At 43.8% G+C, this 57,134-nt stretch carries 57 protein-coding genes, 1 tRNA gene and 1 other annotated feature (2 of these 59 cut by a window edge); of the genes, 31 read left to right on the top strand and 27 right to left on the bottom strand.

The genetic code is table 11. The features are described 5' to 3' along the window. Positions 1 to 1,824 carry the 5' portion of a M13 family metallopeptidase gene (locus tag IGJ42_RS14685; RefSeq protein ID WP_429946838.1) on the bottom strand. The gene continues 69 nt to the left of window position 1, outside the view, so 1,824 of the gene's 1,893 nt are visible here — the first part of the coding sequence; the start codon lies at positions 1,822 to 1,824; the stop codon falls past the left edge of the window. A gap of 140 nt (positions 1,825 to 1,964) precedes the next feature. On the opposite strand from IGJ42_RS14685, the gene IGJ42_RS14680 reads away from it, so the two are divergent. Both IGJ42_RS14680 and IGJ42_RS14675 read left to right on the top strand, forming a co-directional pair. Next, the gene (locus IGJ42_RS14680) at positions 1,965 to 2,504 is read left to right on the top strand and encodes a C39 family peptidase (RefSeq protein ID WP_005233534.1); all 540 of its coding nucleotides are present in this window, start codon (positions 1,965 to 1,967) and stop codon (positions 2,502 to 2,504) included. Between the two features lie 71 nt (positions 2,505 to 2,575). Then, a complete protein-coding gene (locus IGJ42_RS14675; RefSeq protein WP_005233536.1) occupies positions 2,576 to 3,541 on the top strand; it encodes a ribose-phosphate diphosphokinase in 966 nt (321 codons plus the stop codon). Positions 3,542 to 3,618: 77 nt separating this feature from the next. On the opposite strand, the gene IGJ42_RS14670 is transcribed toward IGJ42_RS14675, so the two are convergent. Continuing rightward, positions 3,619 to 4,638: a LacI family DNA-binding transcriptional regulator gene (locus IGJ42_RS14670; RefSeq protein ID WP_005227844.1), complete on the bottom strand. Its 1,020-nt coding sequence runs from the start codon at positions 4,636 to 4,638 to the stop codon at positions 3,619 to 3,621. Positions 4,639 to 4,745: 107 nt separating this feature from the next. Next, positions 4,746 to 7,010, bottom strand: coding sequence for a glycoside hydrolase family 65 protein (locus tag IGJ42_RS14665; RefSeq protein ID WP_429946836.1), 2,265 nt, complete (start codon positions 7,008 to 7,010; stop codon positions 4,746 to 4,748). A gap of 251 nt (positions 7,011 to 7,261) precedes the next feature. Here IGJ42_RS14665 and IGJ42_RS14660 point away from each other — a divergent pair, with 251 nt between their 5' ends. Further along, positions 7,262 to 9,436, top strand: a complete 2,175-nt coding sequence (locus IGJ42_RS14660; protein WP_016612956.1) for a PTS transporter subunit IIBC — start codon at positions 7,262 to 7,264, stop codon at positions 9,434 to 9,436. Positions 9,437 to 9,529: 93 nt separating this feature from the next. After that, positions 9,530 to 10,360, top strand: coding sequence for an endonuclease/exonuclease/phosphatase family protein (locus IGJ42_RS14655; RefSeq protein ID WP_016612955.1), 831 nt, complete (start codon positions 9,530 to 9,532; stop codon positions 10,358 to 10,360). 56 nt (positions 10,361 to 10,416) lie between these two features. Here IGJ42_RS14655 and IGJ42_RS14650 read toward each other — a convergent pair whose 3' ends face one another. From IGJ42_RS14650 to IGJ42_RS14620, 7 genes are all read right to left on the bottom strand, one after another. Further along, positions 10,417 to 10,857, bottom strand: a complete 441-nt coding sequence (locus IGJ42_RS14650; RefSeq protein WP_005233546.1) for a hypothetical protein — start codon at positions 10,855 to 10,857, stop codon at positions 10,417 to 10,419. Further along, positions 10,850 to 11,623: a MurR/RpiR family transcriptional regulator gene (locus IGJ42_RS14645; protein WP_016612954.1), complete on the bottom strand. Its 774-nt coding sequence runs from the start codon at positions 11,621 to 11,623 to the stop codon at positions 10,850 to 10,852. Before IGJ42_RS14645 ends, IGJ42_RS14650 begins: the two co-directional genes overlap by 8 nt. Positions 11,624 to 11,686: 63 nt before the next feature. Then, a complete protein-coding gene (locus IGJ42_RS14640) occupies positions 11,687 to 13,018 on the bottom strand; it encodes a 6-phospho-alpha-glucosidase (protein ID WP_060791567.1) in 1,332 nt (443 codons plus the stop codon). Positions 13,019 to 13,031: 13 nt separating this feature from the next. Beyond that, positions 13,032 to 14,624 carry an alpha-glucoside-specific PTS transporter subunit IIBC gene (locus IGJ42_RS14635; protein ID WP_005233553.1) on the bottom strand — a complete coding sequence of 531 codons (1,593 nt, stop codon included), beginning with the start codon at positions 14,622 to 14,624 and terminating at the stop codon, positions 13,032 to 13,034. Between the two features lie 187 nt (positions 14,625 to 14,811). Further along, positions 14,812 to 15,483, bottom strand: coding sequence for a type 1 glutamine amidotransferase (locus IGJ42_RS14630; RefSeq protein WP_005233555.1), 672 nt, complete (start codon positions 15,481 to 15,483; stop codon positions 14,812 to 14,814). Next, positions 15,476 to 16,825, bottom strand: a complete 1,350-nt coding sequence (locus tag IGJ42_RS14625) for a Mur ligase family protein (protein WP_005227862.1) — start codon at positions 16,823 to 16,825, stop codon at positions 15,476 to 15,478. The genes IGJ42_RS14630 and IGJ42_RS14625 overlap by 8 nt, the downstream gene beginning before the upstream one ends. Positions 16,826 to 17,023: 198 nt before the next feature. Continuing rightward, a complete protein-coding gene (locus IGJ42_RS14620; protein WP_008379338.1) occupies positions 17,024 to 18,430 on the bottom strand; it encodes a TrkH family potassium uptake protein in 1,407 nt (468 codons plus the stop codon). A gap of 392 nt (positions 18,431 to 18,822) precedes the next feature. Here IGJ42_RS14620 and IGJ42_RS14615 point away from each other — a divergent pair, with 392 nt between their 5' ends. Both IGJ42_RS14615 and IGJ42_RS14610 read left to right on the top strand, forming a co-directional pair. Further along, positions 18,823 to 19,641, top strand: a complete 819-nt coding sequence (locus IGJ42_RS14615; RefSeq protein WP_016612950.1) for a Cof-type HAD-IIB family hydrolase — start codon at positions 18,823 to 18,825, stop codon at positions 19,639 to 19,641. A gap of 183 nt (positions 19,642 to 19,824) precedes the next feature. Beyond that, entirely contained in the window at positions 19,825 to 20,619 is a 795-nt protein-coding gene (locus IGJ42_RS14610) for an HAD family hydrolase (RefSeq protein ID WP_345774313.1), read from the top strand. 152 nt (positions 20,620 to 20,771) lie between these two features. Here the strand turns inward: IGJ42_RS14610 and IGJ42_RS14605 are convergent, their stop codons facing one another. Together IGJ42_RS14605 and msrA are read right to left on the bottom strand one after the other, a co-directional pair. Beyond that, entirely contained in the window at positions 20,772 to 21,836 is a 1,065-nt protein-coding gene (locus tag IGJ42_RS14605; RefSeq protein ID WP_016612946.1) for an iron-containing alcohol dehydrogenase family protein, read from the bottom strand. A gap of 162 nt (positions 21,837 to 21,998) precedes the next feature. Next, the gene (gene msrA, locus IGJ42_RS14600) at positions 21,999 to 22,517 is read right to left on the bottom strand and encodes a peptide-methionine (S)-S-oxide reductase MsrA (protein WP_429946835.1); all 519 of its coding nucleotides are present in this window, start codon (positions 22,515 to 22,517) and stop codon (positions 21,999 to 22,001) included. 92 nt (positions 22,518 to 22,609) lie between these two features. Here msrA and IGJ42_RS14595 point away from each other — a divergent pair, with 92 nt between their 5' ends. The 9 genes from IGJ42_RS14595 to upp all read left to right on the top strand — a co-directional run bounded on the left by IGJ42_RS14595 (position 22,610) and on the right by upp (position 30,252). After that, complete coding sequence (locus IGJ42_RS14595) at positions 22,610 to 23,131, top strand: AAA family ATPase (protein ID WP_008379349.1); 522 nt, start codon at positions 22,610 to 22,612, stop codon at positions 23,129 to 23,131. Next, on the top strand, positions 23,128 to 23,559 hold the full coding sequence (locus IGJ42_RS14590; RefSeq protein WP_429946834.1) for a GNAT family N-acetyltransferase: 432 nt from the start codon (positions 23,128 to 23,130) through the stop codon (positions 23,557 to 23,559). Before IGJ42_RS14595 ends, IGJ42_RS14590 begins: the two co-directional genes overlap by 4 nt. A gap of 54 nt (positions 23,560 to 23,613) precedes the next feature. After that, positions 23,614 to 24,195 (top strand): GNAT family N-acetyltransferase, encoded by a 582-nt coding sequence (locus IGJ42_RS14585; RefSeq protein WP_008379353.1) that lies wholly within the window; start codon positions 23,614 to 23,616, stop codon positions 24,193 to 24,195. 136 nt (positions 24,196 to 24,331) lie between these two features. Continuing rightward, positions 24,332 to 24,916, top strand: a complete 585-nt coding sequence (locus tag IGJ42_RS14580) for a thymidine kinase (RefSeq protein WP_005227882.1) — start codon at positions 24,332 to 24,334, stop codon at positions 24,914 to 24,916. A 3-nt stretch (positions 24,917 to 24,919) separates the two neighbouring features. Next, on the top strand, positions 24,920 to 25,993 hold the full coding sequence (gene prfA, locus IGJ42_RS14575; RefSeq protein WP_005227884.1) for a peptide chain release factor 1: 1,074 nt from the start codon (positions 24,920 to 24,922) through the stop codon (positions 25,991 to 25,993). After that, entirely contained in the window at positions 25,986 to 26,843 is an 858-nt protein-coding gene (gene prmC / locus IGJ42_RS14570; protein WP_016621930.1) for a peptide chain release factor N(5)-glutamine methyltransferase, read from the top strand. The genes prfA and prmC overlap by 8 nt, the downstream gene beginning before the upstream one ends. A 176-nt stretch (positions 26,844 to 27,019) precedes the next feature. Further along, complete coding sequence (locus IGJ42_RS14565) at positions 27,020 to 28,048, top strand: L-threonylcarbamoyladenylate synthase (protein ID WP_430615777.1); 1,029 nt, start codon at positions 27,020 to 27,022, stop codon at positions 28,046 to 28,048. 81 nt (positions 28,049 to 28,129) lie between these two features. Further along, complete coding sequence (glyA, locus tag IGJ42_RS14560) at positions 28,130 to 29,374, top strand: serine hydroxymethyltransferase (protein WP_008379359.1); 1,245 nt, start codon at positions 28,130 to 28,132, stop codon at positions 29,372 to 29,374. 248 nt (positions 29,375 to 29,622) lie between these two features. Next, the gene (gene upp / locus IGJ42_RS14555) at positions 29,623 to 30,252 is read left to right on the top strand and encodes a uracil phosphoribosyltransferase (protein ID WP_005227894.1); all 630 of its coding nucleotides are present in this window, start codon (positions 29,623 to 29,625) and stop codon (positions 30,250 to 30,252) included. Positions 30,253 to 30,427: 175 nt separating this feature from the next. Here upp and IGJ42_RS14550 read toward each other — a convergent pair whose 3' ends face one another. Further along, on the bottom strand, positions 30,428 to 30,664 hold the full coding sequence (locus IGJ42_RS14550; protein ID WP_005227896.1) for a hypothetical protein: 237 nt from the start codon (positions 30,662 to 30,664) through the stop codon (positions 30,428 to 30,430). A gap of 126 nt (positions 30,665 to 30,790) precedes the next feature. Between IGJ42_RS14550 and IGJ42_RS14545 the strand changes: the two genes are divergently transcribed. Then, a tRNA-Thr gene (locus tag IGJ42_RS14545) sits at positions 30,791 to 30,863 on the top strand. Positions 30,864 to 30,965: 102 nt separating this feature from the next. Here IGJ42_RS14545 and IGJ42_RS14540 read toward each other — a convergent pair. From IGJ42_RS14540 to IGJ42_RS14510, 7 genes are read right to left on the bottom strand one after another with little or no spacing between them, the layout of a single operon-like run. Beyond that, positions 30,966 to 31,481, bottom strand: a complete 516-nt coding sequence (locus IGJ42_RS14540) for a YjbQ family protein (protein WP_430615776.1) — start codon at positions 31,479 to 31,481, stop codon at positions 30,966 to 30,968. Between the two features lie 4 nt (positions 31,482 to 31,485). Continuing rightward, entirely contained in the window at positions 31,486 to 32,178 is a 693-nt protein-coding gene (locus IGJ42_RS14535) for a triose-phosphate isomerase (protein WP_086316612.1), read from the bottom strand. After that, on the bottom strand, positions 32,178 to 33,026 hold the full coding sequence (locus IGJ42_RS14530) for a class II fructose-bisphosphate aldolase (protein ID WP_061053343.1): 849 nt from the start codon (positions 33,024 to 33,026) through the stop codon (positions 32,178 to 32,180). Before IGJ42_RS14530 ends, IGJ42_RS14535 begins: the two co-directional genes overlap by 1 nt. 12 nt (positions 33,027 to 33,038) lie before the next feature. Continuing rightward, positions 33,039 to 33,323 (bottom strand): PTS sugar transporter subunit IIB, encoded by a 285-nt coding sequence (locus IGJ42_RS14525; RefSeq protein ID WP_010749080.1) that lies wholly within the window; start codon positions 33,321 to 33,323, stop codon positions 33,039 to 33,041. A 12-nt stretch (positions 33,324 to 33,335) separates the two neighbouring features. Beyond that, on the bottom strand, positions 33,336 to 34,676 hold the full coding sequence (locus IGJ42_RS14520) for a PTS galactitol transporter subunit IIC (protein WP_016612941.1): 1,341 nt from the start codon (positions 34,674 to 34,676) through the stop codon (positions 33,336 to 33,338). A 15-nt stretch (positions 34,677 to 34,691) separates the two neighbouring features. Then, positions 34,692 to 35,147 carry a PTS sugar transporter subunit IIA gene (locus tag IGJ42_RS14515; protein ID WP_005233600.1) on the bottom strand — a complete coding sequence of 152 codons (456 nt, stop codon included), beginning with the start codon at positions 35,145 to 35,147 and terminating at the stop codon, positions 34,692 to 34,694. Positions 35,148 to 35,149: 2 nt separating this feature from the next. Next, positions 35,150 to 37,093, bottom strand: a complete 1,944-nt coding sequence (locus tag IGJ42_RS14510) for a BglG family transcription antiterminator (protein ID WP_429946833.1) — start codon at positions 37,091 to 37,093, stop codon at positions 35,150 to 35,152. Positions 37,094 to 37,647: 554 nt separating this feature from the next. Here IGJ42_RS14510 and IGJ42_RS14505 point away from each other — a divergent pair. The 6 genes from IGJ42_RS14505 (at position 37,648) to IGJ42_RS14480 (ending at position 42,550) form a co-directional block, all read left to right on the top strand. Further along, positions 37,648 to 38,832, top strand: coding sequence for an FtsW/RodA/SpoVE family cell cycle protein (locus IGJ42_RS14505; RefSeq protein WP_086316609.1), 1,185 nt, complete (start codon positions 37,648 to 37,650; stop codon positions 38,830 to 38,832). A gap of 9 nt (positions 38,833 to 38,841) precedes the next feature. Then, positions 38,842 to 39,219 (top strand): arsenate reductase family protein, encoded by a 378-nt coding sequence (locus IGJ42_RS14500; RefSeq protein ID WP_008379379.1) that lies wholly within the window; start codon positions 38,842 to 38,844, stop codon positions 39,217 to 39,219. Continuing rightward, positions 39,201 to 39,539, top strand: coding sequence for a glycine cleavage system protein H (locus IGJ42_RS14495; RefSeq protein ID WP_010749086.1), 339 nt, complete (start codon positions 39,201 to 39,203; stop codon positions 39,537 to 39,539). Before IGJ42_RS14500 ends, IGJ42_RS14495 begins: the two co-directional genes overlap by 19 nt. Positions 39,540 to 39,616: 77 nt before the next feature. Further along, positions 39,617 to 39,866: a binding site (T-box leader), on the top strand. A gap of 71 nt (positions 39,867 to 39,937) precedes the next feature. After that, positions 39,938 to 40,972, top strand: a complete 1,035-nt coding sequence (locus IGJ42_RS14490) for a methionine ABC transporter ATP-binding protein (RefSeq protein WP_429946832.1) — start codon at positions 39,938 to 39,940, stop codon at positions 40,970 to 40,972. Next, positions 40,965 to 41,651, top strand: coding sequence for a methionine ABC transporter permease (locus IGJ42_RS14485; protein ID WP_005233617.1), 687 nt, complete (start codon positions 40,965 to 40,967; stop codon positions 41,649 to 41,651). The genes IGJ42_RS14490 and IGJ42_RS14485 overlap by 8 nt, the downstream gene beginning before the upstream one ends. A 44-nt stretch (positions 41,652 to 41,695) precedes the next feature. Further along, the gene (locus IGJ42_RS14480; RefSeq protein WP_010749087.1) at positions 41,696 to 42,550 is read left to right on the top strand and encodes a MetQ/NlpA family ABC transporter substrate-binding protein; all 855 of its coding nucleotides are present in this window, start codon (positions 41,696 to 41,698) and stop codon (positions 42,548 to 42,550) included. Positions 42,551 to 42,588: 38 nt separating this feature from the next. Here the strand turns inward: IGJ42_RS14480 and IGJ42_RS14475 are convergent, their stop codons facing one another. The 3 genes from IGJ42_RS14475 to IGJ42_RS14465 form a co-directional block, all read right to left on the bottom strand. Next, complete coding sequence (locus IGJ42_RS14475) at positions 42,589 to 43,641, bottom strand: helix-turn-helix domain-containing protein (RefSeq protein WP_429946831.1); 1,053 nt, start codon at positions 43,639 to 43,641, stop codon at positions 42,589 to 42,591. Positions 43,642 to 43,884: 243 nt separating this feature from the next. Then, entirely contained in the window at positions 43,885 to 44,202 is a 318-nt protein-coding gene (locus IGJ42_RS14470; RefSeq protein WP_005233624.1) for a DUF960 domain-containing protein, read from the bottom strand. Positions 44,203 to 44,520: 318 nt separating this feature from the next. After that, the gene (locus tag IGJ42_RS14465) at positions 44,521 to 45,135 is read right to left on the bottom strand and encodes a 50S ribosomal protein L25/general stress protein Ctc (protein WP_005227923.1); all 615 of its coding nucleotides are present in this window, start codon (positions 45,133 to 45,135) and stop codon (positions 44,521 to 44,523) included. 300 nt (positions 45,136 to 45,435) lie between these two features. Here IGJ42_RS14465 and IGJ42_RS14460 point away from each other — a divergent pair, with 300 nt between their 5' ends. The 3 genes from IGJ42_RS14460 (at position 45,436) to udk (ending at position 47,557) form a co-directional block, all read left to right on the top strand. Further along, the gene (locus tag IGJ42_RS14460; RefSeq protein WP_008379390.1) at positions 45,436 to 46,152 is read left to right on the top strand and encodes a 16S rRNA pseudouridine(516) synthase; all 717 of its coding nucleotides are present in this window, start codon (positions 45,436 to 45,438) and stop codon (positions 46,150 to 46,152) included. Between the two features lie 14 nt (positions 46,153 to 46,166). Continuing rightward, positions 46,167 to 46,850 (top strand): YjjG family noncanonical pyrimidine nucleotidase, encoded by a 684-nt coding sequence (locus IGJ42_RS14455; protein WP_008379392.1) that lies wholly within the window; start codon positions 46,167 to 46,169, stop codon positions 46,848 to 46,850. Positions 46,851 to 46,933: 83 nt separating this feature from the next. After that, positions 46,934 to 47,557: a uridine kinase gene (udk, locus tag IGJ42_RS14450; RefSeq protein ID WP_005227927.1), complete on the top strand. Its 624-nt coding sequence runs from the start codon at positions 46,934 to 46,936 to the stop codon at positions 47,555 to 47,557. A 352-nt stretch (positions 47,558 to 47,909) separates the two neighbouring features. Here the strand turns inward: udk and IGJ42_RS14445 are convergent, their stop codons facing one another. Genes IGJ42_RS14445 through IGJ42_RS14435 form a run of 3 tightly spaced genes read right to left on the bottom strand, consistent with a single transcriptional unit; the run spans position 47,910 to position 50,389 of the window. After that, positions 47,910 to 48,383: a GNAT family N-acetyltransferase gene (locus tag IGJ42_RS14445; protein ID WP_429946829.1), complete on the bottom strand. Its 474-nt coding sequence runs from the start codon at positions 48,381 to 48,383 to the stop codon at positions 47,910 to 47,912. An 11-nt stretch (positions 48,384 to 48,394) separates the two neighbouring features. Further along, positions 48,395 to 49,711, bottom strand: a complete 1,317-nt coding sequence (locus tag IGJ42_RS14440; protein WP_005233642.1) for a sensor histidine kinase — start codon at positions 49,709 to 49,711, stop codon at positions 48,395 to 48,397. Positions 49,712 to 49,714: 3 nt separating this feature from the next. Continuing rightward, entirely contained in the window at positions 49,715 to 50,389 is a 675-nt protein-coding gene (locus IGJ42_RS14435) for a response regulator transcription factor (protein WP_005233644.1), read from the bottom strand. A 131-nt stretch (positions 50,390 to 50,520) separates the two neighbouring features. On the opposite strand from IGJ42_RS14435, the gene IGJ42_RS14430 reads away from it, so the two are divergent. The 6 genes from IGJ42_RS14430 to IGJ42_RS14405 all read left to right on the top strand — a co-directional run bounded on the left by IGJ42_RS14430 (position 50,521) and on the right by IGJ42_RS14405 (position 56,733). After that, positions 50,521 to 51,243 (top strand): polyphosphate polymerase domain-containing protein, encoded by a 723-nt coding sequence (locus IGJ42_RS14430; RefSeq protein WP_196043801.1) that lies wholly within the window; start codon positions 50,521 to 50,523, stop codon positions 51,241 to 51,243. Then, a complete protein-coding gene (locus tag IGJ42_RS14425; RefSeq protein WP_196043800.1) occupies positions 51,233 to 51,910 on the top strand; it encodes a DUF4956 domain-containing protein in 678 nt (225 codons plus the stop codon). The genes IGJ42_RS14430 and IGJ42_RS14425 overlap by 11 nt, the downstream gene beginning before the upstream one ends. Before the next feature lie 15 nt (positions 51,911 to 51,925). Then, entirely contained in the window at positions 51,926 to 53,782 is a 1,857-nt protein-coding gene (locus IGJ42_RS14420; protein WP_016621916.1) for a carbohydrate-binding domain-containing protein, read from the top strand. Between the two features lie 170 nt (positions 53,783 to 53,952). Next, a complete protein-coding gene (locus tag IGJ42_RS14415; protein ID WP_016612931.1) occupies positions 53,953 to 55,437 on the top strand; it encodes an ABC transporter permease in 1,485 nt (494 codons plus the stop codon). A gap of 10 nt (positions 55,438 to 55,447) precedes the next feature. Next, positions 55,448 to 56,113, top strand: coding sequence for an ABC transporter ATP-binding protein (locus IGJ42_RS14410; RefSeq protein ID WP_005233653.1), 666 nt, complete (start codon positions 55,448 to 55,450; stop codon positions 56,111 to 56,113). 167 nt (positions 56,114 to 56,280) lie between these two features. Next, complete coding sequence (locus tag IGJ42_RS14405) at positions 56,281 to 56,733, top strand: YaiI/YqxD family protein (protein ID WP_142964512.1); 453 nt, start codon at positions 56,281 to 56,283, stop codon at positions 56,731 to 56,733. Positions 56,734 to 56,785: 52 nt separating this feature from the next. Here IGJ42_RS14405 and IGJ42_RS14400 read toward each other — a convergent pair whose 3' ends face one another. Continuing rightward, positions 56,786 to 57,134: the final stretch of an ABC1 kinase family protein gene (locus IGJ42_RS14400; protein ID WP_429946826.1), read on the bottom strand. It continues 1,394 nt past the right edge of the window; 349 of the gene's 1,743 nt are visible here — the last part of the coding sequence; the start codon falls outside the window, past its right edge; it ends in the stop codon at positions 56,786 to 56,788.

Below are 57,134 nucleotides of genomic sequence, written 5' to 3'. Positions count from 1 at the left end.
ATAGAATTCATCGATATTTTGGACTTGGATATTGGCCCGTAGTTTCGCTGGTCCGTGGACATCGATCGCCAGTAAGAGCTGTTGGTATTGTTCTTTGGCTTTTGTACGCCAAATCTTCGCCCAATTGGTGAAGAAGTCTGTTAAAGAAACATCGCTTTCTTTTTGCGCTGCTTCTAGCGCACAGCTTAGTCCGCCTGCATCGGCGATGTTTTCAGAAACAGTCAATGTTCCGTTGACGGTACCGCCGGCAAAGGGCAGGCCATCAAACTCGTCGATCATCGCTTGAGCTAAGCGTTCAAAGTGGGCCAGATCTTCTTCTGTCCACCAATTGTTTAAATTACCATATTCATCAAATTTTGCCCCGTTGTTGTCAAAGGCGTGGGAGATCTCATGAGCAATGACCGCGCCGATCCCCCCATAATTTGCGCTGGTGGATTGTTCCAAACTATAAAAGGGCGCTTGTAAAATTGCCGCTGGGAAAACGATCACGTTCTTAAATGGGTGATAGTAGGCATTCACGGTAGCGGCGGACATTTCCCATTCCTCGCGATCCACGGGCTGCTGCCATTTTTTGAAGCCATCTTCTCGGAACAAACGATTGAAATGCAGGGCATTTGCCAACAGACTTTTCCCTTCATCGGTATGCAATTGATCATAAATAGCAGGAACTTGATCAGGGTACCCGACATGGATGCCTAAACGATTCAATTTGATGATCGCTTTTTGGCGGGTTTCTTCACTTAACCACGTGTTGTTGCGCAAACGATCTTGGTAGACAGCAATCATTGTTTCCACCATGTGTTTGACGTCTTTTTTCGCCATTTCCCCAAAGTACTTGCGTCCATAATAATCACCGATCACTTGACTAAAATGACCCATCGTTAAGTAATAAGCCGCTTTTTGTTGGGGAGCCGCTTCATCGATCCCTGATAAGTAGCGACTGTAGGTTCCGCCTAACTGACGCAATTCTTCACTCAGATAGCTAGTATAGCGCAAGCTTTGGTTGACGATCATCCAGCCTTTCAAGAGTTCAAAATGGCTATCAGAAACAATAATGTCAAAGGCTTCAAAGTAAGCGGGTTCCGTTACGATCAGCTCTTCTGGTGTACCTGGTAAAAGGGCTGTCAAGAGTTGTGTAAAATCGATCTTGCTAGCTTGCTTTGCAAATTCCTCCAAGGAGCGAGGATTGTAGTTTTTACTATAATCCGCACTTTCTTCCGCACTGCGGACGTGAGGGGCGATCAATTTATCAAATGCGATCGCTTGCTCTACCAACGATTCCGCTTCTGCTTGGTCTTTTCCGTAAGCAACTAAAACGTTGACGGCCATCTCAAAGTAGACTTGCAGCATTTCGCCTGCTTGGGGATTTTCTGTGTAATAGGTTTTATCCGGCAAAATAGTAGCAGGCGGATAGACCGACAAAGTATTCATTTGCGCATTTTTCATGTCTGCATCGACATCCAGTTGGAAAGGCAAGGCAATGCCATCTAAAACGAAACTTGCCAGTTGCTGATTCAATTCCTCATAAGAACGCAACGCTTCGATTTTTGCTAATAGTGCATTTGCTTCAGTAGCGCCAGCTGCCTCTCGTTGGGCAAAATCGCTGGCTAAGCGGTAAAAAGCCACAGCATCCTTCATGCGGCCTTTTGGCGTAGCATGGGGATCGTGTGCCATATTTTCAAATTCTGCGATCATTAAGGAATCGATTCCGTCAACGAGATCTTGGAATCCACCCGTAGCGGGTTTATCTGCTGGAATAACAGCGGTCTCCAGCCACTCGCCATTTACATAGTCATAAAAATCATCTTTTAACAAGGTTGTCATGTCTTTCGCTCCTCTCGCTTTCTACTATTATGAAACAAAATCTGTAAGGACGCAAAGAAAAGTTTTCTAGACGAAAAAGGGTTTTGATCCAAGTAGGAGGAGAATCTAAGGTATAATAAGAAAAAAGGCAGGTGAACGAGATGGAACAAGTAGAGTGGAAAGGGATCGCCGAAGAGCGGTTTCGTCCGTATAAGCAGTGGGTCACTCCTTCAGGGTATTTATGCGGCACCTATGCGGCAGCCGTCTTTTTGGCCTACTATCAAGATTACATCGATGAAACGATCATCCCGAAAGCGTTTCGTCGAAAAAAACAGCGGGATCTGACAGTAGTGACGGAAATGCTGCGTGTGCTGATTCAGCCTCATGGGTTGCCGACGATCGCTTGGCAAGTCAGTCATGGTTTGACTCGGTTTTTCGATCAATTCCAATTGCCTTACCGCGGACGTGCGACCGTTGTTGGCGGTTGGCATCGAGCGTGCAAACGAATCGACGAAGGCAAACCGGTGATCATCGGTATTTTGAAGCCTTTAGGCAGCACATATGGCAATCATTGGGTCGTGGCTTACGCCTACGCCGAAACCGCCAGCGGAGAACGCTATTTTAAAGTTCATGACAACTGGGGCAACTACAAAAAAGTAATTCCCGCCAGTTGGGTAAACGGTACCGTCACACTTCCTTGAACGAGACGGTTAAAAAAACAGTCACTTTGTGCTAGAATAGAAGAAAACAACCACATTCATTGGAGGCAATCATGGGCGAAAGTTATAAAGATAGTTCGTTGAAAATTTTTAGTTTAAATGGAAATTTACCATTAGCAGAAAACATTGCGAAAGTTTTCGGTACAGAACTAGGGAAGTCAAAAGTGACACAGTTTAGTGATGGAGAGATTGCCATCAATATTGAAGAAAGTGTGCGGGGCGACCATATTTATATCATTCAATCGACGAATGAACCCGTCAATGATCATTATTTAGAGTTGCTGATCATGATCGATGCGATGAAACGGGCTAGTGCGAAGACCATCAATGTCGTTTTGCCTTATTACGCATATGCGCGGCAAGACCGAACCGCCAACCCGCATGAGCCGATTACTGCAAAATTGATTGCCAATATGCTGGTGGAAGCAGGGGCTTCTCGGATCTTGACGCTTGATCTGCATGCCGTCCAAGTTCAAGGATTTTTCGACATCCCAGTGGATAATCTCTTTACGATCCCATTGTTTGCCCATTATTATCGCGAACAAAAAATGACTGGTGACGACTATGTCGTTGTTTCACCAAAAAACAGCGGTGTCCAACGGACCCGTAGTTTGGCAGAATACTTAGATACAGCGATCGCGATCGTCGATCAAGATGAAGCCGATGGCGGCTATGTGATTGGTGATGTCGTTGGGAAAAAATGTATTTTAGTTGATGACATTTTAAATACCGGCCATACATTGGCAAAAGCGGCAGACTTGTTGAAGGAAGCTGGTGCCAGCGAAGTGTATGCTTGTGTGTCTCACGCCTTACTTTCGCCGCCAGCTAAAGAAATTTTGGATCAATCAGCGATTGAAAGGATTTGTGTCACCGATTCTTGTTGGACCAGCGAAGAACGCCATCCAGAAAAACTGCACTACATTTCTTGTGCTGAATTGATGGGGGAAGCCGTTCGCCGCATTCACGAAAATACACCAATGAGTCCATTGTTCCGCCTGGAAAGCAAAGAGTATAAATAAAAATATGAAAAGCACCCGCTATCCCTAGGGACAGCGGGTGCTTTTGCGTGTGGGGGAAGTGGACCAAACACAGCGGATCAGTTCAACTGGTTGCGGTTCAAGACCGTTTCTCGTTTGATCAGCTTATGTGGTACGACCAGCTGTACGCCGTTTGAATCTTCATGATTCAATTGCGCCATCAGCCGTTCGGTAGCGATTTTTCCTAAGGACAACACGTTGATATCGATACTAGTCAAATACGGATGGGTCAAAGTAGCAAAGATCGAATTATTGAAACTGATGATGGATAAGTCATCCGGGACTTTGTAGCCATACATCGTCGCTAATTGAATGATCCGCACAGCGAACAGATCATCGATCACGACGATGGCCGTTGCTTGGGATTCTTTGATCGTTTCTTCAAACGTGACGTAATCTTCCGCTTTTTCAAAGGTCAATGCTGGATAAAAGGGGAGATTTGCCAGCATCATGGCTTTTTGGTAGCCGAAAAAACGTTCGAAATACAGATTTTCATGGGTCGTATTAGTAGCAAATAAAATCTTCGTATGCCCTTGGGCGATCAGATGCTCGGTTGCTTGCTTGCCTAACAACTGGTTGTCATTATCGACAAAAACGATTTTGTCTTCATTGCTGTATGGTTGACCGATCAAGGTAAAGGGGACTTCTTTTTCGACCAGATAATCGATGATGGGGTCTTTTTCATCGGAATAGACCAAGATAAAGCCATCTACTTGTTTTTGCAGGTGCATCCGTTCCACGTTTTTTAGTAATGTAGCAAAGTCACGGGCGGAGGCAACGGCAACCGTCATTTGATGATGGCGGGCCTCTTCATTGATGGCTTCGATCGTTTCTAAATAAAAGGGGTTTCCTAGTCGTTCTTTCGAATCAAGGGGCGGCAAGATCACGCCGATGGCACTGGATATCTGTTTGCCGAGATTTCGAGCTGCAAGATTGGGGACATAGCCCATTTCTGCCATTACTTTGCGCACTTTCTTCTTAGTATCTTCAGAAATGCTGGGATGATCGTTTACGACACGAGAAACCGTGGATGTAGCGACGCCAGCCTTTTTGGCGACATCTTTGACCGTAATGCTCACTGATTTCCCTCCTTTTTTAGCTTATAGTATCACAAAGTGTCGGCACAAGGGTAGAGCCAATCAAAAGAAAGAAGAAATGCAGACATTTCTTCTTTCAGAAGGCTTGTTTAGTTGATCGCTGTACTGATTTCGTCTTCTAAAACATAGTCTTTGCCATACACCTTGATTGGCAATGCCTCACCGCTGATTTTTTTCAAAGTCACCGTTGACTCATTGACGGAAACAAAGAGCAGACGTCCACGATAGTTGATGTGGAAGGCATAGCGGCTCCACGTTTTAGGTAAGAATGGCGCAAACCCTAAATGGTCGTGATCGGTTTTCATTTGAGCAAAGCCTTGAACGATCGCTAACCAGCTGCCGGTCATAGAAGTGATGTGCAAGCCATCATCGGTATCATTGTTGTAATTGTCCAAATCAAGACGAGCAGTCCGCTCATACATTTCCAACGCTTTTTCTTCCATGCCTAATTCCGCTGCCAAAATCGCATGAATACTTGGGGAAAGGGAAGATTCATGCACTGTCATCGGCTCATAGAAATCAAAGTTCCGTTGTTTTTCTTCTTTGCTGAATTGATCACCGAAGAAGTAGATCCCTTGCAAAACATCGGCTTGCTTGATAAAGCAAGAGCGCAAGATATGATCCCACGACCAATTTTGGTTCAATGGTAAATGTTTTGGATCAAGATCGGAAACGGGCATCAAGTCTTTGTCTAAGAAGGTATCATGCTGGACGAAGACTCCAAGCTCTTGGTCTTCTGGGAAGTACATATTGTCGATGATGTCTTGCCATTTGGCTTGCTCTTCGTCAGAGATCGTGACAGCCGCTTCGTCTTTGAAGGCTTCATAGCTGGCTAAGGTATAAGCTAAGACCCAAGTAGCCATTTTATTGGTGTACCAGTTGTTATTGATATTGTTTTCGTATTCGTTTGGTCCAGTGACGCCATGGATCATGTATTTTTGCTGACGTTTTGAATAGTGGACACGATCTGCCCAGAAACGTGAAATCGCGCTTAACACTTCTAATCCTTCTTTTTTCAGGTAACTTGTATCGCCAGTATAATTCGTATAGTTGTAGATGGCATAAGCGATGGCACCGTTTCGGTGAATTTCTTCGAAAGTGATCTCCCACTCATTGTGGCATTCGATCCCAGTGAAGGTCACCATTGGGTAAAGGGCACCTGCTAAGCCTTGTTTTTGCGCATTGATATGGGCTTGCGGCAATTGGTTGTGACGGTATTTCAACAAGTTGCGGGTCACTTCTGGTTTTGCTAATGCCAAATACAATGGGACTGCATAGGCTTCGGTATCCCAGTAAGTCGCACCGCCATATTTTTCACCAGTAAAGCCTTTCGGTCCAATGTTCAGACGCTCGTCTTCACCATAATAGGTTGAGAACAATTGGAACAGGTTGAAACGAATCCCTTGTTGCGCCGCAGCATCGCCTTCAATGATCACATCGGCTAAATCCCAGCGGGCTTTCCAAGCAGCGACTTGTTCTGCACGCAACGCATCATAATCTGCTTTGTATAAAGTGCCTAATTCGGTGACTTTTGCTGGATGATCATGAGCGGGAACATCACGACTCGTAATGATCAAGACTTCTTTGATCAATGAGCAGGTGTCACCGGCTGCCCCAGAAAAGGCAAAGGTATCAGCGACGCAAAGTTCGCTTTTCACGGAATCAGTCGGTGTTTGGCTATGACGCATAGCAGAAGTGACAGTGAAGCGTTCAATGTCAAAATTATTTTCTACAGTCCGAGTGGTCAAGTAATGGAAGGTTTCGGTTTGGCCATGATCTAATTCTTCCCAGAAACGTTCGTCGTAGTTGCTGTCTTCGTTATGGACGTTGTTATCTAGTTTAGAAACGACTTTAATCTCAGCGTCGCCTTCAATGATCTCAGCATCCATCTTAATGAGGGCAAGTTCATGTTTTACGATGCTCAAGAAGCGTTCAAAAGAGAATTTAACCGTTGCACCTGCCAAAGTGACAGTAAAGTTGCGGCGTAAAATTCCGGTTTCCATGTCTAGTTCTAAACGGAAATCACTTGGGCTGATTTTTGCTAAGTCGACTAACTGGTCGTTGACAAATAGGTCCATCGCAATAAAGTTGACCGCATTGATCACTTTGCCAAAATAGTCAGGATAGCCGTTTTTCCACCAGCCAACACGGGTTTTGTCTGGGTACCAGACACCTGCGATATAGGTACCTAAGTGATGATCGCCGCTGTATTGTTCTTCAAAGTTGCCGCGCATTCCCATGTAGCCATTCCCGATACTTGTTAGCGACTCTTGCAGTCGACGATTTTCTTTATCTAAGGTAGATGTCGCGATTTTCCATGGATCGATCTCGAACAATCGTTGGATTTTTTTCATGAAAGTCCCTCCAGAATCTTTTTGATATCTCTATCATAAGCGCAAACGATTGCATCGTCAAGTGAAAGTTGTTGCGTTTAAAGAATTTCCTATTAGGAAACATCGAGAAAGAAAGATTCAGTTATATAAAGGTGGAAAAGCTAATAGAATCCCTTTTGATATTTCTGGGTTTACAAAATCTTTTTTCTCCGTTAGAATGAAATTATTAAGAAACCGATTGCGTAAATCGATTCAGGGAAGGAAGAAGGAAGATGAAAAAATTATTGAGCTTCGAATTTTGGCAAAAATTCGGAAAAGCGCTAATGGTGGTTGTCGCTGTTATGCCAGCCGCTGGTTTGATGATCAGTATTGGGAAAACGATCCCAATGATTAATGCCGACTGGGCATTCTTGATCACCACAGGAGGCGTCATTGAAAACATTGGTTGGGCAATTATTGGTAACCTGCATTTATTATTTGCATTAGCTATTGGTGGTAGTTGGGCTAAAGAGCGAGCTGGTGGGGCATTTGCTGCCGGGATCGCCTTTATTTTGATCAACCGGATCACTGGTTCGATCTTTGGCGTGACGAGCGCGATGTTAACCGAAGAAGGCGCCTTTACCCATACGTTGTTTGGGACAAAGATCATGATCGACGGTTTCTTTACTAGTGTATTAGAAGCACCTGCTTTGAACATGGGTGTCTTTGTCGGAATCATCGCCGGTTTTGTGGGGGCAACAGCTTACAACAAATACTATAATTTCCGCAAATTACCGGATGCGCTTTCCTTCTTTAACGGCAAACGCTTCGTCCCTTTCGTGGTGATTGCCCGTTCAGTAGTCGTCGCATTAGTATTATCGATCGTTTGGCCTTACATTCAAGCCGGCATCAACAACTTCGGTTTATGGATCGCGCAATCACAAGAAAGTGCGCCCGTTTTAGCACCGTTCTTGTTTGGAACCTTGGAGCGGCTGCTCTTACCATTCGGGCTGCATCATATGTTGACAATCCCGATCAATTACACCGAATTAGGTGGAACCTACACAATTCTTTCTGGGGCACAAGCCGGCACCCAAGTCTTTGGACAAGACCCATTATGGCTTGCCTGGGCAACAGATCTAGTGAATATGCGCAATGCTGGCGATACGTCACAATATCAATTTTTATTGGAAAACTTTGTTCCTGCCCGCTTTAAAGTTGGACAAATGATTGGTTCATCTGGGATCTTGATGGGCTTGTCTTATGCCATGTACCGCAATGTCGATGCGGACAAACGGCACAAATATACCTCTATGTATTTATCAGCTGCCATCGCTGTCTTCTTGACAGGGGTAACAGAACCGTTGGAGTTCATGTTTATGTTTGCTGCCGTACCGCTTTACATCGTTTATGCAGTCGTACAAGGGGCGGCATTTGCGATGGCGGATATCGTCAACTTACGGGTCCATTCTTTTGGGAATATCGAGTTGTTGACCCGTACCCCAATGGCGATCAATGCCGGCTTAGGACAAGATTTGATCAACTTTGTGTTAGTGACCATCGTCTTTGGTGTCGGGATGTATTTCTTGGCAAACTTCTTGATCAAAAAATTCAACTTTGCAACACCAGGTAGAAACGGCAACTATGAAACAGAAGGGGCCAGCGATGCGCCAGCAACTGCTTCGGCGGATGGCAACTTGAACCCAGATTCGCAAGTCGTGAAAATCATTCATTTATTAGGGGGACGTGAAAATATCTCCGACGTTGATGCATGTATGACCCGTTTACGAGTTTCTGTGAAAAATCGGGAAGCGGTCGGCGATGAAAAAGCGTGGAAAGCCGCAGGGGCTTTAGGCTTGATCGTAAAAGACAACGGTGTGCAAGCAGTCTATGGACCGAAAGCAGATGTCTTAAAATCAGACATTCAAGATATCTTAGATTCTGGTGTCACGATTCCCGAACCGACTGCTAGTCAAGCACCAGCTGAAACCACTACCCATCAAAGCCAAGGCGTGACAGCTGAACTAGCTGCCGTTGCCACTGGAGAAGTGATGCCGATCACCTCTGTCAAAGACCAAGTGTTTGCGGAAAAAATGATGGGTGACGGTTATGGCGTGCGTCCAGAGCAGACGACAGTTGTCGCACCAATCAGCGGGAAAGTCACCAACATCTTCCCAACGAAACATGCGATCGGCTTGCTTTCTGATGAAGGCATCGAAGTATTGGTTCACATGGGCTTAGATACCGTTGACTTAAACGGTGCACCCTTTACGGTAGCTGTCACTGAAGGACAACCAGTGGCGGTCGGTGACAAGTTAGCGGAGATGGATCTCGCTGCAGTAAGTGCTGCTGGCAAAGACACCACCATCGTTGTAGTGTTGACCAACAGCGATCAAATCGATTCCTTTGAATTGACCCAAATCGGCAAGCAACAAGCAGCCGCAGTTGTTGGAATCGTAAAACTATAATAAAATGACAAGCGGGTCGACTCTTTTGTTGACCCGCTCTCTTTTATTTTTAAAAGGAATCGTACAAGCAAACCGAGAGAAGGAGCCTTATTCATGAAGGTATTAACATTGAACACCCATAGCTGGTTAGAAGAAAATCAGCTAGAAAAATGCAAAATGATCGCACAAGAGATTGCAACAGGCAACTATGACATCATCGCCTTGCAAGAAGTCAACCAAACGATCGCTGCTCAAACCATCGTTCCTGATGGGCTTTATTGCCCGACAGATACGCTGGTGGAAATCAAGGAGGACAATTTTGCTTTACGCCTAGTGGAAGAACTGCAACTGTTAGACTGTGACTACTATTGGTCATGGACCTACAGTCACGTAGGCTATGACATTTACCACGAAGGCAATGCCTTATTGTCCAAACAGCCCATCATTGCCAAAGAATATCTTGCTTCACAAGCCACGGATGTCTGGGATCATACCACGCGCAAAAACCTGAGCGGCGTGACTGAAGCCGATGGGCAGATCGTACAAGTCGTTAGCTGTCACTTTTCTTGGTGGCAAGACGGTAAATTTGCCTACGAGTGGCAACAGACAGAAGCATTTTTAGCAGAACGGGCAGATACCTTATTGATTCTAGGAGATTTCAACAACGATGCCGCCAGTTCTGGTCATCAACTGGTCCTTGACAGCTCCTTACAGCTGCAAGACAGCTTTTTAACGGCTACCGAAACGATTGGTGAAGCCTCTGTCGTTAAAGCCATTGATGGTTGGCAAGACAATCGAGAAGCATTGCGGATCGATTATGTTTTTGCATCTAATGACCTGCAAGCAACGGAATATGAAGTCGTTTTTGACGGAACGCGTACTCCAATCGTCAGCGATCACTTTGGAATCAAAGTGGTTTTTGCTTCAAAAACAGATCCAAACTAACATGAGCTACAGCAAAAAAGCAGCGCCAACCGGCACTGCTTTTCTTTTTGGGGAAGTTAAATCGCTGATCGAACAAGGAGGAAAAAGAATAAACTCAATAAAAGAATGAATGCTAATGCCCCATAGGTAAAACTCTTTTCGCCCCAGGTTGCGTTTTCCTCCTGACTCGAAAGACTTCTTCTTGTAAAAAAGACGAGTCCTGCGCCGATGACATTCGCTGTCAGTAACTGTTGAAAGAAGATCAGGAATAAATACTGACCCAAAAGGCCTTTTTTACTCATGGAAAACCGTTGAATAAAGTACAGGCAAGCCCCTTGCAGCAAAAGGAGACTACTTAACAAGACCCCTAAAGCGGCTAACGGTTGCGAGTTGAGGTACTGGGCAAAGGTCATCCCATGGTTGAAGGCAGTCAAGGAAAGATAAAGATAGTAAGCACCGGCGATCAAAAGCCAATAACTCAGTAAAATCAATGGAAACGCCCATTTTCGTTTAGTCATGGTTGCCCTCCTGTAAAGTGAATAGTCCGTAGGAACGGATCAAATAATCAATCAAGCAGCTCAGTCCGATCAAAGACTGGCTAGGGATTTTCTTGCGACCGATTTGAAAAAAATCGCAATAATAGGTCAGGTGAAACGTTGAATGGCGAGCAAAATAATTATCTCCTGGCGCACTCAATGTCAAAACGGGAATCTGACGAATCGCAAAAGTCGTCAGATTCTCTTTGACGTTTTCTGTTTCGCCGCTGAGTGAGGCGATGATCACACAATCTTCGGCAGTGATCATCGGCATGACCATATCAAATTCCGTTTTGTTCGGCAATACGATCACTCGTTTTTCCATAGAAAGCATCATTTTGGAAAACTCCTCCAGTGCTTTCTTTTGGGAAAACCCAGTTGGGTAGCAGTAGATGGTTTTGCTGCGGTCAAACAAGCGGTTGAGGGCAGCTAAGTCTACCGTTTTTACATAGTTGAGGGTGGCGAAAATATCCTCTTGTTGCTTTTCAAAAATCGTTTTTTGCTGCGAAATCGTTGTTGCCTGTTCTTGCTGATGCCGTAGAAAATATTTGAACTCGGAATAGCCAGAAAAACCAAGTTTTTTCGTCAACCGTAAAATAGAAGACTTTGAGACGTGAACCTGCTCGGATAGCTCGACGATCCCCATAGATAGAACGGTGGCGCCGTTGGAAAGAATATAGTTCAGAATGCCACGATCAAGTTCACTTAACTCTGCTTGGTGCTGTTGAATCAAATACTGTAATTTCACAAAAACCCCTCCTTATTGATTAAGTATAGCTGAAAAGCCAGGAGGGGAGGCGAAGAACGCTGGCTAGTGTAATTCTGGCCAAAAGGCTTGATTTGCTTCGATCAATTCATCGAGTAATTCTTTGGCTACACGGGCATTTGGGACCACTTTTGAAAGAATCAGTGCTTGCCACAGCTTCTGGTAAGAACCCTCTGCCCAAGCTTCCACGACTAATTTTTCTACGGCGACTTGTTGTTCCATCAATCCTTTTTGGAAGCGAGGGATCTTGCCTTGTGTGATTGGTTCTGCCCCGTTACTGCCGACGATACAAGGCACTTCCACCATTGCCTGTTCATCAAAGTTGACGATCGCTCCTTCGTTAGGCACGATCAACAGCATCCGTTCTTGCGTGTTATAAGCAATCGCTCGTGCAAGGTCAACAATGTAGCTGGCGTGTTCATCCACTTCAAGCGTGGTGTCAGTCGCTGTCTGGTTTTCTACGATGCGTTGGCATTCACCAAAGACGTGTTTTTCGCGACCAGCCATGACTTCATTTGCCCGTGTAAAAGATGGGTTGGTGTGCGCCACTTCATCTTGAGGGAAAAAGTAATACTTCAAGTAGGTATTTGGCAAAGTGGATGGATCAACCTCGTACACTTCTTTTGCTTTGGCAAAGGTGTGCATCCAGCTGGCATCAGCATGTTGGCTCGCTTCGATTTCTTCTGGCAATGAATAGCCGTATTTTGCTACATGCGCTTGGATCTGCGGCAGCAAGTCATTGCCAGCTTTGTCTCGTATATCTGTCCACCAGCCAAAGTGATTCAAGCCATAATAGCGAACGACCAATTCTTTGCGAGAAGCTAAACCGATCGCTTGCGCCATCCGTTCTTCGATTCCCACTGGCATATCACAAATATTAATGATCTTAGCATCAGGGCGCAATTTACGAGTCGCTTCTGCGACGATCGCTGCAGGATTGGAATAATTCAACATCCATGCATCAGGGGAATATTTTTCCATGTAATCGACTAACTCCAATACACCGCCGATAGAACGCATCCCATAAGCGATCCCGCCAGGACCACAAGTTTCTTGGCCGACCACACCATATTTCAAAGGGATTTTTTCATCCTTTTCGCGCATCGCATACAAGCCAACTCGGATATGCGCCATTACAAAATCGACATCCTGAAACGCGGTTTCGGGATCAGTAGTTGCTAAAAAGCTGATTTCGGGTGCGCGTTCTTTCAATAAAATCTCGCAAGCTTGTGCCACTTTTTCTTGTCGTTCTTCCAAATTGTCGTAAAACTTGATTTGGCGAATCGGGAAACGATCCAAGTGTTCTAAAAGCATCAAGACGATTCCTGGGGTAAAGGTACTGCCGCCTCCGGCGATCACGACTGAAAATTTTTTCATTTTTGTTTCCTCCTTAGTCTGATACAGCTAATAATTTTTCGAATTGTTCTCTCACTTGTGGCACATCCAGGCCAACGATCACTTGGAAGGCGTTGCCGTTGCGAACGACACCATGGGCACCAGCGCCTTTAAAGATGTCATCTGGCAGCACTTGGTCTTGATCTTTGACGGTGATTCTTAGGCGAGTGGCACAATTAGTGACTTTATCGATATTGTCGCGACCGCCAAACCCTTCTAAGTAGACTGCGGCTTGTTCGGTGTAGCGATTGGCACCGGCAATCACTGGAGTTCCAGTGTTGGCTTGTTTTTCTTTGTAATCTTTTTTGGTGTATAGTTTGACTTCGCTATTGTTTTCTTCCCGTCCTGGTGTGGCTAACTTAAATTTGAGGATCAAGAAGCGGAAAACAAGGAAATAAAGCGCAGTAAAGGCTAACCCAATCACCAACTGCGTGAAGATCATACTGCGATGATTTTGAAATAGCGGAATCCAGACCTTCGCTAACAGATCGATCAAGCCGCCCCCCATATCTCCAACGACCCCGAAGGCAAACATCGTTGCCGCCATGGTCGCTGCTAAAACAGCGTGCACCGCAAAGAGGGGTGGTGAGATAAAGAGGAAGGTGAATTCCAATGGCTCAGTGATACCAGCTAAAACGGCAGTTAAAGTGGCAGGGATCAAAATCGCTAAGACTTTCTTTTTATTCTCAGGCTTGGCTGTGAAATAAAAAGCAGCAGCGATCCCCGGTGCAGCAAAGATCTTAGAATTGCCATGTAAAGCAAAGCCCCCTTCAGGGAAAAGCTCTTTCAATGGTCTGGTGGATTGGGCAAATTCTTGTAAATGTGCCATCCAGTATTTGGAGATTCCTTCTTCGACGACAGCAGGACCAAAAACAAAGGGGGTATACACGAAATGATGGAGACCTGTGGGGATCAATATTCGCTCTAAGAAAGTATAGAGCCAGACCCCAAAGACCCCAGCACTTGCTAGAAACCCTTGCATGGACCCAATGCCAGCTTGGACTTTCGGCCAAATCAATGCAATCAAGAAAGCGACTGGCAACATCAAAAAGAATCCAAGGATCACGACAAAGGAAGAGCCTTGGAAGATTCCGAGAAAATCAGGCAGCTTCGTATCGAAAAACTTGTTGTGAAGATAGACGACGATCGCCGAAATAAAAATTGCTCCGATAATACCAGTATCTAATGTTTTGATGCCGGCGATCATTTTCAAGCCACTCTCACCGCCGGGATCAGCTGCAAAGTTGACACCGAAGAAGTGACCAAAGTACTCGATCATGCCAGAAATAAAATAATTACAAGTAATATAGACGACAAAGGCTTCCATTGCCGCTCGCGCATTGGCTTTTTTTGCGAGACCGATCGGTAATCCAATAACAAATAGTAATTCCATTTGGTTGAAGACCGTCCATGCACCGTTTTCAATGATCGTCCAAATGTTGAACCAAGTAGAGCCTTCAGTGGCGATGCTCCCCACAAGCATCGGATTTTTAAAGATAATACACAGCGCGACCATGATCCCCGAAAATGAAAACAAGAGGACCGGGGTAAACATCGCACCGCCAAACCGCTGAACTTTTTCCATCATAATTTCTTAACATCTCCTTTCAATTTTTACTACAACCTCAGTATAGAAAAGAAAGATAGCGGTTACAATAAAGTGAGGCGGCATAGGAACGTAGAAGCAAACAAAGAGAAAAGGCAGCAACTGCGGGGAAATTTCCCATAAAAAAACAAACCTGCGAAAAACAGGTTTGTTTGCTAAGTACGTGTATTTAAATTTCGACGTTGCCATAACGATTGGCAAGGGCGGTGCGGATCAAGCGCTCTGCCAAATGCTCATTTCTTGCGAGAAGCGGTCCGTGGAAGTAAGAGCCGAACACATTGCGGTAAACCACGCCTTCGGTTTGGTCTTCGCCATTGTTTCCTTGTCCTTGGATGACTTTCCCCAATGGTTTTTCCCCTTTACCTAAGAAAGTACGGCCATTATGGTTTTCAAAGCCATAATAGGTCTCATCGAATTCTTCATTGTGGATCACGATGTCACCGATGAACCGGTTGTTTTCCTGGCTTAAGGTGTAATGATCCAAGGCACCGATCCCCTTGATTTTCTCGCCGTTGGCACCGATGTAGTAATGACCCAGCAATTGATAGCCGCCGCAAATTGCCAGCATCACGCCATCATTTTCGATATAGCTGGTCAGGGCTTCTTTTTTTGATTGGATATCTTGTGAAACGATCACTTGTTCAAAATCTTGCCCGCCACCGAAGAAGACGAGATCATATTTTTCAGGATCGAAGGGCTCGTGAATGCTGACGACTTCTGCGTTGAAGGTCACGCCTAGTTTTTCGGCCACGTAGCGCAGCATCAAGAGATTGCCATTGTCGCCATAAGTATTCAAAAGATTTCCATACAAGTGGGCAACATTCAGTTGATACTTAGTCACGACTCATTCCTCCTTTGATATAGCCTTTTTCCGCAAGCTTTTTGCGTAGCTGCAGGACTGCAGTGTAAGTCGCTAAAATATAGACTTTTTCTGTTGGTAAGTCTGCAATTTGCTTGATGACGTCATCAAGTTCAGGGGTTTCAATGATTTTCTCTTCAGGGATCCCCGCAACTTTTAACCGCAACGCCATATCTTTGTGACGATCACCACCAGCGATCACTTGAGGAATCCCCATATCGGCAAACGCTTCATGGTCGCCATCCCAAATCCAGCTGACGTCGATCCCATCTGCGTAGTTGGCATTCAACAAGCTGACTAGTGAGAAAGGATAGGGCGACAGGCCGATCATATCGATGACTTGGTTCAAACCAACAGGGTTTTTAACTAAGACTAACGTACATTCTTTGTCCCCGATGCGGATCACTTCTTGGCGGCCAAAGACTTTTTCGTCATAGGCCAAACCAGATTTGATTTTTGCAGGTGCTACGCCATAATATTCCGCAACCGCAGTTGCCGCCAGCGCATTGTAGACATTGTACATCCCACCAACTTCGATGCGATAGTCATTGCCATCGATCACAAAATCAGCAGAGGTGTTGTCCATTGCGGTCATTTCCGTCAGTTTATAATCCAATTCTGGTCGATGGAAGCCGCAATTTGGGCAGTAGTATTTCCCAAGATTGGCATAGGTGATCATTTTATAATGCAAAATGTGATGACACTCAGGACACAACACGCCATCCGTATTGTAATGGGCCATCTGCTCTTCATCTGGCAAATGATCAAATCCATAGTATTTCCGCGGATTGACAGTTGCCACCGAATTGAACAGTGGCGAATCCCCATTGCAGAGGATCGTTGCTTCCGGTGAGTTTGCCGCACCTTCAACGATCATTTTATAGGTCGTATAGATCTCGCCATAACGGTCCATTTGATCGCGGAAAATATTGGTGAAAACGAACAATTCCGGTTTGATGTACTTCGTTACTTTGCTGAGACTGGCTTCATCGATTTCTAAAACCGCAAATTTTTTGCCTTTTTTAGGGCGTGCCGATAGAAAGGTTGAAACGATCCCTTGGACCATATTGGCGCCGGTGGGGTTCGTTAATACTTCATCAAATTCTTGGCGCAAAATATTGACAGTCAAGGCAGTCGTCAATGTTTTGCCGTTGGTGCCTGTGATCACGACGACTTGGTAATCTTTCGCCAAATGATCTAATATATGTGGATCAACTTTTAATGCTAATTTACCAGGCAGGCTTGAGCCACCTTTGAAAAAGTTCTTTAATACCCATTGAGAGGTCTTACCGACTGAAACAGCCAGATGACTTCGTATTCCCATAATGTAACCCTCCATTAGAGCGAATGCTTTCGTTGTGCAAATTCAATTTATCATACCATATACCAAGAAAAAGGTTAAATTGCTTTTGCGATTCTTTAAATTTCTACAAAGACCATGTTGATAAACGGCTCTTTCACTTGCGATGATCAACAAATTGAAAAGCAAAACAGCAAACCTTCTGCCAGGTTTGCTGCTGCTTTAACCGATAATGATTTTTTCCGTTGGGTACTCGTAGCCTAAGTCACGTGTTTCTTTTGGTACGAATAACATCAAGGTGTACAGCATACCGACACGGCCGATAAACATCAAAAGAGCAATCACGAGTTTGCCGATGGTTGATAAATCGCCCGTGATTCCTAAAGAAAGCCCTGTGGTTCCAAAGGCCGAGGAAACTTCAACAATGATGGCGATCAAAGGGATATCCTCGATGGCGGTCAAGAATAAGACACAAAAGAAGCACATGCCCATCGAAAGCATGAAGACCACCACTGATTTACGGACGTCATCTTGATCGATCCGGCGACCGAAGATATTGATATTGTCCTCACTTTTCAAGAAGGCATAGAGGTACAGCCCAATGATGGCAATGGTCGTCGTCCGAATCCCCCCACCAACAGAGCTGGGACTACAACCAATAAACATCAGCAAGGAGAAAACGATCAACGTCGTGGTTTGGAAGTTGCCTAAGTCATGGATCTGCAGGCCAGCATTCCGCGTTGTCATGGAATAAAACATGCTGTTCATCCACATACCACTAAAGCTGTAATCTTTGAATAAATAATCTTTCTCAAGGAAAAAGATCGCTAATGTACCGCCGACAAAGAGGATCACGAAAGCCAAAACAGCAATTTTTGTGAATAAAGAAAAGCGAAACGGCAAGCGGCGGCGTTGTTTTTTCATTTTAAAAAGGACCCATTCCCGAAAGTCCATGATCACTGGAAATCCGATCCCCCCGATAAAAATCAAAATCATGATACACGTCAGGAAGAAATAATCATGGGAAAACGGCAAGATGGAATTGCCCGTCACATCAAACCCTGAGTTGGTCACAGCAGAGATCGCTTGATAAAACCCATAAAAGATCGCGTCACGCCAATTGTCATAATACCCGTAAAGATGAAAATAAACAGCGAAGATCGTACCTGCTACCAACTGACAAACTAAAATGATGGTAAACGTCGTTCGAATCATCCGAACGATCCCGCTAAGCTTTGGCTGGTTCATATCTGTCATGATCAATTGGCGCTGCTTTAAACTGATTTTGCGCCGTGAAACGATCGCAAAAAAGGTCGAGATCATCATGATCCCTAAACCACCAACTTGAAAGAGGACTTCCAATAAAATGACCCCGCGGTCGTTAAATACGTCATTGATCGGGAAGGTAGTCAACCCTGTGACACTGACCGTGCTGACCGCCATAAAGAACAGATCGATAAACGCGACATGAGAGCCCGGTTCCCGAAAGAAGGGAAGTGAAAAAAGCCCCAAAGAGACCACCGTCATCACGATATAATAAAAAACAATCACTTGGATTGAAGATACATTCTGGGAAATAAACGTCTTGCTCCTGCGCTGCGTCAAGCGAGCAAAGCGGGTAAAGTTCATAACAAAAACCCCTCACTAATTAAACTATCCCCAGTATACCAAAGAACCAAGTAGATTTGAAAGAAAGCAGGATAGAATTTATGTGGGGCAGAAATTGCGCAAGGAAACGTTTCTGGAGTGATTCTTTTCATTCGGGCAAAGGAGCCGCCAATCAATCCTTGTGTTTGGCAGCGATGGTCTGCCTTTGAATGATCTTCAATCATTGTAAGGATTTTTGAAAAGGTAGGCACGATTGAATGGTGTAAAGCAGTAGTCTCTTTTTTTGAGAGGCACTATCCCTTCAATCGATTTTTTAGCAAGAAAAAGGATGCGGAAGTTGTATATACATGTTAAAATAATAATGTAAGAAAAACGCTTTCTTTAATAAAGAAAGCCAGAATGGAGAGAAGTAGATGAATGCCAACCCTTATGATATCAAGTTAGTAGCTGTCGATATGGATGGAACCTTTATGCGCACGGATTATACGTATGATGTTCCCCGCTTCAAGGCCGTGTTGGCCCGCATGAAAGCAGTCGGCTGTCAGTTTGTCGTTGCCAGCGGCAATCAGTATTACCAGTTGCGGGCTCAATTTCCCGGCTATGATCACGAGCTGAGTTTTGTTGCAGAAAACGGAGCACTTGTCAAAGACAAAGAAACAGTGCTTTTTGCAGCGGACATTCCCCGAGAAACGGTTTTCGCAACCTTAGATTTATGTAAAAAATACCCCGAAGTTAAAAATGTAATGTGTGGGCTCAATAGTGCTTATTGTGAACGGGGAACGGTCAGTGATGCTTTTTTTGAATTAACAAATAAGTATTACCACAAATTGCAATGGGTCGATGACTTTGCCCAAGTAGAGGACACGATCCTGAAATTTGCCCCAACCGTTCCTGTCGAAAAAACGGCCTATTATTCGGAACTATTTCAAAAAGAACTAGCTGGTTTGCTAGTGCCAACAGGCAGTGGGCATGGTTCCGTGGATCTGATCGTGCCTAACTGCCACAAAGCATCAGGATTGGCACGCTTGGTAGAGCGATGGGGGATCACTCCTGAGCAATGTGTCGCTTTTGGCGATGGCGGCAATGATTTGGAAATGTTAGCCTATTGCCAGAGAGGCTATGCGATGGACAATGCGCCAGAAAACGTCAAAGCCGTTGCCACCGCTGTCTGTCCCTCAAATGATGAGGATGGAGTATTAGTCACATTGGATCAGCTGTTCCCGATAGTCTAGGCGTTCTTTAAGATTCTTAAAAATAGGTAAGTATTCCGATCAATTTTCACGATTTCAGAAGAAAACGCTGGCAATTTATGAGAAGATAAAAGAAATAAAAGATAACAGCGACGATCCGCACGGAACAATAGAGAGAAAAGCGCATCAATTTTTTTGAAAATCGAGACGGAAATGGGGAAGATCATGAAGAACGTGAAAATTATTTTTTTTGATGTTGATGGCACACTGATCGACATGAGCAAAAAGCAAATCTCTAAAAGAATGTTAGCCACATTAAAAGCCTTGAAGAAGCAAGGGATCCTGTTGTGCATTGCGACTGGCAGAAGTCCCATCGCGTTGCCGCAATTTGAAGGCGTGACCTTCGATGCGTTTTTGACCTTTAACGGATCGTATTGTTTTAATCAAGCAGAGGGGATCCACCAAAACCCCATTCCTAAAAAAGATGTTCACCAAATCATAGAAAATGCGACGGCGCTCAAGCGTCCAGTAGCAATCGCAACGAAGGATCGTACCGTTGCCAATGGCAAAGATGCTGATTTAGTTGAGTATTTTTCCTTTGCTCACCAAGAAGTGATCGTGGCAGAAGATTTTGAAGAGTTGATCCAACAGCAAGACATTTTCCAAGTGATGTTAGGTTCAGGGAAAGAAGACTACGCCAAAGTGATGGCAAATACTACAGAGGCGAAAATCACCGCCTGGTGGGATCGGGCAGTCGATATTATTCCAGCCAGCAGCGGGAAAGGAAGCGGCATTGCCAAAATGCTGGCTTACTATGGCTTGGATAAATCCGAAGCCATTGCCTTTGGGGATGGCAACAATGATATTGAGATGCTGGAGGCAGTCGGCTGGGGTCTAGCAATGGCCAATGCTTCGGATGAGTTAAAAGCGATCGCCGACGAAGTGATTGGTCACGTAGCCGAGGAAGGCATTTATCAATACTGCTTAGAAAACGGGTTGCTGGGTGAAGCCGTGCAGTGATGGGCAATGCGTCAGTTGCTGTTGCCCGCTAAGAACATGCGCAGCCAGGATCGCTACTGCGTGTCAGTTTGATCAAATAAAAAAACTGTTTCCGAAATGCATTAGGGAAACAGTTTTTTATTGATATAAAGTTGTTTAGCAATTTGTACGGTTTACAGCGCCTCTACTGCTTCGATCGCCTGATAGACTTTTTCGGGTGTGATCGCAGGATCAATCAAAATAAAGGTTTCTTCTTCCTTGACAGCATAGGTCAGAACCGAGGCGAAGTAATCCCGATCAAGGCGTGTCACGTGGAGATCCTTCAGCTTCATCGGCAAGTGCAAAGCTTCGTAAAACGGCCGTAATTCTTCAATCACATCAAAATCATTGGTATAGGCAAGCTGGACCCAAATGCAGTAGGCGACTTTATTGCCGTGCAAGACACTATGGGTCTCATTCAAATAAGACAAGCCGTCATGCAGCGCATGCGCACCGGACGTGCGGCCAAACTCTACTGCAAAACCGCCAACTTCGCCTGCCAAAGCAATGATCGCGTCGGTGATGCGGGCAAAGGCGGGTGTCAGCTGCCCAGCTTCTAGGTCTTTGACAGCTTGGATCGCATCGGCAATCAGCAAGTTTTTGATCAAAAGAGCGCTTTGGAAACCTAGCCGTACTAAGGCAGTCTTGTCGTCTTCTGCCATGTTGCGGACGATGGCTTCCATTTCATAATATTTGGCTAAGGTATCAGCGATCCCTGCGATAAAGTAATCAACAGGTGTGGCTAGTAAAAAACGGGTGTCGACGATCGTCATGTAGGCACCTTTTTTGGCATAGTCGATTTTACAAATCGTATGATCGGGGTAATAGGCGACGATCACCGGGGTAAAGGGCGCACAGTTGGAAACCAATGTAGGGATCACGATCAGCTCTGCGCCAAGGGTTTGGGCGGTGATTTTTGCTGTATCAGCGACCTTGCCGCCGCCGATTGCCACCACGGCATCTGCTTGCTGGATCGCTTCAGCTAAGGTTTGCGCATTTTCATAACTCGATGATCCATCGTAGCGGTAGATCGGGTAGTCAAATGAATGAGGGTAATAGTTCGAAAACACATCGAATGACTGCTCCCCAGTAATTACTGCTACCTCTTGGAACTCTCGTAAATACTCCGGCAAATCAATTAAGACCCCATCGCCCGTAATATAACGGTTTGGACCTGGACGGACTTCATTAGCTAACATCAAACAAACACTCCTTTATAATCGTCAGAATTTTCTAATCAGTGTAGCGCGAAAATGCCCTGACTGTCAATTTCCTTTTTGGGAAAAAACAGAAAACAGCCGATCTGCTGACGAGGCAGATCGGCTGTTAGTGATGAATTGTAAGGAACGTTCCCCAAAATGTTAAGCCCAGTTTTGGCGAATAAAGCCGGCTCGACCGGAGCCTTCGCTATAAGCATTGTAATGGGCTGCATTTTTTTTGTAAAAATCTTGATGATAATCTTCTGCAGGATAAAAAGGTTCTGCTGGTTCGATCTTCGTTACGATCGGACGGTCAAAGCGGCCGCTAGCTTGCAACTGCGCCTTTGATTTTTCCGCAGTCGCTTTTTGTTCTTCACTATTGTAAAAAATCACTGGACGATAGGAATCACCACGGTCGGCAAACTGACCAAACGCATCCGTGGGGTCTGTCTGCTGCCAATAGATGGCAACTAATTCTTCATAAGAGATGACTTCAGGATCAAAGGTGATTTCAACTGCTTCGGTGTGACCGGTGGTACCTGTCGTTACTTGTTGGTAGGTTGGGTTAGGGACATGGCCGCCAGTAAAGCCCGAAACCACTTTGAGGATGCCTGGCTGTGAATCAAAAGGCTTCACCATGCACCAAAAACAACCACCAGCAAAAATTGCCGTATCATTCATAGGTATTCCTCCTTTGCTTCTATGGTATGCTTCTAGTAGAGAAAAACAAGAGATATGCTTAGATAACTTACTAACGAAGAAAGGAACCGCCCATGGAAAGCATGTTAATTTTACTACGGGGGAATTCTGGCAGCGGAAAAACCACTATTGCCAAAGCTGTTCAGCACGTTTTTGGGGAAGAGGCAGTGCTGATTTCACAAGATGTTTTTCGGCGAGAAATTTTTTGTGTCAAAGATACCCCTAATAATTTAGCCAGCGGTTTGATGAAAGAAGCTGTCCTATATGCGAAGGGGAAAGTGCCGATGATACTTGTTGAGGGGATTTATTCTCGTGAAAAATACCAAGACTTTCTCGACTTTCTAATGAAACTCTTTCCCCAAAAAAAGCTAGTTTATTATTTTGATCTTTCTTTCGAGGAAACGGTCAAAAGACATCAGACCCGAATGCAGCGAGACTATTTTTCCGAGGAAGCGATGCGTAAATGGTGGCTTGAGCGAGACTTGCTTTTCCCAAAAGGATCTTCAGAGGAAAGACTGATCAAAGAAGGCCTAACGATAGCAGAAACGGTCGATCAGATCATCGCAGATTATCAAGAAACAAGAAGGAGTGATTGAATATCGCGCGAATCATTGAACAAGGAACAGACCAAGAATTGGCTGCGTTAGAAACAGCATTAACAGCATACACAAAGCATCAAAAACCATTTACACAAACAGAGACCTATCAGAACTTTAGCAGTGTAATCAAAAAAGAGGGTGTGGTGATTGCTGGTGGCATTGCCTACGCCTCAATGTATAATATCGGCTATCTTGACACCCTGTGGGTCAAAGCATCCGAGCGGGGAAAAGGGTATGGCAAGCAGATTCTTACGGATCTTGAACAGCAGTTGAAAGCATTTGGCTGTGAAAATTGCCAGACGGCGACTTTTGATTTCCAAGCACCAGATTTTTATCAGCGAGTGGGCTATGAAGAAATCGGGAGAATCGCCCATACGCAAAATCAGCTAACAGAAATTTTTCTAGTAAAGAAATTACGTGATTGAATCCCAAAGAAACCGTTGAACAAGGACGAAACCAAGGAAAGAGAGGCACAACCAATGTTAGATAAATCAATTCCATATGCAGAAATCTGGATGAAGCGAGCACACAAAAGCACACCGATCCAGCCCATTCAATCCGATAACTATTCGCTACGCAGCTACCAAGCAGGAGACGAAAGGCACTGGGCACGGATCGAAACATCCGTCGGAGAGTTTGACAATGAGGAAGAGGCATTGGCGTATTTTGAAAAAGAATTTATGCCCGAGCAAGCACAGCTAGGACAGCGAATGTTTTTTGCCCTTGATCAAACAGGTACACCGGTCGGCACGGCTACCGCTTGGAAAAAAGCCAAGCAAGACGGTACACCGGTTCCGCTAGTCCATTGGGTAGCAGTAATGCCGCAAGCTCAACGTCAAGGGATCGCTCGCGGCTTGGTCACGCAAGTCGTTTCTGTCTTAGAGGCAGCCAACGAGCCGATGTATCTTCATACGCAAACGTGGAGCCACGCAGCAATCAAGCTCTACCAGCAGCTCGGTTTTGTGATCATTGCAACGGATATCAATGGGAATGAAAATCCAGAATATCCACTGGCTTGTCAAGTATTGGCAGAAGTGGCCAGAAAAGCCAGAAATGATTAAGAAGTACCGGCAGCAAAAAATCCGTTAACTTTTCGTAAAACTCTTGCGTAAAAGGCGGCGTGTGTCGAATTTAAGTCTGTAAAAATTCTCCTTTTTCAAGTATAATACCAAAGGAGTATGAGGAAGGATGGGCGAGATGGCACAGCTTTTTTTTAAATATGGCGCAATGAATAGTGGGAAAACGATCGAGATACTGAAAGTTGCTCACAACTATGAAGAACAAGACAAACCAGTCGTGATCATGACAAGTGGATTGGACACGAGAAGCGGCGTGGGAAATGTTTCGAGTCGCATCGGCTTAGAGCGAGACGCGATCCCGATTTTTGATGAAACGGATCTATTTCATTTGATCAAAGACCTCGGTTATAAACCTTATTGTATTTTGATCGACGAAGCACAGTTCCTAAAGAAGCATCACGTGCTGGCTTTCACCAAAATCGTGGATGAGTTAGGTATTCCTGTAATGGCCTTTGGCTTGAAAAATGATTTCCGCAATGAATTATTTGAAGGCTCAAAATACTTGCTGCTTTACGCAGATAAAATCGAAGAGATGAAAACCATCTGCTGGTTCTGTCATAAAAAAGCAACCATGAACTTGCACTATATCGACGGAAAACCCGTTTACGAGGGCGATCAAGTACAAATCGGCGGCAATGAAGCGTATTATCCAGTTTGCCGCAAGCATTACTTTCACCCGGGAATGAAAAAAGAAGGAGAATAATCAATGTATGATCAGTTACAAGCAATCGAAGACCGTTACGAAGAATTAGGCGAATTACTAAGTGATCCAGCCGTGATCTCTGACACCAAACGCTTCATGCAGCTTTCAAAAGAAGAAGCCAATACACGGGAAACGGTGGAAGTCTACCGCCGTTACAAAGAAGTCGTTGAAGGAATCAAGGACACTGAAGAAATGCTTGGGGAAAACCTAGATGCAGAAATGGCTGAGATGGCCAAAGAAGAACTCTCTGACTTGAAAAAAGAAAAAGACGTTTTAGAAGAACGCATCAAGATTTTGTTATTGCCAAAAGACCCGAATGATGACAAAAACATCATCATGGAGATCCGTGGTGCAGCTGGCGGCGACGAAGCAGCCTTATTTGCTGGCGATCTTTTCAATATGTATCAAAAATATGCGGAAAACCAAGGCTGGAAAGTCGAAGTCATGGATGCCAACGTCACTGGGATCGGCGGCTACAAAGAAGTCATCATGATGATCACTGGCGACAACGTCTTTTCAAAATTGAAATATGAGAGCGGCGCCCACCGAGTGCAGCGGGTACCATCTACCGAATCACAAGGCCGAATCCATACGTCTACGGCAACGGTCGTGGTTATGCCCGAAGCTGAAGAAGTCGAAATCGATATCGCAGACAAAGATATTCGGACCGATATTTACCATGCCTCTGGTGCTGGTGGTCAGCACGTCAACAAAACAGCTTCTGCTGTTCGTTTGACTCACTTGCCAACAGGGATCGCTGTTGCGATGCAAGATGAGCGTTCACAGCTGAAAAACCGTGAGAAAGCGATGAAAGTCTTGCGGGCACGAGTCTATGACCAAATGCAGCAAGAAGCGCAAAGCGAATACGATGCAAACCGTAAATCAGCAGTGGGTACCGGCGATCGTTCTGAACGAATCCGGACCTATAACTTCCCGCAAAACCGCGTAACAGATCACCGTATCGGGTTGACTATTCAAAAATTGGATCAAATTTTAGCTGGAAAACTCGATGAAATTGTTGATGCACTGATCGTTTACGATCAAACATCAAAATTAGATGAGATGCAAAATGGCTAAAACCTATCGAGAAGTCCTTTCACGGGCTTCTTCTTTTTTAGAAACGAAAGGACTGGACGGGTATGCGATCCAATACCTGTTTTTACAGCGAAAAAACTGGCAGCAACTCGATTGGCTGCTGCAGATGGACCAACCCATCCTAAGGGAAGATGAGGCACAGATCGCAGCAGATCTTGAACAGTTGCTACAGCATGAACCCCCGCAATATTTATTGGGGTATGAAGAATTTTATGGTCATCGCTTAAAAGTAACCCCTGCAACCTTGATCCCGCGTCCAGAAACCGAAGAGCTGGTGGAAAACTGTCTGGCAAAACTACCAGCAGATCAGCCGCTACGAGTCGTTGACATTGGCACGGGTACAGGAGCGATCGCCATTGCCTTAAAATTGGCACGTCCCCAGTGGTCGGTAAGTGCCGTGGATCTTTCAGCAGAGGCGTTAGCCGTTGCTAAAGAAAATGCGACAGCCTTAGGTGCAGAGATCCGCTTTTTCCAAGGAGATACCTTGGAGCCTGTGGCAGATCAGCAATGGGATCTGATCGTTTCCAACCCGCCGTATATCAGCGCTGAAGAGTGGCCGCTGATGGATATCAGTGTACGGGAAAAAGAGCCTAAAATGGCGCTTTTTGCTCAAGAACAAGGATTGGCGATCTATAAGCAATTAGCACAGCAAGCACCGAAGTGTTTGGCACCAAGTGGGCAAATGGCGCTGGAAATCGGCTTCCAGCAAGGACAAGCTGTTCAACAGCTTTTTGCAGCCGCTTTTTCCAACAAAGAAGTTACCGTAGTAAAAGATCTTGCGGGTCAAGATCGGATGGTGTTTGTCAGTCATCCACAAGATGTGGATAAATAAATTTTTTTTGCTACAGAAAAAGTGCAAAAACCTTATGAAATGAACAATTTGGGAATAAATGGAGTTATAAACAAGGTTATCCACACTTGACAAACGACTTATCCACAAAATGTGGATAAGAAACGAGAAAATGTTGATAAGTGTGGAAACTTCTCAAAAAAGGATGTGGATAAATTGTGGAAACAAAAATTTTTGATCAATCACAGTTAAACGAAGCAGCAGCTATCTTAGCTGAGGGGGGATTAGTGGCGTTCCCGACGGAAACTGTCTATGGACTAGGGGCTAGCGCGCTTTTGCCAAAGGCTGTTGCGCAAGTGTATCAAGTCAAAGGACGACCTAGTGACAACCCTTTGATCGTTCATATTGCCGAGCCAGAGCAGTTGGAACCGTTTGTGGATAACAAGCATCCTTTTGCTGATAAATTGATGGAAACTTTCTGGCCTGGGCCCCTAACCTTGATCTTTTCGATCAAAAAAGACAGCTTACCTAGCATCGTTACTGGCGGCTTATCCACAGCGGCGTTTCGGATGCCCAACAACACCAAGACGTTAGCGTTGATCAAACAAGCCCAACAGCCATTGGTTGGTCCTAGCGCAAATACATCTGGTAAACCAAGCCCAACATCAGCTGCGCATGTTCAGCATGATCTGGCAGGCAAAATCGCTGGCATCTTGGACGATGGGGTGACACAGATCGGTGTCGAATCAACGGTCTTAGATTTGAGTGACCCAACGGCACCGCCGATCATCTTACGCCCTGGTGCAATCTCTAAAGAACAGCTTGAAGCAGTCTTACAAACAAAAGTCCTCGTCGATCAGCATTTAGTAACAGAAAGTGAAGCACCCAAAGCGCCAGGCATGAAATATAAGCACTATGCACCGAATACCAACGTCATGATGGTCAATGAACAAGATTGGTCGGCAGCCATGGCTTGGGCGAGAGAACAGCAGCTTAAGGTAGGTGTTTTAGCTGGACCGACGATCGCCGAGCAGGTCCGCTTCGAAGCTGCAGCCATCTATTTATTTTTTGATGACAGTGTGGAAGCTGCGACAAAAGGGCTGTTTGCGGGGTTACGGGCGTTAGATGAATCGATTGCTGAGCTAGATGTCTTATTCGCACCCACGTTTCCAGAAAGCGGCTTAGGGGCTGCTTATATGAATCGGTTGAAAAAAGCTGCAAATCAAAGTTTCTTTCAAGAAAATTAGCAAAAAACCAGAATTCATTATAGGTAGCTTATGAAGAAATGTGATACAATGCTACCATTAAGGTAAAGGGGTGTTGTAAGCATGGATTATCAAACGTTTGATCCCGAATTGTGGCAAGCGATCGAAAAAGAAACGAATCGTCAACAAAACAATTTGGAATTGATTGCGTCTGAAAATATCGTTTCAGAAGGTGTAATGGCTGCGCAAGGTAGTATTTTGACAAATAAATACGCTGAAGGTTATCCAGGTCGTCGTTACTATGGCGGTTGTGAATTTGTTGATGTGGTAGAAAACTTAGCAATTGAACGGGCGAAAAGTATTTTCGGTGCGGCATATGCCAATGTTCAACCGCATTCTGGTTCTCAAGCCAACACAGCAGCTTATTTAGCGTTGATCGAAACAGGCGATACAGTATTAGGGATGGATCTTTCCGCAGGCGGTCATTTGACCCATGGCTCACCAGTGAATTTCAGCGGCAAGACCTATAATTTTGTTAGTTATGGTGTTGATCCTGCAACAGAAGTCATTGACTACAATGTCGTTCGTATTTTGGCGCGCAAGCATCAACCGAAACTGATCGTTGCCGGTGCCAGTGCTTACTCACGTACGATCGATTTTGCGAAGTTCCGTGAAATCGCTGATGAAGTTGGCGCAAAATTGATGGTGGATATGGCGCATATCGCTGGTTTAGTAGCGGCTGGTCTTCATCCAAACCCAGTTCCTTATGCGGACATCACGACTTCTACGACCCATAAAACATTACGCGGCCCTCGAGGCGGCTTGATTTTAACAAATGATGAAGATTTAGCGAAAAAAATCAATAGTGCCGTTTTCCCTGGTATTCAAGGCGGCCCATTAGAGCACGTGATTGCAGCGAAAGCTGTTGCATTTAAAGAAGCACAAGATGCGTCGTTCAAAGAGTACTCTGAACAAGTCATTCGCAATGCGCAAGCAATGGCGAAAGTCTTCAACCAAGCACCACAAGCCCGCTTGGTCTCTGGTGCAACAGACAATCACCTATTATTGATCGATGTGCGTGGCTTTGATTTGAACGGCAAAGAAGCAGAAGCATTGCTGGATCAAGTCAATATCACCGTCAATAAAAACTCGATTCCTTTCGAATCATTAAGTCCTTTCAAAACGAGTGGGATTCGCGTGGGGACACCAGCGATCACTAGTCGTGGCTTTAAAGAAGAAGATTGTGTCGAAGTGGCGAAATTGATCGTCAAAGTTTTAGAAAAACCAAATGATGAAGCCGTCTTGGCAGAAGTAGCGGCGCAAGTCAAAGAATTGACGGACAACTATCCACTTTACAAAAACAAATAAAATGGGACTGTGACAGAAGTTAAGGTCAGACAAGATGTCTCACGCGTTTTTCCTGCGCTCCAGCTCTTTGATCACCAAAAGTGAAAAAGGGGCTAGAATGAACGCAGAGGCGTGTTACATGCCGTCTTGTCTCCTTCCTTCTAACACAATCCTTTTTTTGAGGAAAAGCAGTATTGCCTGTGGCAGATGGTTGTAACAAGAGCCGATTTGCTTTAAAATAAGAGAAAAACCAAAGGAGATTTTTTTAAATGGGTAAATTTCAAGTAATCGATCACCCGCTGATCCAACACAAATTAACAATGATCCGCGACAAGAACTGTGGAACAAAGGTTTTCCGTGAAGTTGTTAATGAAATCGCAATGTTGATGGCGTATGAAGTGTCTCGCGACATGCCGCTTGAAGATCTAGTGATTGAAACACCAATTGAAGAATCAACACAAAAAACACTATCTGGTAAAAAGGTAGCGATCATTCCGATCCTGCGCGCAGGTCTAGGCATGGTTGATGGTATCCTTGAATTGATCCCAGCCGCAAAAGTTGGTCATATCGGGATGTACCGTGATGAAGAAACGCTAGAACCACACGAATACTTCGTAAAATTACCTGAAGATATCGATGAACGTCAATTATTTATCGTTGACCCAATGTTAGCTACGGGCGGTTCAGCGATCATGGCGATCGACGCACTGAAAAAACGCGGCGCTTCAAACATGAAATTCGTCTGCTTAGTTGCTGCACCAGAAGGCGTGAAAGCATTGCAAGATGCCCATCCAGATGTTGATATCTACACTGCAAATCTTGATGAACGCCTAAATGAACACGGCTATATCGTTCCTGGTTTGGGCGATGCTGGTGACCGTCTATTCGGTACAAAATAAATCAATACAAATAAGACAAAGGCAACTGAAGTTTTGCCTCGTCAATGATGCCATGGAAGAAGATCGACAGCCAAAACGGTTCGATCGGTTATCCATGGCTTTTTTTGCGCTTTTCAAAAAATCAGACAATGAAAAAAGGAGAAAATCAACTGATTTTCTCCTTGCATTAAACGGGTTATAGTTTGGTTAATTGTTTGTAATTGATGATCAATACACCATTACTTTGCGAAACTAATTTCTGGTTTTCTGGGGTTTCGTTCAGCTCGACCACCGCAGAGTTTTTCAACTGCTTTGTGATGGTACCAGTTTGTTTCTTCCCATGGAACGTGAACATGACAGGAGTAGCGACCTCAAACGTTGAACCTTCTTGTGACGGGACAATTGTTGTTTCGAATTTACCAAATGTTGCCATGTAAAAACCTCCTTGATACTTCTATTATATCACAATTTTCGGAAAATTTCAGTAAGTAGATTTTTTTCAGCAGACCTCTTTACAAAACAACCGTTTTTGCATATAATTTTCTTTGTGCCATACAACGCCAGCTTAGCTCAGTTGGTAGAGCAACGCACTCGTAACGCGTAGGTCACAGGTTCGAATCCTGCAGCTGGCATAAGAAATGAAAAACCATGAATCTTCTTTTAGAGGATTCATGGTTTTTCTTTTGCAGGCGATAAGTAATCTCAATTTTTCTTGGTTTCCCCGATAATTGTTCTTATTCGCCCATTAGCATTATATGGCATGTCCTATTTCGCACACGATTTTGATCGAAGTCAACAAAATAGATATAGCCTACGGAGCCGATCTCTAGCTTGCCATTACTTAAAATAAAGCTTTCGCTTGCACCGAAAAAACTCGAGCGAATATGCGCATCGCCGTTTAAAATCGTTGCTGGATCTGTTGGGTAGTTTGGATCGTCCAGACTCATCAAAAATTCTAAATGCTTTGGTCCAGGATAACGATAATCGGTATTTTCTGATAGTTCACGAGGAATAATTTTATCGAGAATTCGGTTTAAATCAACTTGAAGAAATTCATCTCCGTTAAAGTCTGTATCATGCATGTATTCTTCAAAGATAACAGAACAAGTCGTATGGGGAGACTGTACGAGACAGATTCCATTTGAAATTCCGCTTTTTTCAACCATTGCTTTCACTTCTTCTGTGATGTTGTGGTAAGACACTCGATTCCCGATAGAAGTTAACGTCAGTTGCTCTTTTAAAAATTTCACAGTGTTAATCCTCCTTTTTGTGCTTCACCGCTTGTCTGATCATTTCTGTAAGGGTTTGAACTGGATCATCTGCTTGCACAATACCGCTTGTCCCTCCGGTACCATCAGCACCTGACGACAAAGCTTTTTCAACATCGGCAGCACTAGATATACCAGCAGCCTGCAAAATCAGGATTTCTGGATCAATTTCCCGAACAACACGATTTGTTTCCGTCATGTATTGAAGATCACTGGTTTGTCCTGTCCCAATTAGTTCGGTTGGCTCGCAAACCATCACATCGGGTTTTAGGGAAGCCGCGGCTCTCGCTTCAGTCAATGAATTCGCACAGACAATTGTTAAGAGACCCAATTCATTTGAGCGCTGAATCGCTTTAGTCAGTTCTTGCAATGTCATGGGGTGTTCAGCATGGTTTAAAAAGGTAGCTTCAGCTCCGGCTTCTGCCACTGCTTCGGGTAAAACATAGCCCATTCCACGACCGATTTCGATTCCGTCTAAGTGTTGGACAGTGACGAATAAATGTGTTGTTGCCTGTTTAATTAAAGAAACGTCTGCATGCTGAACAGTAAATAGAATGTCGATGTCATACAAAGATGACAACTCATCAGCAGCTTTTGCCAATGCCAATGCTTGTTTTCCATAAAGATAGGCTTTGGGATTGATGACAAAGAATGGCGATCTTAAAGTTCTTTTTTTCATTAGCTTTCTCCTTCACGATAAGGTTTGGTATGAAAGACTGTAAAATAGTGCTCGAGTGTCTTGGACATTCCATTGCTTGCTGAATGAAGTAAATCGAAATAGTCATTTGGTTGATTTTTGTGAATTTCATTCATAGCAGCAGTGACAAAGTCAGTAAAAATATTTATTTTCCGGATACCTTCTAAGGCACATTTTTCAAGGTTTTCATCGCCAGAAGAGGATCCGCCATGCAGAACAAGAGGAACATTGACGGCATGGTGTATTTCCTTTAAAACGTCAAAATTTATTTTGGGTATCCCTTGATAATGTCCGTGAGAGGTGCCAATAGAAACTGCCAACGAATCAACCCCGGTTAATTTGGCAAATGTAACAGCCTCAGAAGGTTCTGTGTAAATAGATTGACTATTTACGGCTGATTCCAGACTGTTTTCCGACCCAACGTGCCCGATTTCGGCTTCAACAACGACACCATTTTTATGAGCGTAATCGGCGATCTCCTTTGACCGACGGACATTTTCTTCAAATGGCTCCTCAGAAGCATCGATCATTACGGAAGTAAAACCTAAATGAATGGCTCTTTTGATGACCTCTTCATCGGTACCATGATCTAAGTGCAAAGCGATAGGTACAGTGCTTTTCTTTGCCAAAAATTTTCCAATCATGGCAGCCTCTTCTAAAGTCAACATGTTCATATGGGACTGAGCGAAGGCCAATATCAAAGGCTTGTTTAAACGTTCAGCAGTCTCCGCGTATGACCTTGCACTAGTTAAGTCGAAAAAATTTGCTGCAGGTAATGCATAATTGTGTTTTTCTGCATGTGCGAATAGTTCTTTTGTTGTGACCAACATAGGGCATTCTCCTTATTCTTTGATTTTCTTTTCGATTTCCGCGTACATTTCTTCTGTACCAATCCCTGTTAAGAGTGGCAGCCCCATAATTACGCGATCTTTGATTGAGTCTGGAACAACCGTTGTACTCACCACGATGTCATAGTTATCAATTTTATTCATCTCATCTGCCACTTTGGATTGATACAGTTTCACTTGATCAGTCATCCCTTTTTCTTTCAGCCATTCTTTTACCTTATTTGTTACAATTGTTGAAGTTGCAACACCTGTACCGCACATAATCAATAGTTTTTTCATTATCATTTCCTCCTATAATTTCGATGTTTGTTTCTTGGGACGAATTTTATTTACATAAATCAATCCAAACAAAACAGAGACGCCAATTATGGCTAAACCGCCCCAGCTTAATATTTTGGTTAAGCCGACATAAAGGAATGTGGTCCATAAACCACCTTCAGCCATAGCAGTGATCATAGAGTTTCCTTGTAGATCAAAGTTTGCGGATCGAGCAGCAGTAGTGACAAGCGGTGCTGCCCACGAAGTAATATAGAGAATGCTTACCATATAAATCGTTCCAGCAATTACTGTTCGAATGATGTTTCCTCCAAAAACAGCAGCCATCAAGCAAATCAGAAAGGGAATGGTTGCTAAATCACCAAAAGGCAAGGTCGTATTGCCAGGTAGAACTACGGCTAACAAAATAGTGATCGGAACTAGCAGCAATGAGGAAGAAAGGACAGCTGGATGACCAACCGATAATGCTGCATCCATACCGATGTAAAGCTCTCTTCCAGGAAACCGTTTTTTGACGAATTCATTTGCAGATTCAGAAATAGGCGTTAGACCTTCCATCAGTAAAGCAACCATTTTAGGCATCAAAACCATCACAGCGCCTGTTTGGACGGCTAATTGGCCGACACCTGCTGTGTCATATCCGGCAAGTATTCCCATGATGAGACCAATCAAAAAGCCCATAACAGTAGAGTCACCAAAGACACCAAATTTTTTCTGAATGGTTTCTGGATCTGCTTTCCAATCTTTTAGTCCTGGAATACGATCAAAGAGCCAATTCATCGGAAGTGCAAAGATGAATCCTGGTGCGGCGGTACCATGAGGAAAAGTGATATTAGGAAATCCGTAGAACTTATTAATGATCGGACCTAAAATATCTCCCATTAAAAGAATCATCATCAAATAGATGACGGTGGCCGCGATCCCCATTGCAAAGTCTCCAGTGAGGGCATAAATCAGAGAAGAGATGAAGGCTGCGTGCCAAATATTCCAAATATCTACATTCAATACTTTAGTCAGCCCTAAAATGATGAGTAAAACATTTAGGACCACACCAATCGGAATCGCAAGGCTTCCTAAAATCGTCCCGTAAGAAATTGCCGCTGCGGCAGGCCATCCGACATCAATCGTTGTCAAATTTAATCCTAGACGTTCAACCATATGTTGGGCGGCAGGACCCAAGCTGCTGCTTAGAAGGTCAATCACCAAATTCAATCCAACAAACCCGACACCAACAGTTAAGGCTGAAGTAAAGGCTTTGCCAGGCTTGGTTCCCAAAATTATTCCAAAAATAAAAATTAAAATAGGCAAAACAACGATTGAACCTAGATCAACGAACCACTGTAATGCATTTAACATAATTGTTCCTCCTTTTTATTGCAGTCCATTTTTTTCAATAATCGAAAGATACGCTTCTTTAGTCGTTACTGAGGATAGGGCTTCCAAAACCCCTGGTGTTTGAAACATAGAGATAAGATTTTGTAGCATACCCAATTGCTCATGTGGTTCCTTCAATGCAAGCATGAACAACAGAGATACATCGATTTTCTTTTCTTGCGAACCCATTTCAATAAATGAAAGGGGAGAGGCAAGTGACATAAAAGCGACTTGGGATCGTAAAACAAATTTGCTGTCCGTATGTGGGATCGCTACCCCAATGCCGTTAATTTTTAAACCTGTAGGAAAGGTTTCTTCTCGCTGTACGATATTTTGATAGAACTGATCATTTACACAATGAGTTTTGATGAGTTCGTCTGCTAATAGTCGAAAAGCTTCCTCTTTTGTTTTAGAATCTTTTTCAAGTAACACGATTTGGTGATCAAAAAACATGATCAATTTCCTCCTCTTAACAATCTTTGATACAGTTCTTCTTGCGTTTGACTATTAACGATCCATTGAATTTCTTCGGCTGAGTTAAACAATCCGTAAATCGAAGCGATCAACTCTTTTGCCTCGATCATGTTTTCTTCAGCAATCGCAATCAAAACAATTAGTTGGATTTTTGTGTCTCCCCAAGTAATTGGCGCATCGAGGGTGAGAAAAGCAAGTTTTGTTTCTTTCACTGTATGTGGATCAGCATGTGGAATGGCTACTCCCGTCTTTAAGCCAGTGCTTCCTAGTTCCTCTCGTTCAAATAGAGAATGCTTAAATTTTGTTGTAACAAGCTTTTTTTTCAGATAATCATCTGCTAAAAAATCCAGTACATCTTTTTTTGTTCGAAACTTTTTTTTGACAAAAAGGAAAGTAGGATCTAAATATTTTTGTAATAAAGTCGTTTTCTGGTATTTTTTTGAGTAAAAATTTTTCTCATTCTCATTAAGATTAGATATCTTTGCTGAGATTCTTCCTATTTCTTCGGTAGTAGGAAGCGGCGAAATATAAATAACTGGCGGTGCTGTAATGTCTAATGGAATAGTTGATATGATCAGATCAACAGCTTCAAGAGATGTACTGGCCAGTTTACTCAAAGGAATGATCTCCAATACGGTATCAGCAGCGATCGTCTGTTTGATACGGTTAAAAATCAACTCCGATGTAGCAAAACCAGATTGGCAAACAATTAGTATATGGTTAGTAATTTTTATCTTTTCAAAGGCTAGCTGAAAATGGATCGTCAGAAAAGAAACTTCGTCTTCTGTTAATAAGATTTGAAATCGCTCCTCTAAATCTCCAATTGCATATTTGGTCAATGTATACATTGTTGAGTATTGTTTTTTGATACTTTTTATCAGTGGGTTTTTCAATAAAATTCCTGTCTTTGATCGATGGATCATGGGAACGATATGAGCCAATAATGTTTGCAGCAATAATTTATCTTGTGTCAGATCTGCGTTTAACATATGTGACATTTTTTGAATAATTTGTTTCGTACAATTTGTGATAGTAGATTCGTGAGGCTCATCCATTTGACCAAAAGGCTCGATGCCGTGTGCTAATAACAAGGAACACACATATTGAATATCTGTATCACTAAATTGAACAGGTAGTTGCTGTTGGATCATTTCAGAAAAATCAACCGCGATCATATAGAATTTCATTCGTCTAAGTTCGTCAAATACTAGATGCTCTTGTTTTTCAATGTGTTTATCTATAAGAAGTCTTGAAAGAAAAATTCGCAATGAAAGCTTCAAAGATTCAATAGAATAATTATTGACTGGATGGCCGATTGTTTGAGTCATGTCTGAGACAAATTTCTTCGTTAAATCGAGAACCTTAGAGTCAAAGAGATTGTTGACCAAAAGATTTTCACTGGCTTTGGCGTCGGTATACTTCTCTAAAAAAGATTTGAATACGTTTTGAGCAGCAGATTCAACTGAGGTTAGCTTGAGTCCGCTAGTAGTCATTTTTGTTGATACTTGATGGAATCGACAGAAAGCAACGATTTCATCAACATCTTTCTTTATTGACTGGTTGCTAATATAAAAATATTCAGAGAATTCCTGATAATGCATTGGTTTTACTGAAAACAGATAGTTAGCGAAAATAAAGATTTTACGATAATTAGGTGAAAATAGTTCGAGTTTAGTCTCTTTTTTTGCTAACAATCGATAACCATTCTGTTTTGCTGATTCAGAACCAGATAAAAAGATTCCTTTTCTTGGGACTTTTTTGATAGCTAGTCCCGAATCTTTTAGTTTCTTTTCTAAAGTCGTTAAATTGTTATAAACCGTTTTTTGGGATACATTTAACTGCTTTTGAAAAAAAGAGGCAGGGCGAAACTCCGTTTGTTCTAATAGTAGTTGCAACAGTAGTTGTTCTCGATTATTTAAAATCATTGGTTCACCTCCGGAAGCGCTTCCTTAATTGTATTCTAGTGAAATTATGTGGTGGCGTAAATAACATTTCATTACCACATTAATGTGGTAAATAGGCTCGTCGTGCATCAATTTATATTCTGAGCAACTTAAGGGAAGTAGTCACAGGCTGCTATTTCTTTGAAACGAAAATAAGGTGGCAATTTTTGACTGATTTAAAGTTGCTTTGTTCGGTTACATTGAGCAAAGAATAATTAAAATAAAGAAGAATACTTAGAATAAGGTGTTTTATTAATAAGAAGAATAGACGAATTCAGCGAGTTTTAATAGAAAAATATGTCTCTGTACTTCCTATCTAGTACATATACTATCGTCTTATTCTGATTGATCAGATATGCATCAGAACAGAGTGCTTCTTTCGTTGTAATTCTAAACAATTTTAGATTGTTTTTAACCCTCTTTTCCCGAAAATCATTAAAGTTTCTAAATTTTTTGTGAATGCTCATGGACAATCCTTTCTTTTCTCCTCAATTATCACTATAATGGATAAAGATTCTACAGAAGAGAGTGTGGACATGGAAAATTCACGAATAAAAACGAACGATAATCGAATTGACTACGGTGTGATTCTACCCGTATTTTTATTATGTCTGATTGGTTTGGCGTCCCTATATGTGGCGCTGACACACGATCCGAATAATCCGAATATGATGCGAATGTTAGGGTTTCAAGCTTTATGGTATGTGTTAGGCGTTGTTGCCGTGATCATTATCATGCAGATCAAATCAAAATGGCTCTGGAAATTGACGCCCTATATTTATGGAGCTGGGCTAGCCGTTATGTTGGCGCTGCTGAAATTTTACAACCGGACGATGGCTGCCTCGACAGGGTCGAAAAACTGGTTTAGTTTCGGTCCCTTTACCTTGCAGCCTTCAGAATTGATGAAGATCGCCTATATTATGATGTTGGCGTTAGTCGTCACGCAGCACAATGTCAAGCATCGGGAACGGGATCTGAAAACAGATGGGTTGCTGATTGCAAAAATGTTAGCCGTCACGATCCCAGTATTGATTCTGATTACCTTACAAAACGACTTTGGTACGATGTTGGTCTTTCTAGCGATTTTCGGTGGGGTCTTCTTGATGTCAGGAATCTCATGGCGAATCATCGTGCCAGTGATTGCAGCATTTGTGATTCTCGGTGGTGGAACGATTTTCTTAGTGACCACCGATGTTGGTCGTGAGTTTCTGTACAATACAGGAATCTTTAAAGAATACCAATTCGCCCGTATCGATTCGTGGCTAGATCCTTTTCATGATACCCAAGGGCAATCCTTCCAATTGGCGTATGCTCTGATGGCGATCGCTTCTGGCGGGATGTTCGGGAAAGGATTTAATGTCAGCGATGTGTATGTACCGGTCCGAGAATCCGATATGATCTTTTCGGTGATCGGTGAGAATTTTGGGTTTATTGGCAGCGCATTTGTCATTTTATTGTATTTTATTTTGATCTACCGGATGATCCGGGTATGTTTCGATACCAACAATGAATTTTATGCCTACTTGGCAACTGGGATCATTATGATGATTCTCTTCCATGTGTTTGAAAACATTGGCGCAAACATCGGTCTCTTACCGTTGACGGGGATTCCACTGCCGTTTATCAGCCAAGGAGGATCTGCCCTATTAAGCAATATGATTGGGATCGGTTTGATTTTATCGATGCGCTATCAAGCTGAGACCGCACCAAAAACACTTTAAGGAGTTCACATGATTACATTTTATTGGTACCCAAAATGCAGTACATGCCGAAATGCGAAGCGTTGGTTAGAAGAGCACGAGATTCCCTTTGAAGCGATCGATATGGTGGCCACACCGCCTCAACCGGAACAATTGCTGGCTTGGATTCAATCAAGCGAAGCACCGTTAACCCGTTTCTTTAACACAAGCGGCATGAAATACCGTGAATTGCAATTAAAAGAAAAAGTGCCGACCATGACTGCCCAAGACGCAGCCGATGTGCTGGCAACCGATGGTATGTTGATCAAGCGCCCACTACTCGTTAGCGGCGACCGCTTTTTGATTAATGGATTTAAAGAAAATGAATATGAAGGAGTCTTACAAGAATCATGGAAAAGAAATGCTTAAGAAAAAAAGATAATTTGTGGGTTTTGTTTAACGGGAAAGAATATTGTGTCGGTTTAACAAAAGAAGCGCAAGAAGAACTTGGTGCGGTCACGTTTGCTTCGATTCAAAAAGCAGGAACTGCTTTAAAACAAGGAGAGACCCTTGTTGAGCTGGAAGCGGAAAAAGCAGTCAGTGAATTTCCAAGTCCATTGACGGGCGTGATTTCTTCCGTAAATGAAAAAATCGATCAATCCATTGATACCTTAAATGATGAAGACGAAATGAACGCTTGGCTTGTCAGCTTCAAAGAGGTTGACCCAAGTCAATTTGAAGCCTTGTAAGTCAAATCTGTAAAAACGACTATTTTTTCAAAAAGAATTGACAGTCGGATAAGACGTTGCTATAATTTGCTCAATAAATGAATGCTTTGAAAAGAAGAGTACATGTTCTTAACGTACACAGAGAGCCCTGTTTGGTGCAAATGGGCAACGGAGAGAGGATGGAAGATGGTCTTTGAGCATGATAGGTGAGTGGAAACAAGCCTATCACGGGAGGCACCCGTTACAGTGCAGCAGTATGCGAAGCAATTCAAGTACTGAGCGAGGCTGTTGATGCGAATCGACAGTAAATCAAGGTGGTAACGCGGAAGTTGTGCTTTCGTCCTTTGTAACAGTATAATGTACAGAGGATGAGAGCTTTTTTTGTGTTTAACCAACCAAAGAGGAAAGATGGGAATAACATGGCATTAATCGAATTGTCGCATGTAAAAAAGTCATTCGGCAAAAAGCAAACGGCTGTCCACGCCGTCAATGATGTTTCACTGCAAGTGGAAAAAGGCGATATCTATGGAATCGTCGGCTACTCTGGTGCTGGGAAAAGTACATTAGTTCGTTTGTTGAACGGCTTAGAATTGCCGACAGCAGGAGATGTAGTCATTAACGGTCAAAATATTTTGGCATTGAAAAACAAAGAATTGAGAAACTTCCGCAAAAAAATCGGCATGATTTTTCAGCACTTTAATCTATTATGGTCTCGAACGGTGGCGGAGAACATCGAATTGCCATTGGAGTTGGCAGGCGTTGAAAAAGCAAAACGACGGCAACGGGCGCAAGAGCTGATCAAGTTAGTTGGGTTGGAAGGACGGGAAACTGCCTATCCGGCACAATTGTCTGGCGGACAAAAGCAAAGAGTCGGGATTGCTCGTGCATTAGCGAATGAACCAGAAATTTTGCTGTGTGATGAAGCAACGAGTGCGTTAGATCCACAAACAACAGAAGAAGTGTTGGATCTCTTACTTTCCATCAATAAAAAATTGCATTTGACGATCGTGCTGATTACCCATGAAATGAACGTCATTCGTAAAATCTGCAACAAGGTCGCGGTGATGGAGCATGGGCAGATCGTTGAAGAAGGATCAGTACAATCGGTTTTCCGTAACCCGCAGCAAGAAGTGACCAAACGTTTTGTTCAGCAAGATTTGGAACCAGAAGAAGATGTTGAAGAACTACGGCAAGCCTTCTTACGAGAAAATCCGCAAGGGCATTTAGTGACCTTGACCTTTACACAAGACAACGCCAATGAACCAGTGATTTCACAAGCGATCCACCGCTTTCAGATCGATGTCAATGTCGTTTACGGAAAGATCCAACAAACCAATGAAGGATCCTTCGGCGGCTTGACGGTCTTATTGACAGGTGAAGCAAGTGAGGTCGAAAAAGCGATCGCCTTTTTCAAAGAGCAGCAAGTGGGCGTGGAGGTGATTGAACGTGGATAAGTCATTTGTAGAAACCTATTTTAATTTTGAAAAAGTCGACTGGACCAACATGCAGCAAGCCACTCTGGACACTTTGTTTATGACTTTTTTCTCAATGGTTTTAGTGGTTGTGATCGGTTTGCTTCTAGGATTGGCGCTTTATTCACTAGGGCGTAAACAAACGGCGGGAGCCAACATTTTCTATAATGTGGTTTCCATCATCAGTAACGCCTTTCGCTCAACGCCATTCATGATTTTGATGGTCTTGATCATTCCGTTTACAACATTATTAGTCGGTTCGTTCCTAGGGGCAAAAGCAGCGATCCCAGCATTAGTTTTATCGGCTGCGCCGTTTTATGCTCGGATGGTGGAAATTGCTTTTCGTGAAGTCAATCCTGGTGTGATTGAAGCCGCCGAAGCGATGGGCGCCAGTTACTGGGAGATCATTTATAAGATCGTGATTCCAGAAAGTGTTCCGGCATTGATTTCAGGACTGACGGTCACAACGATCTCAATGATTGGTTATACCGCCATGGCAGGTGCGATTGGTGCCGGTGGGCTAGGCGCTTTGGCTTGGCAAGAAGGATTTCAACGTGGAAATTACACTGTTACGCTTGTTGCAACAGTGATTATTTTAATTATCGTTTTCATTATCCAAGGGGTCGGCGATTTCCTTGCGAAGGCCACCGATAAACGGTAAATGAAACGAAGAACAAAAAGTGGAAAATATGGGAGGAAATGGATATGAAAAAGATTTTTGGTATTGCAACAACCTTATTGTTAACTGCCGCTTTAGCTGCTTGTGGAACGGGCTCAAATTCAGGAAGCTCTGATTCATCTGCGGCTGAGGGAGAATCAACAAAATTAGTGATCGGTGCATCGGTTACGCCTCATGCGGAAATTTTAGAACAAGCCAAACCTTTACTAGCAGAAGAAGGCATTGATCTTGAAATCAAGACCTTCGATGATTATGTGTTGCCAAACAAAGCATTGGAAAATGGCGATATCGATGCCAATTACTTCCAACACATTCCTTACTTGAACAAACAAATCGCAGACAATGGCTATGACTTTGTTAATGCCGGTGCGATCCATATCGAGCCAATGGGTCTTTACTCAAAACGAATCTCTGATATTTCAGAACTAGAAGATGGTGCAACGGTTCTTACTTCCACTTCTGAATCTGACTGGGGTCGTATCCTAACGATTTTACAAGATGCTGACTTGATCACCTTAAAAGACGGCGTTGATACAGAAACGGCAACCTTTGATGATATTGCTGAAAATCCGAAAAACTTAGAATTTAAACATGACGTCGATCCATCTCTTTTGGCGACTGCTTATCAAAACGACGAAGCAGACCTAATTGCCATCAATGCGAACTTCGCATTCGGGATCGATTTGAACCCAGCGGATGATTCTGTTTTATTAGAAGCGGATAATTCTCCTTATGTCAACGTGATCGCTGTCCGCAGTGGTGACGAAGATAGCGACAAAATCAAGAAATTGATCGAAGTGCTTCATTCAGACGAAATCAAAGATTTTGTTGAAGAACAATGGCAAGGTTCAGTGAAAATCGTTGATGCTGACGCAAAATAATTCACTGATAGTAAAATGATTTTAAAAAGAGCGTACCGCTATTCAAGTGGGCGCTCTTTTTGTTGCGGAAAGGCAATGATGGGTTGGAAGAAAGAGACGTCTTGCCAAATGCATTCATAGAGTAAGGGCAACTCGGGATGCTTCTTTAAAAGTTTTTCGTAGTGGGGAAGCTGTGTCAAGAAAGCACGGACCAAGCGTTGTGAACGTTCAGATAAGCGAGGATTTAATGGCGGGTAGACAAATAAATTGCCCTCCAATAATGCCCCCAGCAGATGGGCTTGGAAAATTTTCGGCAAAAGAACCTCTAACGGCTGCTCGATTGGATACTGCCTCAAAACTGGGGTGATGATTTGGCATAAGAGGCCAGATTCTTCTGCAGGTACATAGAAAGGCTCCAGTGTTAGAAGCTGTTTCCATAAAAACAAATAGCTGCGTTCACCGACTAAGTAGAAACATGGAACAAAGTGTTTGGGAAAAACTTGTTGAGTAAACGTGATTGATGTGTTGGGATAAAAAGCAGTTTTCCGTAACTGATGGATTTGTGTCAGCTCCTGAAACGCTTGATTGGGGGAGATAAGCGCTGGGTTTGCTAAGAGGGTAAGGCGAAAAAGCACATAGCGCAATTGTCGTTCGTTGCCAGTGATTAAAGGATAACTGCGGCGATCGATAGCTAGTTGATAAGGTGCTAAAAAGTTAGAAAAGGATGAAAAGCGCCGATGCAAACTGGATGGGCTGAGATAATAGCGTTTGTAGAGATCTGCAAAGGAAATAGTCGGCATTTTTAACAAGAGCAAGAGTAGCTGATAATTTGCACTTTTATTGAATAATGCAGCAATCATTTCCATATGGGGGAGGGAGCAACTGGCTGATTGCTGCAAATGACGGTCTGCACGAATGTGCCCTTGTTGTACATCATAGTGGAAGAATGGGTCCTCGTTTAAATAGCTTGACAGCAGCCGACGGATCGTTTTGACAGAGATTTTTTGGGCGGCAGCAGCTTTATTCAAAGGCAGGGGATTTTCGGTTAAAAGTGTTGTGGAGAGTCGCAGCATTTGCATAATATCTTTTTCAAGGATATTTTTCAACATCATGCACCTCTTTCAGCTAAATTTTGCAACTGTCCTTATTATAAGGGAACTTCATTCGTTATTTTCACTCGCAAAAAATAGTCAATAAAACGTAATAAAAAACGATGTTTTTGTCGAGTATTTATTTGAAATTGCTGCTAGACAGAATTAAATGAAAGGAGGTATGCAAAAAAAAACCACCTTCTAAAATAAAAAGGGTGGTTTTTTATATAGGTGTCGTTATAAAAAGAGAATGGCGAATGGGCGTTAACGAGTCTCGCTAGGCAATAAAATCGTTTGCCGCTGCCCATCATCATACACATAGACTTTTTGGGGATACAGGTCGGAATACCGGTAAGGTAGATCAACACCAAGTTCGATTTGACTTTGTGCTTGAGAAAAAAGCAGTGTGACACGACCATGATTGTTTTGGACTTCAAAGGTGAGCAGATTTGTCAACGGAATAAACCCTTTTAAATCAAGATCGATGATCAACCAGATACTATCGATCAATTCGCTAGGTAGTGTTTGAACAATACCGCCAGAAGCGTAACGACTGCGGTGATCATCAAATGTTTCAAACATAATAAACCCCTCCTTCAAGTAGGCTTGCCATTAACATCAAATTTGTCTATTTATCATAATGAAGAACCGTCAAAAATGCAACTACTTCTGCTTTTCTTTTTGGTCAGCGACGCATTTTAACTATTTTCTTAAAAATTTGTTGGGTTGGCTGGACCAAGCTTTCCCAAAGACGTCTTTCAATGGGAAATAGTCAGTTGCAGCATACCAGCTCTTCGTAAGAATGAAAAGGACTCTTGAAGGGAAATCCCTTCAAGAGTCCTACATTTCTTAGAAGTGTCTGTTGATTGAAGACGTGGTCTTAAGAACGGTGTTCTATGATTACTCTTCGTCTTCACCGATAACTGCTGGTTCAGCAGCTTCGCCGGCTTCTTCATCTTCAGAGATTTCTTGTGGTTCAGTAACCGCAACGATTTGTTCTTCTGGATCGGTCACGATCGTGTACTCGTCGTTCTTAGGCAGATCAGCCACTGTTAATGAATCGCCGATCTCTAATGACGTCACATCGATCTCAACACGTTCAGGCAATTTGTCTGGTGTTGCTGATACAACGACTGTATACAAGTTTTGTGCTAGAACACCACCAGCTTTGACACCAGCAGATTCACCAATTAAGGTTACTTCTGCTTCTACTTCTGTTTCTTCATTCATATCGACAGATAGGAATTCAACGTGGGTTAAATTGCGTGTGAAGGTATCTGATTGATACTCTTTGATCAGTGTATTGACTTTTTTGCCTTCTAAACTGATCGTGATTACGGTATTCAATCCATTTTCACGCAAGATTTTTTCTAATTCTGCTGCATTGACAGCAATCGGTGTGCTTTCTACTTTGTACCCATTGACAATTGCAGGTACTTTTCCTTCGTGACGCAACTTGTTCCGTAAAGAACGTGGGCGAACTTCTCTTTTCGTAACTTCTAATGATACTGACATAACTCAATTCCTCCTAAAATTTTCTCGTTAGTAACGAGATTTTTTAAGCAAATTTTGTTAACTCTGCACATTAAGTGGTACGTGAGTGAAAACACGCAAAAGGGCAGTTGTGTACACAACTGCCCCAGAAAGTTTTGGTTCAACTTTTCTCCACCAGGTCATAACGCTGTGTATGAGAAACTATATTTACTTTACTCTTTAACCTTACGCAAAAAGACAAAGAAAGTCAAATCATTTGAAATCCTGGCAGTTTCCTTTCGCTAGATCCTAAGCTATAATAGCCACTATGGAGAAAAATTTATGCGTTTAGATAAAGTGATCGAGCAACAATTGAATACATCTCGGAAAGAGATGAAACGGTTGTTTCAGCAAGGAAAAGTCTTTGTGGATCATAGGATTGAACGAAGGCCCGAGCGCAACGTCGATAGCAGCTTGCATCAAATCATGGTTGCGGGGCGGCAGTTGGAAACACAGGAACGCTATTATATCGTCAACAAGCCCAAGGGTGTCGTTACAGCCAATCTGGATCAACAGCACCAGACAGTGATCGCTTTGATTGCACCCGAAGATCAACATCCTGATCTTTATGCCGTCGGTCGATTGGATCGGGACACGGAAGGGTTGGTATTAGTTACGACGAATGGTCAGTTAGGCTATGACTTGCTGCATCCCACCAAAAAGGTGACCAAGCGATATGAAGTGGTGGTCAATGACTTGGTGACTCCTGAGGATGTGGCGGCATTTGCTGCAGGGATCACCTTTCATGGTGGTGTCACTTGCAAACCAGCTGCCCTAACGATCATCGATGCCCGAGCGGATCATTCCTTTGTTTCGTTAGAAATTGCTGAAGGCAAGTTCCATCAAGTGAAAAAGATGTTTTTAGCCCGAGGGAAAAAAGTCATTCAGCTGAAACGAACAGCGATGGGTTCGCTGGTTCTACCAGATGATTTAGCAGTGGGCAGTTATCGCTCGCTGACGCAAGAAGAATTAAAAGGACTGGCGGCGCATTTCCGCTGAGAAAGAGGGAGAAAATGAAGTATAAAACATTATTATTTGATGTCGATGACACGATCCTCGACTTTCAAGATACCGAAGATCAAGCCTTAAAAGCACTGTTTGAAGCTCATGGCTTGGAAATGACTCCAGAGCGCAAACAAAGCTATCAAACGATCAATCATGATTTGTGGCAGCAGTTTGAGCAAGGGAAAATCACGAGAGACCAAGTCATCAATGAGCGTTTCGGCTTGTTTTTTGAAACGCAAGGCATTCAGGTCGATAGTCCAGCAGTTGAATTGGCGTACCGAGAATTTCTAAATGAAGGACATAAACTGTTAGACAACAGTGATGAGATCTTAGCGGAGTTGGCGCAGCATTTTGACCTATACGTGGTTACGAACGGGGTTTCTGAAACCCAGTACCGTCGCTTGGAAGATGCCAAATTGAAGCCCTATTTCCGTGATATTTTTGTTTCAGAAGACACGGGTTATCAAAAACCAATGAAAGAATATTTTGACTACGTGTTTGCCCGCATACCAAACGTTAAAAAACAAGAAACAGTCATTATTGGCGATTCACTGACTTCAGATATCTTAGGCGGACAATTGGCAGGGATCGACACGATTTGGTTTAATCCAAAGAAAAAAAACAGTGGTGAGATTCAGCCTACCGTTGAGATCGAACGTTTGCAGCAATTACTTCCTTTATTGCAGCACTGATTCTACAGAAACAGTAGTAATTTGCCGAATTTTCGCTATAATAGAACCAGTGTGAATTTTTTAAGATGAAAGAGGTTAATTGAATGACGAATGGCAAGCCCATTATTATTGGTGTGACAGGTGGATCAGGTAGTGGAAAAACAAGCGTGAGTCGGGCGATCTTTAATCATTTCCCCAACCATTCTATTATGATGCTTGAACAAGACTCCTACTATAAAGACCAAAGTGATCTGAGCTTTGAAGAACGGTTGAACACCAACTATGACCATCCTTTTGCATTTGATACTGATTTGTTGATCGATCACTTGCAGCAGCTGCTTGCATATCAAACGATCGAAAAACCTGTCTATGATTATGTCGCTCATACTCGCAGCGAAGCAACGATCATTCAAGAACCCAAAGAAGTCATTATCTTGGAAGGGATCTTGATTTTAGAAGATGAGCGATTACGTAATTTAATGGATATTAAACTTTATGTTGATACAGACGATGATATTCGGATTATTCGCCGAATCAAACGTGATATGGAAGAACGTGGCCGGACGTTGGATTCTGTGATCGAACAATACTTGACGGTCGTAAAACCGATGTATCATCAATTTATCGAACCGACAAAACGGTATGCTGATGTCATCGTACCAGAAGGCGGCGAAAACCACGTAGCCATTGATTTGATTACGACCAAAGTGGCAACCTTTTTATCCTAAGGTTTCTTGAATCCATCGATTTGAACGTTTCTTTTGAGAAGAAACAACTGGTTCATGTAAAACTGCTGATAAGTGCTCTTTCTTGAAAGATGTTTATCCGCAGTTTTTGATTTTATAAAAAAAAACAGTAGTATTCCGACTAATTTTATGGTAAAGTAATCCTCATGCGACGAGTCGAGAAGGTCTAGCATTAGCTGACCAGATTGATAGCAGAGGCACACCGCGTAAGCAACCTACCGGATTTGTAGGGTGTCGGAATATTCCTTTTGTGGAGATAGGGTATTCTACTAGCAATAGTACTGTGAGTGAAAAAAGCTGTGAACAATTTTGTTCACAGCTTTTTTTTGTTTATTTACGTGAGAGAACGGCGATAGATGGTGGAAGACTCTCCCCAAGGGTGGTAGCCAGTGCCGATCGGTTCGAAAGCAAACTGCTCATAAAAAGTAGAAAGATCCGTACATAGATACAGAGAATCAAAACCAGCTCCAGCAGCGCGCTGTTTAGCTGTTTCGATCAAAAGGCGGGCACCGCCTTGGCCACGCCACAAAGGGTCCACATACAAGGCGCAAAGCCAAGGCGTCAAATCCATCCGACTGATGAAGTCGTTGGGGATCAAGCCGCCGCAGCCGATGATTTGATAAGGTCCGTCGGATGCCATCTCATCGTTGACCAGCAGTAGCCATTGCGGCAAAATGCTTGTTGAAAAACTATGGGTCAGGCTGTCTTCATAAACCATGAGGGAATCGGGGCCAGCCCACTGTTTTTGGAAGTAACGGATCGCTTCTGCTAAGTATTCAGGGTGTTCTTTAAGGGTGATGACCTGCATTTTTTTCTCCTTTATCCTTCTTTAGGTAAGCGAATCTGAAAAATAACCCCTCGTGGCTGCAGATCTTTGACCAGAATTTGTCCTTTGTGCTCTTCGACGATTTGCTTGGCGATCGCTAAGCCTAAACCATAGCCGCCGGTCTCCTTGGAGCGAGAACGATCCTCGCGGTAGAAGCGGTCAAAGATGCGAGCTTTCTCTTCATCGGAAATAGTTGGTCCCGTGTTTTTGACCTCGATCAGCCATTGCTTGTTAGAAATCTCCGATAAGAGCGTAATTTTATCACCACTGCTGGTATATTTTAAGGCATTATCTAGGAGAATCACGAGGACTTGATGAATTTTCTTTTGATCAAAGCAAGCGGTCGTTTTGGCAAAATTTTCGACAATAAAATGTTTTTGATCCAGTTCGGCAATTTCTTTGAAAGGTTTGACTAAGTCATCGATAAACGGAACTAATTCGACGGTTTCTTTCGTTAACAGCAGTTGATTGGAATCACTGCGGGCAATCGTTAGTAGATCTGCCGTTAATCCAGTTAGCCGTCGGGTTTCCGCTAACGCTTGTGCAATGCTTTCAGATTCTTCAATGATCGTATGATTGGGCTTGGTAAACAGGCGCTCCAGACTATTTTGAATGATCGTCAATGGTGTGCGCAGCTCGTGAGAAGCATTTTCGACAAATTCTTGTTGTTTCTTCCACGAGGCTAAAATTGGGCGCATGTTCAAGCTGGAAAGCAAGTAGCTGATCCCGATCGAGAGAATCCAGAAAAAAATCATCGATAAAATCAAGATGGTTTGGAAATTGTTCATGGCATTTTTGATTTGATTGGTGTTCGCTAAGACTTGGATATAGCCGACCCCGGCGTCATTGGTTGGGGCTTTGGTGGTGATTGAGCGAAACAAAAGTGTCTCTTCTTCCTCTGACAAGGACTGATCCACCACTGAAAAAGACGTGATACTGTCTAAATGGCTCGTATCTAAAGATAGACTTGCCAATTGTGAAAAACGGCCGCCTAAAGTCTGTTTGTTTAAAATCTCGCCGTCCTCAGACCAGAGGATCAACTGGGTGTTGAAGCGATTGGTACCAGGGATCTTCGGCATTGCACTATCTGGTGGCAATACCTCTAGATTGGATTGTGAAGCGCTGATCTCAGCTTGGATCAAGCGGGTATCTTTGACTGCTTGTTCCAAAGAAATATCGGTTTGACGATAAGCCGATTGGTTGAATAATTGGAGCACGATCGTTCCTAAAAGTAAGAAGACCAAAGCAAAGGCACTGACATTTAGGAGAAAGGAGTGCAGCCGTTGTCTCTTAGAGCGTTCTTTATTCATAGACTAGGCTCCTTGCATAATATAGCCGACATTTCGCAACGTACGGATCTCTTTGTCGATTCCTGTCTGGCGCAAGTGTTTTCGCAGATTGCTCATGTAGACTTCTACGACAGTCAGGGTCGTTTCTGAATCGAACCCCCAGATGCGATCAAAAATCTGTTCCTTGGTCAAAATAATGTTTCTATTTTGTAGAAAATAGAGCAGTAGCTCAAATTCTTTCCCTTGAATCGGTAAAAGCTCCCCTTGATAGCTGACCTCGTTGGTGCCAAGGTTACAGAGCAACCCATTATATTCCAGTGTATTTTCATTGAACAAACCTAAGGAGCGTTTTAGCAACGCTTTGATCCGCATCAATAATTCTTCCCGATAAAAAGGCTTAGTCAAATAATCATCAGCCCCTTTTTGAAAGCCGGTTACTTTGTCTTCTAAGCCGTCTTTGGCTGTTAAAATCAGGACGGGTGTTTGGAGTCCTTTTTTTCGTAATGCTGAAAGCACCTCATAGCCGTTCATCTCAGGCATCATCAAGTCAAGAATAATCAAGTCATAGATCCCCGTTTCCGCCTCGTACAAGCCTTCACTGCCATCATATGCTTGCGTGACTTCACCGATTTCGCTGACGATCTCTTTCATATTTTCAGATAATGTTTTGTCATCTTCGATTACTAATAATTTAATCATGTTCCCACCTCTTTAAGGATAAGAATAGCACGAATAGCATAAAAAATGCTTAAAAAAACTGTTTTGTCTTAAGCTGCATTTAAGATAGCTGCCGTAAATTCAGTGCATGGATTTCAAGGGAGGAACATTTTATGAAATTAAAAAAAGTCTTTCAAAGAAAAGAGACGAAATATCTATTAACTAAGGAGCAATTTCCAGCATTTCTTGGCGAGTTGCAGCAAAAAATGACGATCGATGAATATGGGCAACACACGATTATGTCCTTGTATTACGATACCCGGGATTACCGCTTTATTCGTCATTCGATGGACAAACCGAAATACAAAGAAAAATTTCGGGTCCGCAGCTATGGGGTACCGACAGAGCAACAGTTGATTTTTTTAGAGATCAAGAAGAAAGTCAGTGGCGTGGTCTACAAACGCCGCGTTCCGATGCCCTATGCTGACTATTGCCGCTGGATGCAAACGGGGGTCTTGCCGTCAATGGAGGAAGCCCCGCAAATCGCCGCGGAGATCCACTGGTTATTTAAGAAAAACCCGGACCTGCTGCCGAAAGTATTGATTGCCTATGATCGCCTGTCGCTGTTTGTTGATGATGATAGTGAATTTCGCGTGACGTTCGATCAAAACATTCGCTTTCGCACCTGTGATCTCATGTTAGGTTCCGGCAGTGACGGTGCGCTAGTCGCACCGGAAGTCGGAGTGTTGATGGAAGTCAAAGCCCTCGGCTCTTATCCAATATGGTTTGTGGAACTGCTGAACAAATACAGTGTGCGCAAAGGCAGCTTTTCAAAATATGCCCAAACCTATCAACGGCATTTATTCAAGAAGGAGGAACGGTTACATGTTATCTAGTCTATTTTCTGGCGATACGAGCACCCTTGAATGGAGTAGCTTATTGATCTGTATCGCCGCCTCATTGCTTTTAGGATTATTAGTGGCAGCGATCCATATGATCCGCAATGTCTATACGAAAAACTTCGTCATTACCTTGGCAGTCTTACCGATTCTCGTTCAATCGGTGATCATGCTAGTCAACGGCAATCTTGGCACAGGGGTGGCGATCTTAGGTGCCTTCAGTTTGATTCGTTTCCGCTCGGTTCCCGGGGGTTCTAGAGAGATTACCAGCGTCTTTTGGTCGATGGCGATCGGTCTGGCAACTGGGATGGGGTATGTCGGCTATGTTGTCATTTTTTCCATTATCGTGGCGCTTTTCTTGACCCTTTTATATACGATGCCCTTTGGCGATCGACAAGCCACGAGTGAACGGGAACTGAAGGTCACGATTCCGGAAGATTTGGATTATCCACAATTATTCGATGATCTCTTTGAAAAATATACGCATTCTGCCAAACTGACATCGGTTCGAACGACGACGATGGGAAGCTTGTATGAATTGCGCTATCAGTTGCTGTTAAAAGACCAAGCGCAAGAAAAGCAAATCATTGATGAAGTTCGGGTTCGTAATGGCAATTTACCTGTTGTTTTAGGCAAGCTCACCGCTAACCGCGATGAGCTGTAGAAGGAGGAACCTTTTATGAAAAAACTCATTTATCCACTCTTGCTCTCATCGCTGCTCTTAGGCGCTTGCGGGCAAACCGATAGTACTAGCACGAGCAGCAGTTCCAGTTCCGCAGCAGCAGTTTCCGGTTCTGCCGCAGTGACCAACGTTTCAACGACCCTTGATGATTCTGTGGACTATTACGGTAGTTACGAAGAAGAAGATGTTGATGCTTCCTACGATGAGGCAACTGCTACGCAACTTGAATTGAATGGCAGCGACACGACGGCTGTTGATGGCGTTTCAGTGGAAGACCAAACCGTGACGATCACCCAAGCCGGCACCTATGTCGTCAGCGGGTCGTTAAGTAATGGCCAACTGGTTGTCAACGTCAACAAAGAAGAAAAAGTCCATCTGATCTTTGCCGGTGTCACGATCACCAATGAAGACGGGGCGGCCGTCGTCATCGAACAAGCAGAAAAAGTCATCACGACCTTAGCCAGTGATACGACGAATACTCTGACGGATGGCAGCAGCTACACCTTGGCTGAAGGCGAGACAGAACCAGATGCTGCCTTTTATAGTAAAGAAGATTTGTCCATCAACGGCGATGGTACTCTGGTGATCACAGGAAATTACAGCAACGGATTGCGCAGCAAAGATGATTTGGTTTTAGCAGGGGGGACGATTGAAATCACAGCGAAAAACAATGCCATCAAAGGAAAAGATTCCGTGTCGATCTTGGCGGGGAACTACACACTGAACACCACTGAAGGAGATGGTATCCAAGCGAATAATACGGAAGATGCGGAAAAAGGCTACGTTGCGATCGATGGTGGTACCTTTACGATCCAAAGTGGTCGTGACGGGATCCAAGCAGAAACAAATTTAAGCATCCAATCAGCTGATATCACGATCAAAACGGCTGACGGAGCCCAAAGTCAGTCGCTAGTGACGGATGAAAGTTACAAAGGATTGAAAGCTGGCGGTGTGATGACCATCAGCAGCGGCACCTTTACGATCGATAGTGCGGATGATAGCTTGCATGCCAATGATACGATCAACATTGCAGGTGGCACGATCACTGCCAGCAGTGGCGATGATGGGATCCACGCCGACAATGAATTGACGATCTCCGACGGAACGATTTCTATCGAAGAATCCTATGAAGGATTAGAAGCAAGTGTAATCACGATTGCAGGTGGCACGACACACGTCGTGGCTAGCGATGATGGGATCAATGCCGGTGGTGGCAGTGATACGGATGAAACAACGGGACAATTTGGTCAAGACAGTTTTGGCGGCGGCCCTGGCGGCGGCGATACCGCGGATGACAGTAAACAGATCACGATCACTGGTGGAACGTTGGTCATTGATGCCGAAGGGGATGGCCTGGATAGTAATGGCAATGTCACCATGAGTGATGGCGTCGTCATCGTAAATGGTCCAACGACCGGTGGCAATGGTGCTTTGGACTATAACGGCACATTTGAACTCACCGGCGGCGTCTTGTTAGCGGCAGGCACGACCGATATGGCCATGAACGTTAGCGGTGGTAGTCAACAGTCGATCGGAATCAGTTTCGATCAAACCCAATCAGCCGAGACCCTAGTGACCTTAAAGGACAGTCAAGGTCAGACGATCTTGTCCTATGCCCCAAGCAAAAGCTACCAACACGTGGTTCTTTCCAGCCCAGATTTGACCGATAGCAGCTATACGTTGGTCAGTGGTGGGACGAATGATGCACAAGCAGTCTCCGGTTATTATGCTGGCGGAACCCTCAGTGATGGGACAGAGTTAGGAACATTGTCCGTCACGGATACTATCGCTAACTTGACCCAATCAGGTGCAACAGCGACAACCAATCAGATGGGCGGTGGTTTTGGTCGTTAGTTGAAGTTTCACCGATCATCACCAAATGGTTATCAATAAATCGAACAGATCGCAGGCAGCCGTTGCGGTCTGTTTCTATGATTCAAAAAATCAGGAGACGGTTTAAGGTCAATTTAAGCTAGGATCCTTATAGTCGAAAGACAATAAATAGCTATTCAGGAGGAACAAAGATGAATTTTTTGAAACGAGGTCTCCAAAGTTTATGGGCGAAAAAAGGCCGGAGCCTGTTGCTGATCGCCGTATTTTCTGCAATCTTGATTTTTGTATTGGCGGGTCTGACGATTCGCAGTGCGGCACTAGTAGCGACTGAAAATGCCCAGAAAAGTGTTGGCGCAACTGTGACGTTGCAAGCAAACCGCGAGCAGGCTTTTCAGCAAAGGAGCTCTTCTTCTGACAGCGATGACCAAAGCACCCGACCAGATCCAGGGAGTTTTCAATCGACACCAGTAGCGATTACTGATGCCCAAGCGATCGCCGATTTAGACGGGGTTGCCTCATATAGTTTTGAAGTCAGCACCTCTGCTGATGCCGTCAGCGGGATCGAACCGATCTCCAGCAGTGACTCATCGACAGAGTCAGAAGCAACCGATAGCAGCGAGACGGGGCAAATGGACGGTATGCCAGGAGGAATGCCTGGTGGGAATATGAGTACGGGTGATTTCCAAATCACTGGTGTATCAAGCAGTGCGGCGTATACGACTTTTTCGGAAGGAACAGCGACGATCACGGATGGAGAAGGAATTACTTCTGAGGATGAAGGTACGAACCAAGTCCTGATCGAATCCTCACTAGCTGAAGCGAATGATTTGGCGGTCGGAGATACGTTTTCGATCACTGATGCAGAGGACAATGAAGTAGAAGTGACGATCAAGGGAATCTATGAAACGAGTGAAGTTGGCAACAGCATGAGCCAAATGTTTAACTTTCTCAACCCAGCCAACACGATCATTGCCTCTTATACTCTTGCCAATACGTTGAGCGGCAATGAGGACACCATTGATTCAGCAACCTATACCTTGAGTGATCCGTCTGAGATGACAGCATTCGTGGAAGAAGCGGAAGGGTTGATCGATACAGAAACCTACAGCATTCAAACCAACGATCAAATGTATCAGTCGATGCTGACACCATTGAATAATGTCGCTAGCTTTGCAAAAAATATTATTGTGTTAGTTGCTGCTGCCGGTATCATTATTTTGACGTTGATCGTGATGATGTCGATTCGGGAACGTCGCTATGAGATTGGTGTATTGCTCTCTTTAGGCGAGTCACGGGCTAAAGTGATCCTACAGTTTTTCACAGAGATTTTTGTCTGTATGGTATTTGCTTTAGGGATCGCGGCCGCTAGCGGCAATCTTGTCGGTAATGCCGTCGGAGAGCAATTATTGGCACAACAAACAGAGACAACGACTGATCAAGCAGCCACTGAAAACGCTGGTCCTGGAGGCGGGGAGATGCCGCAAATGGGCGGAAATCGTGGGGGTTCTTTCCCATCCTTCACCCAATCAGCAGAAGTGGAGTCCTTAGAAATCACCGTTTCCCCTCAACAAATTGGTTTATTGGCATTACTCGGTCTAGGGATCAGTTTTGGCTCGATCTTACTCTCTTCCGCGGGCATTTTGCGGTTGAATCCGAAAAAAATCTTGGTTTCTTAGGAGGAACGACATGACATTACGAACAGAACAATTAGGATATTGGTATCAAAGCGAAGCAGAAGCGCTGTTTCGTGACGTTGATTTGACCTTTGAACCTGGCAAGATGTATGCGATCTTAGGTTCCAGCGGATCGGGGAAAACAACTTTCCTGTCACTGATCACGGGCCTAGATACACCGAAAGAAGGAAAGATTTTCTACAATGAAGAAACGTTAGCAAAAATCGGATTGCGAGAATACCGCCGCAAAGATGTTTCCATCGTGTTCCAAGCGTATAATCTATTGCCTTATATGTCGGCACTGGACAATGTGATCACAGCCATGGCGATCGCGAAGTCGCAGCAAGCCGATAAAAAGGCCTATGCTTTAGCCAACTTAGCCAAAGTTGGCATCACGGAAGAGCTGGCACTGAAAAAAGTGACCCAATTATCGGGTGGGCAACAGCAGCGGGTCGCTATCGTTCGCGCGTTGTGCTGTGAACATGAGCTGATCGTAGCCGATGAACCGACTGGAAACTTGGATGAAACGACATCTAAAGAAATCGTCAAACTGTTTCAAGAAATTGCCCATGAGCAAAAAAAATGTATCATCTTAGTGACCCATGAACAAGAGGTAGCAAAGGCTTGCGATGTCGTTTATGAGTTGAAGGAACGAGCATTTTCTAAAATTGAAAGGTGAGCTTTGCGTATGGTAACTGCTAGTTAGTGAGACAAAGATCGTCATTCTTATTCCCTCATTGAGCAAGACTGAAATGAAAATACCGCAAAGTCTGCTTGCATCTTCTAGGTGCTCCTCTTACAATAGAAGTAATTGTAAAAGAAGGAACTTTTGAGAGGAGCAAGCAGATGCGGCTTTTTATTGACGGCGACGGTTCGCCGGTGAAAAATGAAGTGATTGAACTGGCTCAGCAGTATCAGCTGCCGGTAGTGATCGTGACCAGTGTCGATCATTATACGACCAAAGACTATCCCGCCCATGTCCACTTTGTCTATGTCGACAAAGGCTCGGATCGCGCGGATTATGAAATCGTGAAGGAGATAGAACCCGGCGATTTTCTCGTCACCCAAGATTATGGCTTAGCTTCGTTAGTCTTGCCCAAAAAAGCACGAGTTTTTCACCATAACGGTACAGAGTATTTGCCAGAAACGATCGATTTTTTATTAGGTCAACGCTACTTAGGTGCGCAGATGCGTAAAGCAGGCAAGCGCACAAAAGGACCGAAGCCCTTTACGAAAGAGGATCGGGAAGCCTTCAAACGAATCTTTGAAAACGAATTGCGACAGATCCTTGCAAAATAAGCACCCTCAAGACCCAGCTTCTGCATGAACCACGGGAATTGAAGGTGCTTATTTATTTCTTGCGAAAACGATCATAGAAGTATTTGCTGACTAAAGCCACGATCGCGAAAAATGCTAAGGTATATCCGAAGATCCCCATCTGATGGACGAAGGCTCCTTGTTGCGGGCTGGCGACCACCAATAAGGAAGAGCCAAGGATGACCGCAGCTAGAATAATACCGATCACCAGTCGATTGACCATCTGATCAAAGCGGTCCAATAGCTGTTTTTGTTCGCGGATCTCTAAATTCAACCGGTGTTTACCAGTGGCAAAAGTGTCTAAGACAGCCAAGGTCCGATCAGGAAGGTGGCTAAGTGCCCGCAAGCTTTTTGCGGTTGCCAAGGCGCTTTTTTTCACCTCG

This window comes from Enterococcus sp. DIV1067f, assembly GCF_050543505.1.
In the GTDB taxonomy this organism is placed as follows: domain Bacteria; phylum Bacillota; class Bacilli; order Lactobacillales; family Enterococcaceae; genus Enterococcus_D; species Enterococcus_D entomosocium.
This window is presented reverse-complemented; position numbering and strand designations above follow the sequence as displayed.

Bases quoted from the DNA above. Each gene is read 5' to 3' on its own strand.
- IGJ42_RS14405 (WP_142964512.1), top strand. From the start codon at position 56,281: ATGCGGCTTTTTATTGACGGCGACGGTTCGCCGGTGAAAAATGAAGTG.
- IGJ42_RS14420 (WP_016621916.1), top strand. From the start codon at position 51,926: ATGAAAAAACTCATTTATCCACTCTTGCTCTCATCGCTGCTCTTAGGC.
- IGJ42_RS14455 (WP_008379392.1), top strand. From the start codon at position 46,167: ATGAAGTATAAAACATTATTATTTGATGTCGATGACACGATCCTCGAC.
- IGJ42_RS14660 (WP_016612956.1), top strand. From the start codon at position 7,262: ATGAAAAAATTATTGAGCTTCGAATTTTGGCAAAAATTCGGAAAAGCG.
- prmC (WP_016621930.1), top strand. From the start codon at position 25,986: ATGGCTAAAACCTATCGAGAAGTCCTTTCACGGGCTTCTTCTTTTTTA.
- IGJ42_RS14640 (WP_060791567.1), bottom strand. From the start codon at position 13,018: ATGAAAAAATTTTCAGTCGTGATCGCCGGAGGCGGCAGTACCTTTACC.
- glyA (WP_008379359.1), top strand. From the start codon at position 28,130: ATGGATTATCAAACGTTTGATCCCGAATTGTGGCAAGCGATCGAAAAA.
- IGJ42_RS14475 (WP_429946831.1), bottom strand. From the start codon at position 43,641: ATGATGTTGAAAAATATCCTTGAAAAAGATATTATGCAAATGCTGCGA.
- IGJ42_RS14655 (WP_016612955.1), top strand. From the start codon at position 9,530: ATGAAGGTATTAACATTGAACACCCATAGCTGGTTAGAAGAAAATCAG.
- IGJ42_RS14495 (WP_010749086.1), top strand. From the start codon at position 39,201: ATGGAAAAGAAATGCTTAAGAAAAAAAGATAATTTGTGGGTTTTGTTT.
- IGJ42_RS14530 (WP_061053343.1), bottom strand. From the start codon at position 33,026: ATGTTGGTCACAACAAAAGAACTATTCGCACATGCAGAAAAACACAAT.
- IGJ42_RS14650 (WP_005233546.1), bottom strand. From the start codon at position 10,857: ATGACTAAACGAAAATGGGCGTTTCCATTGATTTTACTGAGTTATTGG.
- IGJ42_RS14490 (WP_429946832.1), top strand. From the start codon at position 39,938: ATGGCATTAATCGAATTGTCGCATGTAAAAAAGTCATTCGGCAAAAAG.
- IGJ42_RS14675 (WP_005233536.1), top strand. From the start codon at position 2,576: ATGGGCGAAAGTTATAAAGATAGTTCGTTGAAAATTTTTAGTTTAAAT.
- IGJ42_RS14435 (WP_005233644.1), bottom strand. From the start codon at position 50,389: ATGATTAAATTATTAGTAATCGAAGATGACAAAACATTATCTGAAAAT.
- IGJ42_RS14430 (WP_196043801.1), top strand. From the start codon at position 50,521: ATGAAATTAAAAAAAGTCTTTCAAAGAAAAGAGACGAAATATCTATTA.
- IGJ42_RS14465 (WP_005227923.1), bottom strand. From the start codon at position 45,135: ATGTCAGTATCATTAGAAGTTACGAAAAGAGAAGTTCGCCCACGTTCT.
- upp (WP_005227894.1), top strand. From the start codon at position 29,623: ATGGGTAAATTTCAAGTAATCGATCACCCGCTGATCCAACACAAATTA.
- msrA (WP_429946835.1), bottom strand. From the start codon at position 22,517: ATGAATGATACGGCAATTTTTGCTGGTGGTTGTTTTTGGTGCATGGTG.
- IGJ42_RS14460 (WP_008379390.1), top strand. From the start codon at position 45,436: ATGCGTTTAGATAAAGTGATCGAGCAACAATTGAATACATCTCGGAAA.
- IGJ42_RS14665 (WP_429946836.1), bottom strand. From the start codon at position 7,010: ATGAAAAAAATCCAACGATTGTTCGAGATCGATCCATGGAAAATCGCG.
- IGJ42_RS14520 (WP_016612941.1), bottom strand. From the start codon at position 34,676: ATGTTAAATGCATTACAGTGGTTCGTTGATCTAGGTTCAATCGTTGTT.
- IGJ42_RS14480 (WP_010749087.1), top strand. From the start codon at position 41,696: ATGAAAAAGATTTTTGGTATTGCAACAACCTTATTGTTAACTGCCGCT.
- IGJ42_RS14440 (WP_005233642.1), bottom strand. From the start codon at position 49,711: ATGAATAAAGAACGCTCTAAGAGACAACGGCTGCACTCCTTTCTCCTA.
- IGJ42_RS14415 (WP_016612931.1), top strand. From the start codon at position 53,953: ATGAATTTTTTGAAACGAGGTCTCCAAAGTTTATGGGCGAAAAAAGGC.
- IGJ42_RS14595 (WP_008379349.1), top strand. From the start codon at position 22,610: ATGGAAAGCATGTTAATTTTACTACGGGGGAATTCTGGCAGCGGAAAA.
- IGJ42_RS14550 (WP_005227896.1), bottom strand. From the start codon at position 30,664: ATGGCAACATTTGGTAAATTCGAAACAACAATTGTCCCGTCACAAGAA.
- IGJ42_RS14505 (WP_086316609.1), top strand. From the start codon at position 37,648: ATGGAAAATTCACGAATAAAAACGAACGATAATCGAATTGACTACGGT.
- IGJ42_RS14445 (WP_429946829.1), bottom strand. From the start codon at position 48,383: ATGCAGGTCATCACCCTTAAAGAACACCCTGAATACTTAGCAGAAGCG.
- IGJ42_RS14585 (WP_008379353.1), top strand. From the start codon at position 23,614: ATGTTAGATAAATCAATTCCATATGCAGAAATCTGGATGAAGCGAGCA.
- prfA (WP_005227884.1), top strand. From the start codon at position 24,920: ATGTATGATCAGTTACAAGCAATCGAAGACCGTTACGAAGAATTAGGC.
- IGJ42_RS14470 (WP_005233624.1), bottom strand. From the start codon at position 44,202: ATGTTTGAAACATTTGATGATCACCGCAGTCGTTACGCTTCTGGCGGT.
- IGJ42_RS14410 (WP_005233653.1), top strand. From the start codon at position 55,448: ATGACATTACGAACAGAACAATTAGGATATTGGTATCAAAGCGAAGCA.
- IGJ42_RS14510 (WP_429946833.1), bottom strand. From the start codon at position 37,093: ATGATTTTAAATAATCGAGAACAACTACTGTTGCAACTACTATTAGAA.
- IGJ42_RS14425 (WP_196043800.1), top strand. From the start codon at position 51,233: ATGTTATCTAGTCTATTTTCTGGCGATACGAGCACCCTTGAATGGAGT.
- IGJ42_RS14500 (WP_008379379.1), top strand. From the start codon at position 38,842: ATGATTACATTTTATTGGTACCCAAAATGCAGTACATGCCGAAATGCG.
- IGJ42_RS14625 (WP_005227862.1), bottom strand. From the start codon at position 16,825: ATGGGAATACGAAGTCATCTGGCTGTTTCAGTCGGTAAGACCTCTCAA.
- IGJ42_RS14515 (WP_005233600.1), bottom strand. From the start codon at position 35,147: ATGTTTTTTGATCACCAAATCGTGTTACTTGAAAAAGATTCTAAAACA.
- IGJ42_RS14535 (WP_086316612.1), bottom strand. From the start codon at position 32,178: ATGAAAAAAAGAACTTTAAGATCGCCATTCTTTGTCATCAATCCCAAA.
- IGJ42_RS14605 (WP_016612946.1), bottom strand. From the start codon at position 21,836: ATGTTAGCTAATGAAGTCCGTCCAGGTCCAAACCGTTATATTACGGGC.
- IGJ42_RS14615 (WP_016612950.1), top strand. From the start codon at position 18,823: ATGAATGCCAACCCTTATGATATCAAGTTAGTAGCTGTCGATATGGAT.
- IGJ42_RS14620 (WP_008379338.1), bottom strand. From the start codon at position 18,430: ATGAACTTTACCCGCTTTGCTCGCTTGACGCAGCGCAGGAGCAAGACG.
- IGJ42_RS14525 (WP_010749080.1), bottom strand. From the start codon at position 33,323: ATGAAAAAACTATTGATTATGTGCGGTACAGGTGTTGCAACTTCAACA.
- IGJ42_RS14580 (WP_005227882.1), top strand. From the start codon at position 24,332: ATGGCACAGCTTTTTTTTAAATATGGCGCAATGAATAGTGGGAAAACG.
- udk (WP_005227927.1), top strand. From the start codon at position 46,934: ATGACGAATGGCAAGCCCATTATTATTGGTGTGACAGGTGGATCAGGT.
- IGJ42_RS14680 (WP_005233534.1), top strand. From the start codon at position 1,965: ATGGAACAAGTAGAGTGGAAAGGGATCGCCGAAGAGCGGTTTCGTCCG.
- IGJ42_RS14635 (WP_005233553.1), bottom strand. From the start codon at position 14,624: ATGATGGAAAAAGTTCAGCGGTTTGGCGGTGCGATGTTTACCCCGGTC.
- IGJ42_RS14610 (WP_345774313.1), top strand. From the start codon at position 19,825: ATGAAGAACGTGAAAATTATTTTTTTTGATGTTGATGGCACACTGATC.